We start from the raw sequence: 57,013 nt of genomic DNA on the forward strand, positions 1-57,013 counted from the left end.
TGAGACATGCTCTTTTTCTTTCACAATGACATCGCTATATTTCGGCATGCGAATGCCATAACGACTTAAATCTTTAAATAGCGCACCGCCTGCTTGTTCAAAATAAACTTCCCAAGCTTCTTTCCAAGACATCACTTTGTTTGGCAGCATGTAATCCATCATCATGCCCACAATTGAAAGCAAACGCGTCCCACGCCAGAACCATTTATCAATCCATTCCTGCACAATCGGCACATTGTCTTCATGCTGTTCGAGCAAGAATTTTACGATTTCAAGTCCAAGCGTCATGTGACGAGCTTCATCTGACTGAGCACTAAAACCAAAGGTCACGGTTGCCATATCGCCGTTATAAGCTGCACCTGACATAAACGGCACAAACAGTAAGTTGGTAAGTACATATTCAAAAGCAAAACTAATCGCTAATAAAAATTCGAAAGGTCCGGCAGAACGGGCATCTTCAAAAAATGATTTAGGCACAGACAAATACCAAACGCGGTCATGCATATGTGCCCAGTCCTGAAAACCATCAAAGAACTTGTTGTAATGGCTCATGGCATGAATTTGAGTCTGTACATGACGCAGTTCATCAATCGACTGCATCTGAGAAGCAATACGTGCTCCAATACCACTAAACTGGCGGCCTACATGTGCATAACCTTGATAAGCCTGATATTCAAGTGGAGTCACCGCTGTTAAAAAGAGCTTGATCGCATTTAAGTAGCGTTCATTGCTGACATTCATCTGACCATTGTTTTGAGCAAATGCATCGAAAATGGCATACAGTTTTTTCTCTTTTTCTGCCTGATATTTCCAGTAAGCATCCATAGTTAAACGGAATGGATCTTCCCATTTAGACCAGTCCGTAATTTTGATACCTTCAAACTCCTCATAAGGGAAGGCCTCTTTACGGTCAGCATAGGAAAAGTCCCAGTCTAGATCACGGGTTAATGCGCGGTAACGATCTTTCGCATTTAACTTTTTGCTGGTTTCTTTCGTTTGAGTTGTCATGATTGATCATCCTTAAATCTTTGTTAAACAACGTCTATGTTGTGATTAATTCCAGTGAAGGCGGAAAGTGTCATCATCTTCTTCGACGTTGCCGCCCAGCGTAATCATGTTGAGTTGTAATGATTGGATATCCCAATCTTGGCCTAGTTTTTCAGATACGGTTTCAGCTTTAATCACCAAATCAGTTTCACTTTCAATTCGAATCATGGCGGGTAAATACTGAATTGACGCTTCAGGGTTATCTTCTTCAATCGCTTCGAGGATATAGCGTGAAGTATCGTTGTCTTGTAATGCAAGATAGACTTTAGACATGTTGCTTCTCCTTAAGCATTTGTAAGTGGTTGTAGGCCGAGTTTTTTTGCACGTTCAATAACGGCTTGTTCTGCTTGATCAACTGCATCTGCTGTTAAGGCTGCTGTTGCCCACGGCGTAAAAGCTGCTTTTACTTGAGCTAAAGACTGGGTGAACCATTCATTTAATAGCTGTTTATTGTGATCGGATTCTGCTGCCGCAGTTTTAATGACGGTGTCTGACCACTTACGTAAATCACCTAAAGTGTCTTTCATAAACTCAGTCAGCATGGCTAAGTCGCGAGCATTTTGAGTGACTAACCACTGATCAAACTGTTGATAGACAAGCTCTGTCACAAAGCCGTCAATCACAAGATTTTGTAATAAGAAGAGTTTGAAATAGTCTTGCTCGGTGAGGCTTTCTTCACACAGACGGCGTAAGCCTTGCCATGCAGGATGCTGCATCCAAGCCTGTTTTGCCTGTTGTAATGAGTCGCCGCTATTACCATCTAAAGCTAAGCCAATCCGTGAGATGTACTGCGCAATTCCTAAATGATCCATCGCGGCATAAATACAAGCTTGGGTAAGCACGGTGCCATAACCATAGGCACTACCAGACATCATGTGTAAGTTTGCCGTTTGTTCAACGTGGCGAAATGGCAATAGGCACTCAATGACCTTAGCTTTGACTTCATCAGACAAGTGTTCTGCAAGCTGACGTTTTTCAAAAAAAGCAAAATTACTTTCGGCTGTGTCCTGCAAACGTGCACGGTGTTGAACATAAGTTCCATAATAGAATTGACGTGGATCTTTAAATGCATACCAGTCTTGCATTTGCAGGGCAGTATGGGTTTTGTCATTTAAAGTCTTTTCAGGTTTCCACAAAGGACGATAGTGAAAGTTAGTTTCTGCCTGTACATCAAAACTTACTTCTTGATATCGAGTTGCTGGCTTACTACCAAATCGTCTTTCGATATAGGCGTAGTTCTGGCGGATAGGTTCGACATTTGACGTTTTGATTTCTAAAGTCATGGCTTTATCTCCTTATATTTTTACATCTGATCATCGTGATCGTTGCTCTTACGTTGCGTGCCGACTAAGGTTGCTTCAGTGCCATAGCGCCATTTTTCTTCCTGAGCATCATTAAAAGCTTGCTGCTCTTGGGTCATTTCAACCACTTGATTGGTCTTACAAAAATCATTAAATGCATGTTTAGGCAAAACCAGTTCTACAAATAGACTGGGGTCGTGAATGGCAAAATCGAATTCGATAAACTCTGCGTTTAAGTCGCCAGTGACCCGAATATATTTGGTTAATGCTTCGACTTGAGGTTGCGTCATGCTGTACTCCATCAAGACATGGTCTTGAAATTGATGAATGCTCCTTGCTCTCGCTATAAGCTTTACAAAAGCTATGCCAACTTTATTTTTATTATTAAAAACAATTAATTAAGTTTTTTGTGGAAAGTGAGTTGTTTTTAAAATTCACCATTTCATGAAATTTTTTGAATGGTGAAATAGAGATATTCATGATTTGATGAAGAGGGTCGTAAAAATTTCTTTTTAGATTGTTTGGGGTTTTAAATGGAGAGATTTAGAAATACTTTTTTAGTATGAAGTTATGTCTTTAAGGTACTAGGACATTTATCTGGTTCTTCGATAAGATGAGATAACACCCAAATGTATTTAATGGATTAAAACAGATCACTCATGGCTCGAGTAAAATACGATACAACGGGACGATACGCAGATCATCCGCAAGAAATTCATGATTTGCTGTCTAAACTGCACTTTGATACTGCCCACGGCCAAATCTGGTTTGATGAATATCGGATGCTGCTTTTGCACACCAGCATTATGGGATATTTGCGTAAAGATTTAGCGCACATGATTGGACTTGAACGAACTAAGCGTTTTTTTATTCGATTGGGGTATCAAGCTGGGTTAAAAGATGCAGAAGTTACAACAAAAATGCGTCCCGATTTAAATGAACACGATGCTTTTATGGCAGGCCCACAAATGCACGCCATTCGTGGCATGGTGCAAGTACAGGCCAACCAGCTCAATTTAAGCCACGATAAAAAACAGTTTTATGCCGATTTAAATTGGCTTAACTCTTTTGAAGCCGATGTGCATTTAGAGCATTTTGGTCCAAGTGATGAACCTGCGTGCTGGATGCTTTTGGGTTATGCATGCGGCTACAGTAGTTTTGCGACGGGCATGACCATTATTTATCAAGAAATAGAGTGTAAAGCGTGTGGCCACGAGCATTGCCGTATTATCGGGAAGCCTTTAGAAGAGTGGGAAAATGCAGATGAGCTGATTCAGTTCATGTCACCCGAACCTATGGAAAAAGAACTGATTGCGTTGCAGGCTGAACTTTTTGAGCTTAAAAAATCAATTTACAGTGACAGTGAAGCCGATTACCAATTATTTAGTTCTGTGGGTAAGTCAGCATCTTATAAACAGGTCTGTGCATTACTAACAAAAGCAGCAGGTTCGAAAGTTTCTATTTTGCTACAAGGCGAAACAGGGGTTGGTAAAGAAGCTTTTGCACGAGGAGTTCATGAAAATAGCCAAAGAAAAGACCAACCTTTTGTTGCGGTAAATTGTGCAGCGATTCCACCAGAGTTAATTGAGTCCGAATTATTTGGCGTAGAAAAAGGTGCTTATACAGGAGCGCATCAATCTCGCTTAGGTAAGTTTGAACGAGCCAATGGTGGTACGATTTTTTTAGATGAAGTAATTGAGCTTTCTCCTCGTGCACAAGCGGCACTATTACGCATTTTACAAGAAGGTGAATTTGAGCGAGTAGGAGATTCACAAACACGTATTTTAGATGTTCGTGTAATTACAGCAACCAATGAAGACCTTGAACAAGCTGTGAAAACAGGACGATTTCGGGCAGATTTGTACTATCGCTTAAATATTTTTCCAGTGCAGATTCCACCTTTGCGGGAGCGCCGTGAAGACATTCCTTTACTAGTTGAACACTTTCTTCATCGCTTTGAAAAAATGTACGGTAAAACCATTCAGGGTGTAAGTGAAAAGACCAAAGTTTTTATGCAGCAATATGAATGGCCGGGTAATATTCGCGAGTTGGAAAACTTATTAGAAAGGGCGGTTTTATTAACGGACGATCAGCAACTGATTAAGTTAAATGCCATTTTTCCACAGATCAAGCATGACCCAGAGCAGGCTGTAGCTGTTGAAAACGACTTTGAGCAATTATTAAAGGCAGAGTTTAATTTAGAAGAACATGAGAAGCAGTTAATTTTAACAGCTTTAAAAAAGGCAAATCATAAGGTGTCTGAAGCGGCACGTTTATTGGGACTAACTCGGGCAGCACTGGATTATCGAATTAAAAAATTTCAGCTTTGAGTCAAAATCAACACGCTCAAAAATAAAGGCCTAACTTTAAACGTTAGGCCTTATTCATTATTGCACTTGAGCTGGAAAACCATCTTCTTCAAGCGCTTCGGTAATTTTATCGACGCTTTCACTGCTTTGAACAGTCACGATTTTGGTCGTTAAATCTACATCTACTTTTGCATTTGGGTCGATATCTTGAATCGTCGCAGTCACACCACGTGCACAGCCGCCACAAGTCATATTTTCAATAAGTAGTTTCATATTCATACTCCATCAAGAATGAGATGTTTGTTTGGATAACACTGAGTCTAAACCTTGTCATGATTGTAAGGTCAATACTAATTTTTTAAAAAAATATGCTTGACCTTCCCATGATGGGAATCTGTATGCTCAATACAGAATATTAAATTTTGCAAATTTGCAGAGGTGTTTGATGGACTCAAAAAACACAAAATTGCCAGCATATAGTGAAACACTTCCAATTGAAGGCATGACCTGTGCCTCGTGTGTAGGTCGTGTCGAAAAAGCACTTAAGAAAGTTGAAAATGTAGAGATTGCTAACGTTAATTTGGCAACAGAAAAAGCCGTTGTTTATTCAAATCAACCGATTCAGCGCGAAGCACTAGTTAAAGCAGTTGAACGAGCAGGTTATGATGTTCCAAAAGCTGCACCAGTAGAGTTGTCTATTGAGGGCATGACTTGTGCATCTTGTGTGGCACGAGTTGAAAAAGCCCTTAAAAAAGTAAACGGCGTTCAAGAAGCCACAGTCAACTTAGCAACAGAGCAGGCTTGGGTGCAGGCAGATAATTCAGTTAATGTCGAAGATTTAATTCGCGCTGTTAAAAAAGCAGGTTATGACGCGAAAGCATCTGAAAAAAATCAAGATGAGCAACTCGATAAAAAAGCGTCAGAGTTAGATCAGCTTAAAAAAGATTTGATCATTTCGATTGTGTTGGCTTTACCTGTGTTTATTTTGGAAATGGGTTCACATCTCATTCCAGCTTTTCACATGTGGGTCATGCACACCATTGGTCAATACAATAGCTGGCTTTTACAGTTTGTTTTAACAACTTTAGTACTCGTTTTTCCTGGTCGCCGTTTTTACCAAAAAGGTATTCCAGCCTTATGGCGTTTGGCGCCAGATATGAACTCGCTGGTTGCTGTTGGAACCTTGGCTGCCTACAGTTTCTCAGTCGTGGCAACTTTTATGCCGCAGGTTTTACCACAAGGCACGGTTAATGTTTACTTTGAAGCGGCTGCCGTTATTGTCAGTTTAATTTTGCTTGGGCGATATTTTGAAGCCAAAGCTAAAGGACGAACCTCGCAAGCTATTCAACACTTAGTGGGAATGCAGCCCAAAACAGCTCGTATTCAGCGTGACGGTCAAGTGGTGGAAGTTGCTGTTGCTGAAGTGGTCAGTGGAACTATTGTAGAAATTCGTCCGGGTGAGCGTGTGCCTGTCGATGGTGAAGTGATTGAAGGGCATAGCTACATTGATGAATCTATGATTACGGGTGAACCTGTTCCTGTTGAAAAAATAGTAGGACATCAGGTGGTCGGTGGTACAGTCAACCAGAACGGTACTCTAAACATTCGGGCAACCGCAGTGGGTAGCTCATCTGTACTTTCACAAATTATTCGCATGGTTGAGCAGGCCCAAGGTTCTAAACTTCCGATTCAGGGTTTAGTTGATAAAGTCACCATGTGGTTTGTACCGGCTGTCATGCTAATTGCTGCAATCACTTTCTTGGTTTGGTTTGTTTGGGGACCAGAGCCTGCGCTGACTTTTGGTTTGGTGAATGCTGTTGCGGTACTGATTATTGCTTGTCCTTGTGCGATGGGGCTTGCAACACCAACTTCTATTATGGTCGGTACTGGACGTGGTGCTGAGTTAGGTGTCTTGTTCCGTAAAGGTGAAGCTTTGCAGCTTTTGCAAGAAGCACAGGTCGTTGCAGTTGATAAAACCGGAACACTCACCGAAGGTAAACCTACACTGACAGACTTTAATGTGCAATCAGGTTTTGAACGTGAACAAGTGCTAACTTTAGTTGCTTCAGTCGAAGCCAAGTCTGAACACCCAATTGCCCTCGCGATTGTTCAAGCAGCAGAAAGCGAAGGCTTAAACTTATTACCCGTAACAGCATTTAACTCGATTACTGGTTCAGGTATTGAGGCTGAAGTATCGGGCCAAAAAGTACAAATTGGCGCAGACCGTTATATGCACCAACTTGGTTTAGATACCAACTCATTCCAAGCGATTGCTGCTCAGTTAGGTGAAGAAGGAAAAACACCGCTATATGTCGCTATCGACCAACAACTTGCTGCAATTATTGCCGTGGCGGATCCAATTAAAGAAACAACCTATGCTGCGATTGAGGCCTTGCATCAATTAGGCCTCAAAGTTGCCATGATTACAGGAGACAACCGTCATACGGCGCAAGCAATTGCCAAAAAGCTGAACATTGATGAAGTTGTGGCAGAGGTTTTACCTGAAGGTAAAGTGGACACAGTTCGCCAACTTCAAAAACAATATGGTCGCTTGGCTTTTGTAGGTGATGGTATTAACGATGCTCCAGCCTTGGCGCAAGCAGATGTTGGTTTAGCCATTGGTACAGGAACAGATGTTGCCATTGAAGCAGCTGATGTTGTGTTGATGTCAGGTAGTTTAAAAGGCGTACCTAACGCAATTGCATTAAGTAAAGCAACCATGCGAAACATACGCCAAAACCTATTCTGGGCATTTGTATATAACGTTGCTTTAATTCCAATTGCAGCAGGTGCGCTATATCCAGCATTTGGTGTATTACTTTCACCGATGTTTGCAGCAGGCGCGATGGCACTTTCTTCGGTTTTTGTTTTAGGCAATGCATTACGCTTAAAACGTTTTCATGCGCCCGTACAGTAAGGGTGCTGAAAATCAACTTTTGGTTTAAGATCATGACAGCAGGTCTTAAACCAAATTTAATATTTGAGGTGTGAGATGAATATCGGTCAGGCATCCAAACATTCAGGCATTTCGGCGAAAATGATTCGCTACTATGAAGAAATCGGTCTACTTGAAGCAGCTCAGCGTTCTGCTTCTGGCTATCGCATTTATTCAGAAACAGACCTTAAAACTTTAAACTTCTTAAAGCATGCTCGTGAGTTAGGTTTTTCATCTGAACAGATGAAAGAGCTTATTTCGCTTTGGAAAAATACAGATCGTCATAGTGCAGAGGTGAAAGCCTTAACCGTAAAACACATTGCCGAATTAAAACAGAAAATTGCCCATCTCCAAGAAATGGTCAATATTTTGCAGGCTTCAGCCGATGATTGCTGCGGGAACCAGCAAGCTTCTTGTGCGATTTTAGATCACATTGAAAAAGGTGTAGGTGTAAGCTAAGTTTCATTAAAATAAAAAAAGGAAAAATCATGGCTTATACAGCTTCTTGTCTTTGTAATGGGATTCAACTGCGCATTAATACTGAATTAGAACCCATCATGGTTTGTCATTGCACGCAGTGCCAAAAAGCCCAAGGTGCTGCTTTCGCTGCCATTACTCAAGTACAAAAAAATGACTTAAATATTGTGCAAGGTGAAAACCTGTTACAGGCTTATTTTGCATCGCCTAATAAAAAGAGAGTGTTCTGTAAAACCTGTGGTTCACCGATCTGGAGTGAGCGTCTAGATAAGCCTGAAGTAGTGCGTTTAAGGGTAGGACTCATTAATGAAGAAATATCGACATCTGTAATTTCTCATGCTTTTGTGTCTTCAAAAGTGAAGTGGTATCCAATTTGCGATAGTGCTCGCCAATATCAAAATGGGGTAGAAAACCCTTAAATATTAAGGTTTGATCGTATTTTATTCATTTGTAAAAAAACGTGAACAAGACTAGCCATGAATAAATAATGTGCTATAACTGTACCTAAGGTAATCGTAATATCTCCTCGATCCACAGGGAAACTTGGGACAGGGCAAAAGATACGATAAGACCTTACATATAGCTAGCAAAGAGCATGTAAGAGATGGATAGACACAAATCTTAGATTGCTCACCGTTGCAGAAAAGCCCGTGAAACGGGCTTTTTTAATGCCTATAAAAAGCTATTTATTGGATGATCAGACTATAAATAAAGTTTTTTATGGCGTCATTTTTTACCATTTGTTCTTAAGCAAATAAAAAGATGTAGAAATAATAAAATTTTTTAAACATACAGACTATTCTGTATTGCAATTTAATTTATTTATAGGTACATTTACTTAACGGTTTAAAGTTCAAGTTTAATAATGGACTCATGGTCGTTGTGGGAGATCTAAGAGCCTGCATTCTTCCCCAAGATGCGGGTTTTTTTTATGCCTATAGAAAAGTGACGATTAACTCGACTCAAATAAAAAACATATAATTTTCTGTTATTTATTAGATTTTAATAAGCCTACGATCTAAAGATTGCGTAGGCTTTACATGTTTAAAAATTTAGGCGCGATAGGCCAAACACGCTTGAGCACAAGCTAAACATGCTTTAGCACAGATCTGACAGTGCTCATGTTCATGTTTGCTACATTCTGCTGCACAGAGTTGACAGGCATTGGCGCACAATTGCATGGCTTGTTCAGCAAGTTCAGAATTTCTTAACTCTAAAGATGTACACAGTTGGCAGGTTTCTACACATGTCATGCAATGCTTAATACACTCTCGCATCATATGGACATGTTCCTCTTGCAAACATGCAGCTGCGCACGTTTTACAAGCAATCATACATTCAATACAGGCTTGAACTGAGGTAGAGGTGTCACAAAATAAAGCTGAGTTTGTTTCTTGTTGAATTTCCATAAGAGTTCTCCTATCGAAGACTATTATTAAAAAATGGAATATCGTTATATTTTCTATTTTAGAAGATGATTTTTAAGGCATGGCTGTTTGAGATGAAAGGGCTACAAATCGCTAATACATAATTAACCTCGTAGTAGAATGTTACATCCAGCTTTAGCTTTAAATGCTCGTATTTTTTGATATTGATAGGGGATTTAAATTTAAGGATTGTGTTAAATTTAATTGCATATAATACTTTTGGCTAATTTCTTATTGTGTGAATATTAGGCAAATTAGGAATGTGAACTTTGAAGGACACGAAATGGAAAACGTTAATCAATACGCTCACGGAGCTGAGCATGAAGTCCACATCCATTGCAAACGATCATTAAGCACATTAATACTGAGCATGTTCGTATTAATTACAACTGGTCGTTAAAAGAAAAAGCACCCGAGGGTGCTTTTTCTATATGTGTACTATAAATAGATAAGTTTAAGAGTCTATAAAACCACGACGTTTTTTGTAGGCTTTACGGTCATAAGAAGGGATATTTGATTGCTGGAGATCAATCGCCAGTTGTTTCTTGCGTTGTAACTGAACTTCATTAAGAAGAGCAGCATAAATTTTGGGTCGGTCAGTTTTAAACTTATCTACATCCAATGGAATCTTATCTTCATTCTTGACAATGTATAGAACAGAGCAATTGCCATTTGTTTCATAAAGCGTCCAACCAAACCGCACAGTATAGAGTCCGGTTTTCTGATTTTTACCTAAATAAGATTTAAAACCATCGGGATGAGGGCGAACATAAGCATTCATCATGCATCCTCCATCATTTGATTTATTTGATGAAAGCGACAATCAATGAATTGATGGGGAGTGAGACATCATATTCAGTAAAATTACGATTTCTAGTTGTTTATATATTGTTCAATTTTCAAATTTCAAGTGAGGCGGAAAGCTATTATTTACTGAGTTATATACCCTCAAAAATATTAAAAAAAAGCTTATTTTTTTGAGTAATAAATTTTCAAGTTCATTCCTTGTAGGCAAGAAAGAATAGCTCATTATTCCGTATTTGTGTGATCGGTTTTGCATATTTAAAATTGATTAAATCGTAAGTGAATTTAAGGTCAGTTTTAGTTAATTATTTGTTTTAAAAATAAATAATTAAGTTTTAATATTTCTTGTTACAACCATTTTGTCGACAATAGATGCACCTTTTTGACATATTTCGCCTAGCATAATTAAAGAGTTCGTTGCCTATGGTGTCATTTATGTTCATTGGACTTGTGGTCACCATTTTGTTGACTCCAGGCCCAACAAATACATTGTTAGCCTCTGCTGGAATACAGGCAGGAGTGAAGCAGTCTCTGAAACTTATTCCTGCTGAGGTGATGGGTTATCTCATTGCAATTACTTCATGGGGTATTTTACTTGAGTCCGTTTCACATTTTATTCCATGGCTTCCACCTGTATTAAAGTTAATAAGTGCAACTTTTATCCTCTACCTTGCATTTAAACTTTGGACAACATCGACAAACGACATCAAATTAGACAATCCACTGATTACGCCTAAGGCTTTATTTGTCGCGACACTTTTAAATCCTAAAGCTTTACTCTTTGCTTCTGCTATTTTTCCACATGCAGCATGGGAAGTGTTTCACGTATATTTTATTCATATTGCTGTTTTTTTATCATTAATTACACCCATTGCTTTTTTATGGATTGCTTTTGGAACCGTATTAATTTCAAACAAAGTAACTTGGTTAAACCAACGTAATTTACAACGTACGGCTGCATTTATTTTAACTTTTTTTGCTATGCCAATCGGCTATTCAGCGATTAGCTCATTTTAAACTTAACTCGTTATTTATATTAAAAAATTTAATTTTCAGGAGATTTTTATGAAAAGATTAAAAGTAATTATTAAGGATCAGTTTAACCAAGAAACGATTGCTTTGGCAAAAGTTCGACCTATGAATGATCACGCCCTTGAACTTCACAAAAGCGTTGAACATATTGAAATTGATGACGATATTATTTTGCCAAACATGGATTTGCTTTATGAAAACCCTAAAGACGGTAAAATTTATCAATTGATTGGAGCATTCAGCGAGGAATAGCTTTTAGCTAAGAAGTGCTGAAAATAAAGCCAAACTACGTAATAGACACAATTAAAATATTGAAGATGCCCAATACTTGTGGGACTATGCTTTTGCAAAAATGTGACCTAATCCACATTTTTGCATTTCAGGACTAAGTGGTTTTCACTAAGCCCATTCCTTCAATGAGAAGTAGGAATGGGCTTTTTTTATTGCAAATTATTCTTTAAATGTTTCATCTAAAGCTTGTTGAACGGCTTCTATACGGGATTTACATGCTTTATAAGCAGTAATCGACTCTTCAACAATCTTCATTAAATTATCAATATCTGGGCTTTCTTGAGACTCAAGTAGTTCTGCATTTTTTTTCAAAATGTCATGGCCGTCTTTAAACGTTAACTCTTCATTGTTCATTTGGAATTACCTGTGTAATGTTGGCTTCAATCACACCATCTTGCATTTCAATCGCAATGGCAGGGTTTGAAATTTGATGTATAGACCGAATCGCTTTTCCTTCGGATCTAACAATTGCATAGCCTTTGGCTTGAACTTGTTTCGGATTTTGTAAAAGGACTTCTTTCATTAATGATTCGATTTGAGTTAATGAAAATTTAACCTGTTGCTGTGAACTAAACTGAATACGCTCTTTCATTTGGTCAAGTAGGCGATGTGCCGAGTTAAGTTGACCTTGCGCCGAAGATTTAATCTGATGAAGTAGCTGATCATTCTTGCTTTGATAAGTCGTGATTTGATGCTGCGAAAGAAGCTTAATGGTTTGCAGACTATCGACGGCTTCTTGTACGCGTTCAACAATATGGTTACGGATGCCAGCAATCACTTTACTTGGCGTGTCGAATGAACGATGGGCAATTTCATCAAGAATAGTACGGTCTTTTTCATGACCAATACCAACCCAAATCGGTACAGTGCGTTTGCAGAGCAGGGCTGCAAGTTCATAATCATTTAAATAAGCCAAATCATTCACAGATCCGCCACCGCGAATAATTACAATAAGGTCTGGTGGAAATTTAAATGTGCTGGCCCATTGTCTTAAACCCGAACCTAAAGATTCAATCAAGCTAGTTGCAGCGGCGTTCCCTTGAAAAGTAGCGGTGTGATACACAAAATGGCAAACACCATTTCTCTCTAGAGCATCGGCATCTTTTTTAAAGTCACCTAGGCCCGCCGCATTTTGAGGAGCAATGACTAAAACATTTTGAATGTCAAAAGGAGTAGGCAGGAGCTTGTTCTTGTGAATTAACCCTTCTTGTGTGAGTCGCTCAATAATTTGCTGATAACGTTTAGCAATTTCGCCTAAGGTAAAGCTTGAATCAATCTCTTCAATATTGACCGAAAATCCATATTGAGGATCAAAACGCGCTCTAATTTTGATGAGCACATTTAAATCGCTTGAAATCTCAATACCAGTTTCACGTTCAAACTTTAAAACAATTTTACTTGCTGAGAACTTCCAGATCGTAGCTTTACAACTGGCAATGACTTTATCAGTCTCTGCATCTTTTTCTGCAAGCTCTAAATAGTAATGGCCGCCTTTAATATTTAAATTTCGAATCTCTGCTTTTACCCAGACTGGCTCATCAAAAGCCAAACGTATGACTTCCTGAACTGTGCCGAGATATTCACTGAGGGAAAACTGAGGTTCAGACATACGAACTAAACATTAAAGGACCAACCTAGATAGTATAAAAGCCATCCAACCAAGGCAATTGCTGTCTATGAATATCGGGTTCTATTTAAAATAAATACAACAATTTAAAGAATTAAAAATTGGAAATTGATAGGGTTATTTAGACCAAACGGTTAAAATGAAAAATTAATAAAAAGATAATTCTTAATAATTACAACTGATTAAAAAATAAAGTTTGCTTTATGAAATATATGAGCGTATAAAGCTTACTTCCAATTGCGGGGTGGAGCAGTCTGGTAGCTCGTCGGGCTCATAACCCGAAGGTCGTTGGTTCAAATCCGGCCCCCGCAACCAAAATATTATGCTCTGTGATGTACCAATTTTCATAATACGAAAATTATGAAAAGCAATTAGCTTATAAATAACCCTATATAAAGCTAAATATTAAATTCTAGACTGACTGTCCATACCTTAAATCTAGCGTTCTAATTAAATACCGTTAAATCACATGAGCTCAGTGATGAGTGAATGATTGTGAATATAGTAAATGAGTGGCATATTGCCACATCCGTAAATGGCAATGAGATTAATGTGAGGATCGTTCCTCATGTGCGTAAGCAAAACTCTCAAGATGGTTATCGTTGGGTCGAAGTTGGTAAGAAAATTCAACTTCAATCTGGTGAAGAAATCGAATTAAACCAAGATGGTAAAAGCTTTTATGCTGGATTTAATCAGCTTTATCGTTTAACGACGTATTGTTGATAAAATGCTTGGCTCTAAAGCTAAAAAACCTATCTCCTTTAAAAGAGATAGGTTTTTTTATATCTATATGGATAATAAACAATTAAAGTTATAAAAAGCAAAAATGTATTAAATTGATAAAATTATTATTTTAATTATATTTATAACGACCTTAACCCGCTCGCCAGAATTGACGCCCCATGACCTTAAAGTTCTTTCCATTTTCTTCGGTTACACGGCGGTCTCTAAATTTTTCATTCAAACTATGCAAAATTAAAGACCCATCAGCTTCTTTAAAAATTTGCTTAATCATTCCTTCGCCTGCAAAGTAAACCGCATAAATCTCGCCATCAATTACTTCAGTTTGAGAGATATCAATACCGACCAGATCTCCATCTTTAATGTAGTCTGTCATACTATCGCCTTTAGCTTTGATAATACGCATGCACTCTTGAGCAACCCGTTTTTCTTTAAAGAATGAAGCAGGGAAAGGGATTTTCCCATTAATTGCATCGAAGTGGAACTCAATCGACTCACCTGTACCACACGAAAAACTAGCTTCTACTACTTCAATCCAAGCATATTGATCGGTGGATTCAGCACTCACAACTGTAGGGCTAAATACATCACTTTCTCTAAAAGCATCTTCTGTATTGCCAGTCGTTAACCAATAACCATCTACACCTAAAAACTGGGCAATGAGTGGAAGAAACGCAGATTTTAAATTTTTCCCAGACTCTAAAGCCTGATAGGCTGGCTGAGACATTTTTACTGCTTCTGCTACTTCAGCCTGAGTTTTTTTGGCTTTAATTCTAGAATCTTTTAAACGGTCTTTAAGAGCCATAACGGTTACACCAGCAAACTTATAACAAATATATAACTAAAGTTATATCGAGTAAAACAACTATAGTTATTGACTAATAATAACTATAGTTATAATATCAGTTATATCTTCAGATGAATAGATTAAGTTTAAATCGTATTTGAACCACTATTTATTGAATTATCAGCATGTTGAGATGAAAGCTAAATTTATTTTGTTTCTAGAGGAGGCAAAATAGAAGGGAGATAGCTCAATTATTATTTACAGATAGGCTATCAAAACAAAAAATGGAATAAAAAAAAGCCCGATTCCGTGGATCAGGCTTAATGTTCGTCGATAAAGGGTATCAAGAACATGAAGAATTTAGCAAAGATTGTGAGTCGTAACAAAAGTTTCCGATATACGGCAAAGTCTTATTTGAACTTTTTGGTCAAAAAATTAAAGTTCGAAAAAGGCGTAAATGTAAGCGCTTTCATACTTTTTTACAATTTTAGAAAAAGGAATATCTACTTTTAAATGAATGCTTTAAATGCATACCGTTTAGTTCTTTAGGTTTGTTGTACCAGATGAAACGTTTTGAACACACATTTGTAGTCATAGCTTCGCTATATTGCTCAAAGAATGGATCAAAACTTCAAGAATAACAAACGATAAAGATGCCTTATTAAACGTGTGAGTTGGAGATAGTGAATGACTACAGCAATGCAGAACAGAGCTAAACAACTTAAAAATGCAAAACGTGGAGGATATGTCCCGACAATTGCAAAAGACGTAAACAAATACAAGGTACAAAAAATAAAAAGGGCGCTTGAAGAGGCAAAGCTAATTGCAAGTGAGCTTGAAGATGATGCATTCGAATTCGATGATCAAGTCTCAATGCAAAAAGCGATAGGTGCAATCACCGTGATTGAGTTGATTGAACAAGCCTTAAACAGTGCACACTAACAGGCTTTAGCATACAAACATTCTTTCTTGGACCCCTGAAATATGGGGTCAAGGATCAGTTCGTCTTGCAATTTAGCGCGGTAAAAAAAGCGTTAGTGTTTTTTATTGACTGTAATAAAGAAAACTAAGGGTATTTATAAAACCTGAAAAACAACAAGCGATTAAGAATAGCGAGTTTTCAAGTTTTACCCTTTAAAGCAGGACAAGATGATGAAAACAGTTCCAACTGGTGGTTTAGCCACATTTTTAGATTTTTATAGCATCGCAATTATGGTGGCTTTAGCAGTCAGCTTAGTTGTGGCAGTTGTGTTGATGATGCGTTTTCCTCGCTCACCACAAGAATGGATTGTTGGGCTGATATGCACAGTCGTTTCAAGCTTAACGGGTGGCTCATTTATTATCATGAAATGGAATTTACATGAATGGGTATCGGATATTTGGGGAATGATCACACTATGTGGATTCTTCTTTATTTGCGGTTTGCCGGGCTGGGCGATTGTGAGATGGATATTTAATTTCATCAATAAACAAGAAGGGAAAACGATTGTGGAAGTCATCAAAGACTTAAAAAAAGCGAAAGATGATCTGCAAAATAGCTAAAACAGTTTCAATGATATAGGTAAAATAAAATGAATATTGACCAATACTTAGAAGCAATCATAGACAGAGAAGGTGGATATATTAATCATCCATCAGACCATGGGCATGCCACCAAATTTGGCATTACCGAGGCAGTCGCTCGATCAAACGGATATCAAGGTGATATGAGAGATTTACCTTTAGCCGTGGCCAAGTCTATTTATAAACAACAATATTGGTTTGAACCCCAATTTGACCAGATCAATAAAATTAGCCCTGCTATTGCAGAAGAGTTACTTGATACGGCTATAAATTGTGGAGTCAACTTTGCAAAGCCTTTGTTACAACGTGCTCTAAATCTGCTAAATAAGCAGGGTGAGGAGGGCTGGCCAAATCTTACCTTAGATGGTCAATATGGACCTCGCACTATTCAAGCACTGAGTACATATTTGAACAGGCGTAATAAAGACGGAGAAACGGTCTTACTACGCGTTTTAAATATTATGCAAGGGCAGCACTATATCGAAATTACAGAGAAAAACCCAAATTACGAAGACTTCTTTTATGGATGGATCTTAAACAGGGTAGCGTTGTAAAAATTGTAATTAGATAAAAATATGTTGATAGACAAAAGACTTGAAAAGCCTAACCATGAGTTGAGGCTTTTCAAATAATCATATGTCGAATAATGATTTATTGTGTAATGAGTAAAACTGCAAGAAGAAAGAAAATAGCACCGCTAATTTTATTGAGTATAGAAAAATTATTTCCAGCCAACATCTTTTCTTTAAAAATTGAAGAGAAATTTGCATAGACCAAGTGAATTAAAAAACCAATAAAACAAAAGGTTAAAGATAGAACTAAAAACTGAGTTAAAATTTCTTTCTTTATATCAATAAATTGAGGGAATAGAGCAATAAAAAATACGATTGTTTTAGGGTTAAGCAAAGATGCAAGTAGACCTTGATAAAAGAGTTTCGATTTACTTACATTTTTATCGCTTTGTTGATCAGTGATTAAATCTTGCGATGGCGTTTTTTTGCTGAAGTTTTTATATCCAAGATACATTAAATAAAATGCACCAATAAATTTTAAAACCGTAAAAATAGTTGGGTTGCTGGTAATAATAAGACCTACACCACTAGCGGAAATTACAGCAATTACAAACATACCAATGATTAAGCCGCTAATACCGAATAGAGCAGTTTTAACACCATAATTGATTGAATTTGTGACAGTAAATAAAACGCCAGGTCCGGGGCTTAGGAGAGTAAGAAATGCAATTGTTATAAAGACTAAAAGACCGCTCACGCTGATATATCCTATTTATCAATGAGACAAGATTATGCGATTACTTTAAATGAGAAAATAAGTTATGTATACAGACAGTTATGTATATTTAAGCCTTAAATAGATTAAATGTTTAAAATATGCATTTTGATAAATAGGTAGGGTAATAAAAAGCTTATTACTCAAAGCAACATAAACATACAACCCCAACAGTAGGGGGTGTTAGTATGCTAAACCTATACCTCAAGAAATATACAGCATGACGAAAAAAGAACGGCAGTTTAAATCTGGCGAATTTCGATTTTCCTTTTTATCGTTTAAATATTGGGGTATATGGTTTTTAGCATTTATTCTGATGTGTTTTGCGATGTTACCTTGGGCAATTCAATGGCGTCTTGCCGATCTTTTATCAAAAATAGCATGGAAATCTTTAGGTTCAAGAAGAAAAACAACATTACGTAATTTAGAAGCCTGCTTTCCTGAAAAAACACCTATGCAAATTGAGGTGAAAGCCAAACAGGTTTTTGTAGATACTCTCACGGGTGTATTTGAAGCCTTAAATGCTTGGTACAGTCCAAACTGGTTTAAAAGCCGTGTTCACATAGATGGATTAGAGAATTTAACCAATAATCAGGAAAATGGCGTACTACTATTAGGCACCCATAGTACGCTTTTAGACGCTGGTGGAGCAGCTTGTACCTTATTTTTTAATATGGACGTGGTTTACAGACCTCAAAATAATCCCTTTTTAGATTTTCTAATTCATCGCAGCCGCGCAAGAGTCTATAAAAACCAGATTGCTCGAGACAACATGCGTGGACTTATCCAAAACCTTAAACATGGTCATGCCATATGGTATAGCCCAGATCAGGACTTTGGCTTAAAACAAGGTGTAATGGCCTCATTTTTCGGAATACAGGCGGCTACCGTGACCGCTCACCGTAGACTGATGGATATCTCAAAAGCAGCAGCAGTACCTTTATACTTTTATAGAAGTGGCGATATCAGAAACCCTCAATATCATGTTCTCGTGGAACCTAAATTAGAAAATTTTCCAAGTGGATGTGAAGTGAGTGATGCTGAAAGAGTCAATAAGATTATTGAGAATCAAATTCGTATTGCCCCTACGCAATACATGTGGTTCCATCGACGCTTTAAGACGCGCCCTGCTGGCGAAAAGAAATTTTATTGATGGTTTTATAGGGAAATAGCACTGATATGGGACTTCTTTCGATTAAAATGAAACAAAATTTGACTTTTAATTGAAAGGAATCTTAATTAAATCAATGTTAAAGATGAATCGGGGAGTGGGTAGAGTTTTTCTTGCTTCAATTATTTTGAATATCGATTGCAAATGCTTATGAAGCGTGTATTATCGAGCATAACTAACAAAATATTCTTGTCATAATAAATTTCTATTTGCGCAGTTTTATATTTATAATCCTTGGGTTTCTTCAGATATTTAATTTTTGACATCTATTTTTTAGTTAAATTGGTTTCCCAATAATAAGTTATAATATTTTAAGATTTAGGATATAACATATGTCTACTAGTACTGGTACAGTAAAATGGTTCAATGAAACTAAAGGTTTTGGTTTTATTGTGACTGATGAAGGTAAAGATATTTTTGCTCATTTTACTGATATTCAAACACAAGGTTTTAAAGTTCTATTAGAAGGTCAACGTGTTGAGTTTACCGTAGTACAAGGTAAAAAAGGCCCTCAAGCTTCAAATATTGTGATTCTTCAAAACTCATAAATAAAGCGTTTAATTGATTTAAATATATTATTTAAATAAAATATATTTAAGTCTAAAGCATTTTATTGGAGTTTAAAAAAAGCCCACTTTAGTCTTGTGGGTTTTTTATAAGTTTTAATTCAACTTATATTTAAAAAAAGAAGTATAAAAATACTCTCATCAAAGTGCTTATAAATTTTTATGTTAAAATATAACGAATTAGGTGTATGGTATTAAAATGGATATTTGTATTGGCGGTATTTTTGACGGTCAGAAAATAGAAAACAATAATGATTTCTTTAAGGTTGAAGAGCATTATTCAGACAATAGTTCTAAATATATTAGGCAACACTTCCACTTGTTTGGACAAATTTTTAGCTTCTGGGTGTGTGAAGAGATGGATTTAAATCAAGCAATAAGAAAAGCCGAGAGTATTTTAAAGAAGAAAAAAGAAAGTATTTAAATAACTTAACTATATAAGGACTTTCTTTTATAAGCTTAATTAAATTATTTTTATATTCACTTAATTCTAAGTGTAGATTGTTTACAATATCATGCTAATACTTACATACTTTAAACAATTTATATGTGGTATTTACTATTCAAACTACTACATTAGGCTTAAGTTAAAGTAGTTTTATTTATTGCGCAAATAAAACAACGCCACTTTAATAATATATTATTAAAGTGGGTTCTTTATTCAGACGGTCATCTTTAATTCAATCTTCATAATTAAACTATAGATAATATTCATTGTTATAAGCCTCTCTTAAGAAAGGAAAACATTTTAAATGTTAAATGCAGTACATCCTAATATTTGCTTTATCGGTAGTAGTAATTTAGCTTTAGCATTAATAGGAGGGTTAGTTTTAAAAGGATTTCAAAAAGAAAAAATACATTTGATTGAAGAGAAAAAAATTAATGATACACAGGCATTAAAGCAAAAAGAAAATGGTTTAAAAAAAGCTGACATTGTTGTGTTGTTACTCGACCCAAAACAATTAAAAGAGACAGTTGCGCCGTTTAAAAAATGGTTAGCAAATAAGATTATTGTTTCTATGATGGCAGGGATTGATATTGCGCATCTATCCAGTTTTACAGGTTCAAAGAAAATCGTTCGTGTAATTTCAAATCCACCTGTGCTTACGCATACGGGCACTCACGTGCTTATTGCTTCAGAGCAAATGGACCAGCTTGATAAAGACTTAATTGAAACCTTGTATTCTGCAACGGGCCAGACTTTTTGGGCGCCGTCTGAAACACAAAGTGATGCCATTATTGCTTTATCAGGTTCAGGGCCAGCTTACTTTTTCTATATTTTAGATAGCATGATTAAGACGGGTGTTTCATTAGGGCTAGATAAACAATTTGCCTTAGATCTTGCGCTTCAAGCGGCTACTGGCGCAGTCGAAATGATTCGTAAAAGTAATGTTCCACCAGCGGAGTTATGTGGAAAGGTTACTTTAGCAAACGGGATTACCGAATCTGCTTTACGAATGTTTGAATTAGGCAATGTGTCAGATGATATACGTTTAGCCATGAGGGCCGCATATCATCGTAGCAAAGAAATTACTTCAGAAATTATTTCTGAGGCTCGTTAACTCTTTTTAGCAAATTAGGCCTTTAAAAAGTATTCCCAAATAATGAAACCTAAGCCAAACCCAATAAAAGAGTAGAGAGTAATAATAAAGAATACAAAACTGGCCTTATTTTTTTTCTTCAAAATGTTCATGGCGATGCCTCCAATTCAGATTAATTTTATTATGGAGATGAAGAGGCTGTAATCATAGATACAGAATTTTTTAAAAAAAATATAACAGAGTCTAAATCTGTTATGGTTTAAGCCGCTTAACTAAATAAAAACTTTCAAATCAATAGTTTAAATCGATGCGCTATAGGCCTCACACCTTTTATTCAATTAACATTAAATCGGCGGTATTGGCAGATTTAAGAGGGCGTAGGGCAAAGGTCGAACGGGTGTGTCGAATTCCCTTAATTGAATAGAGTTTTTTTCGTAAAAAACGTTCGTAATGGTCAGCATCTTTTACTGCTACTTTCACCAAATAATCATAATCACCTGTAACCAGATGCGCTTCTACAACTTCAGGTATGTCAGCTAACGCTTCGCTGAAATTTTCCAGCATTTCATCGTCATGGCGTTCTAAAGTAATTTCTATGAAGAATACTTCATGAATACCAATCGCTTTTGGGTTTACGTTTACCGTATAGCCTTCAATAATTTTTAAAGTTTCCAGACGTTTTAGTCGTGTCCAGCATGGTGAAGATGAAAGACCGACTTCTTCTGCTAGTTGAGCAACAGTTAAACGGCCATTGCCGCGTAAGGCAGATAAAATTTTCCGATCTATGCGATCTAGTGTGTATTCTGTTCTGTTCAAAATATAAACCAAAGAAGAATCTTCTGATAAATTTAAATATACTTCATTTTTATGCTGCGAACATTTAAAAATATTAAAAAATACAGGAAACATTTTGAGTTAAAGGTACATACACTAGTTCTATGCATCGAACTCTCTGGATAAGGGTTGTGATGGAGCAAAGAGCACTGTTTCAGTAAGGGTGACTAAACAGTGCTCTTTGCGGATCTCTTCTAAGTTCTTAAATCTATTTTTATTAATTGTCGTGGTGTATTAAAATAAATTAAATAATAACTTTTATTTATCAATTGAAGAAAAACTAATCATTATTTTTTATCTAACTTTTGCTTTATGGTGATTTCATTGCAAAGTAGGAAGCAAGGTTATGATCACCCAGCACGATATAAACCAAAAACAATATCAAAATAAATCTTTAGACTATTTGAATAGCCAAGCTCACTCTGAAGGAATTGAATTTAATAAATTTATTCATGAAATTCAGAAATATGAAAAGGCTGTCGTTCTAGATTTAGGCTGTGGTGGTGGTCATGTCTCTTATAATGTTGCTCCGCATGCTGACCTAGTCTTTGCCTACGATTTATCTCATGAAATGTTAGACACAGTCTCTAAAGCCGCTAGCCAGCGCAAATTAAAAAACATCTTTGTGCAGCAGGGCATTGCTGAAGATATGCCTTTTAGTGATCAGCAGTTTGATGTCGTGATTAGCCGATATTCAGCTCATCACTGGCAGCATGTTCCGACTGCAATGAAAGAAGTAAATCGTGTTCTTAAGCCAGATGGCATTGTTATTTTTGTAGATATTATTAGTTCTAGTTCGCCTATATTAGATACGTTTTTACAGACGATCGAAACGATTCGAGACCCAAGTCACGTAAGAAACTATAGTGTGAAAGAGTGGGTTTATTTTATCGAAGATGCAGGCTTTGACTTAGTAGCTTTAGACAAGCAAACGCTTTCATTAGACTTTGATAGCTGGGTAAAGCGTATGAAAACTCCTGAAGATCAAATTAAAACGTTACGCTATTTGCAGGAAGGTTCATCTGACCTCGTTAAGAAGTATTTCAAAATTCAAAATGACGGTAGCTTTGAAAGCCATGTGGGTTATTTTGTCTTTAAGAAGTTAGGGTTTTAAAGTGGTGTAATGATTAAGGGTTTTAGTCGATAAGAAATGAATGAAATATCACTAAAACTCTTTACTTGAATAACTTGGATTATATTAGAGAAGATTAGAAAAAATTTAATATCATTTATTTGATAAAAGTTAATCACACAATTTTTTTAAGGTGATTAAATATTCAAAAGAGAAGAGGATTTATCTAATTTCCTTATTATTAATAGACACTTATAAGTAATTATTATTTAATACGCCCGCAACATTATCACTAATACTTTTAATAACTTTATCGGGGAAATAATGCGTAATATTTTAGTAACAGTTTTCACTTTATTGGTAGCAACATCAGTTTATGCTGAACAAGAGCCCAAAACTTATATACAGCGAACAACTTGCGAGAGAACAGTACAGCTACATGGTTTTTTAAGCCGTGCTCAACTTGATTGTAATTATCACTATACTTCACAAGAATTAGTTCATGAATCTGACAAATGTACTAAACATGAACTAGGTGAAAAATATGGTAGAGAAGTTATGAGATTAGGTATGGACCAATTTGAAGCACGCAAGAGAGGAGATATGAAAGGCCAATTATGTAATACGGTTTTAAAAGAATTTCCAAACTATATTAAAAAATAAAATAAGGTTTTAAAAATCTCTTCTAGCAAGCCGATAAAATGGATTTAATTATTCATTTTATCGGTGTTTCACCCTATATAATTTGCCAATTAAACCAGATAATAAACTTTAAGAATTCACCGAATAACACATTGACACTTAAAATCACTCTTATTATTCTTCGTTTCAGGATGAGAGAGGGACGCTTAATGCGTGCTGATTCTTGTGTGTCAGTCTGTCAACCCTCTTTTGTTCTATTATTATTTTTACTAAATAATGAATTTCTAATAAAAGAATTAAATATTTTACTCAAATGAAAAATAATATTTATTCAATTATTTTCTAGCCAATATCACATTGACACCTAAAACCCCTCCGATTATGCTTTGCCTGCTGGCCACATTGCCAGTCGGTTTTAGCAGGCCGTATTTACCCAACGCACACGAAAAAGTCTCTCTTTTTTGTGGGCATCCCTACGTGTCTCCCTCTGCGGCGGAACGGGAGGGGGACATCTTCGGATGTGCTGGTTTTTGGGTAAATCAGTCTGCTAACCCCTTTTCGTTTCGCCACCATAATCATTTAGCAGTGATGTGGCGAAACTTCTTTATTACCCAAAGGAGTCCGCTCATGCGTACTATTTCTTCTCATTTATTGGTCTTTGCCAAACTCTCTCTAGCCATATCGTCCAACTGGTCTTTAAAACGGTTTAACCGACTCTAGGTTTCTAAAACCTTAGCTCGTTACGACTAAAAAATCATAGCAACAATAAAACCTGAGATAGCTTAGGCACATTTTTGTGCTGCTTTTGCATGCCTGTTTTTAGCACTCATTTTAAGAGTGACGGCATTTCTATCTCTTTTAGATACAACAAAAAATTATTTAAACGGTATCCCTATGCCAAATTTAGAATCTTCATTTAGAGCACTAAGAGTGCTTCACATCGCAAAAGACTTATTTAATCAATATGGGTTTCATAAGGTCGGGGTCGACCAAATTATTGCGGAAGCCAAAGTTGCCAAGGCTACTTTTTACAACGACTTTCACTCAAAAGCCCGACTCATCGAAATGTGTCTTACTTTTCAAAAAGACGCGCTCAAAGTAAAAGTATTTTCCATTGTTAATTCTTACCGTGAACAAATGGTGCTCGATAAACTTAGGCAGATTTATCTTTTACATGCCGATTTAAATGGCTTTTATCATTTACCCTTTAAAGCAATTTTTGAAATAGAAAAGCTCTACCCAGTTGCCTATAAAGTTGTGGTTGACTATAGAGACTGGTTTGTTAACGAAATCTATAAGTTGCTCTTAACCTTAAAAGCTACGGTCTCCATCCAAGATGCTTACATGTTTTTATTTATGATTGATGGCGCAATGATCCAGCTTTTAGATAAAAATGCGGTAGATGAAAGAGATCAGTTGTTGGATTATTTCTTTTTAAATTTTGCTTAAGCGACAAAACTCAGTAAAGAAAAAGCCTCCAAATAAGGAGGCTTTTCAATTTAAATAAAAATAGCTGCTTAGCTTAATGTTGCCGGTTTTGCAGCCTGTGTCATTCCTTCAAAATATTGCACGGCAGGCGAACGAGCCATATAAGCTAAAGCTTGCTCGGTGTCACCTTCATGAAGTGGGTTAAATTTTGGAGAAACCCATCTTAATGTCGCTTTCCATAAATATTTAATGGTCGGTAGGTTGTCTGAGCGAGTAGCCGTTTTTTCAAATTCACGAATGAAATTAAAGAAGCCACGACGCATCAATTTTTGAATGTCTTCGTGCTCTAAATCTTGCTTGCCTAGACTACGTGCAAAATCAGCAAGGAAGTAAATAAACAGTGGGAAAATAGCGGCCATAATCACTTGGCGAGACACATAAAAACCCAACTTGTTTGTTAAGAGGTGCTCAAATAAGTCATAGGCAACACAGCGGTGTTCAACTTCTTCAGCCAAATGCCAACGGAATAAATCTGCCATTGCAGGGTCAGCGCTATCCCAAGACTTGCTATCAAGTGTCCACTGACCAATAGTTCCAGTAAAGTGCTCAATTGCAGCAATAACACCTACTCGGAAAAGTAACCAATATTCTTCAAGTTTTTTGCCTTTTACAAGCGGCAGACCAAAGGGTTTATCACCCAATAAAATATTAAAAACAAAATGCGCACGGTTGAGTGGATCTTGAATGTCATAGCCATTTTCTCGTAAAAAGTCTTGAGCTTTTTCATGGGCACGTGCATGTGCTGCTTCTTGACGAACAAAGCCAATCACTTCTTGTTTTAATGTTTCGTCGGTAATCAAGGGAAGGGTTTTATTAAACACGCGGCAAAACCAAAATTCACCAGCCGGCAAGAGCATATTAATACCATTGGCTACATGTGAGCATAGCGGATCATTCGGCATCCAACACACAGATGACTCCGCGAAATCAAAATGTACTTTTCGAGCTTTAAGCTGATGATTCCCTGTGATCATATACGTCACCCTATTCATAATTATTCATTTAATGCGAATGCACAATTTTTAGCATTAAGTAAAATCGATCACCATGTGAGTAAAGGACAAAAACATCCAACCAAAGGCTTAAAGAGATAAAAACGGTCTAAGACAGATATTTCATAAATAAAAAAAGGCTCCTTGTGAAAAGGAGCCTTCAGTTTGGGGAGTTAGGCTTTAAAGTTTCTAAGCCTCTTTATTTTTCTAAGCTAAATCGCTTTATTATAAATTTCACGTCAAGTCACGTATCGTGCTTTAAAGTCTAGATCGCTTGCCACTGATCTTTAACTTCTTCTGAATTTTTATTAAGAATGACTTGGTTTTCTTTCACTTCACCAATCCATCCAGTAGGAATAAGGTGATGTTGACCGCTTTCGTCTCGAGTCAGCTTTAATTGGTTTTCACCCTCTAGATGGTCGACAGTACCTACTTTAGTACCACAAGAAGCAATAACGTCTGCGTGTTTTTTAATATCATTAATATTTAAAGTGCTCATTTTAGACCTCTTCTTTAGAAATAGAAAAACGGTAAGACTTAAATTACTTTAAATAATTGGATAAATCAGGGGTTTTTAATAAACCTTACAGGATGGGTTTATAAGTTCACTTAATAAATATATTTGAGTAACAATGAAATAATTAGATATAAAACAAATAATATTTATCTTTTTATTACAATTTACATGTTTATTTAAACAGAAGTATTTAGATAAGGTTAAACCAAGTCTTATAAATAATTATTTGCAATGAATATTAAAATACCTATAAATGTGACGATATTAAGTATCTTGAGTGAATTTGAATCTGCCTCGGCTGAAGATAAAAGCAAGCTTCGTATAGATTTACTCTCTCAATTGATAAATTTAGCGAAAAATTTGCCTCATCCCGCTTCGGGTCAGACCTATCAACGTTGGCAACTTTTTGCTCAGATTGCTGGAGTCGATTTAAGTTTGGCGAAGCTTTTTGAGTCACACTGCGATGCTTTAAGCATTTTAAGTGAATTGGGTTATCACCTAGAAATAGATGACCAGCTTTGGGCTGTTTGGGCAGCAGACGGTGGACCAGCTCCATTGCAAGTGAAAGATAACCTGTGTAATGGCATAAAGCCTTGGTGTTCTGGGGCAGATTTTATTCAAAAAGTTTTGATGAGTTATAAAAATCAACAAGGGCAGGCGCAGCTTTGTATTGTTGACTTAAGTCATTCCTCTATTAGCACAGACTCAAGCCACTGGCATGCAGTCGGGATGAATGCGACAAAGACTGCAAGAGTAAGTTTTGAAAATACACCTGTTAAATTGATAGGTCATCCAAATAGTTATTTAAAACGCCCAGGTTTTTGGCATGGTGCAGCAGGTGTTGCGGCTTGTTGGTATGGTGCCGCCGTGGGTTTAGCTGGTTTTTTACAAGAAAGTTGTCAGGTCAGTCCGAATCCTTTTAAAAAATTGTACTTGGGAGAGGTCGCTCATCAATTAGAAATTACTAAGCAATATTTTCAATATGTTGCTGAACTGATTGACAGCAAACCCATGCTAAATCATGAGCGGGAAATACGAATACTACGTGCCCAAACAGAACAATGCTGTCTGAGTGTGGTTGAGCGAGTAGGTAAAGCATTAGGTGCTCGTCCTTTTTGTGAAGATGCAACTTTTGCACAGCTCATGGCGGATTTGCCTGTGTTTATCAGACAAAGTCATGCTGCTTTTGACTACCAGCAAATTACAGAACTCTGTTTATCGGACCAAAGCCTATGGGAACTTTAAAACATCCTTTGGTTGAAGACCGCATTATTTTTGGTGAGGGTACGTCCAAAGAGCAATGGTTAAATGCATTTCAACAACAACCTTTAGCAGCTTTAAATCTTGAGTTATTTCGCTCTAAAAGGGTGGTGATTGTTGCTCCACATCCTGATGATGAGGTGCTTGGTTGTGGCGGCTTAATGCAACAACTCATTGCGCTGAATTGTAAGATCCTCATTTTAGCGGTAAGTAACGGCACCCAAAGCCATCCTAACTCTACAAAGTATCCTCCAGATCAGCTCAATATTCTTCGTCCGCAAGAAAGCCTAGCAGCCTTAAAGTGTTTAGGGGTAGCCGAGTCAACCGAGCATGTAGAGCTTAATTTGTTAGATGGTCAGATTCATTTACAAACCGATCAACTGTGGCAGAGTTTAGAGCAGATCGTTCAAGCCGACGATATTCTAATTTGTAGCTATGCCTTTGATGGTCACCCAGACCACGAAGCCGTAGGTAAAACCGTACAAGCTTACGCAACAGCTAAGCAACTTCTATGTTTACACGTATTAATTTGGGCTTGGCATTGGGCAAAGCCGTTAGACTCACGAATTGATTGGTACCGAGCAAAAGCCTATCACTTAACCGAAGAACAGCTAACTAAAAAACATCAAGCAATTTTGCAGTTTAAAACCCAACTTGAAGCAGATGAAACCACGGGTAATGCCCCGGTTCTTTCTTCAAGTGCAATTAAACGTCTTTTAATGCCTTATGAGGTTTATTTGAGTGATTCATTCTCGCATGTACTTTGAAGATTTATATCGTCATAACAGTGATCCGTGGGGCTATGACTCTCATTGGTATGAAGCTCGTAAAAGACAAATTTGTCTCGCGCTGCTGACAAGACCTCGTTACTCAAAAGTGTTAGAAGTGGGCTGTTCAAATGGACATTTAAGTTTTCATTTGGCGCAAAGAGCCGGGCAACTGCTGTGTATAGATGTCTCTGAGAGTGCTGTTCGCTTAGCATCCGAGCGCCTAAAAGAATTTGAGCATGTGGTTGTTGAAAATAGAAAAATACCTGAAGACTACTCAATTCAAAAATTCGATCTCATTTTAATTAGTGAGATGGCTTATTACTTATCGGCTAATGAGTTGCAGCAGTTTATTGAAAAGTTAAAACATAGTTTAAATGATGACGGCGAGATTCTTTGTTGTCATTGGCGTCATGAAATTCAAGATTTTGAATTAAATGCAGAACAAGTCCATCAAGGCTTTCAGCAACATTTTCCATTTCATCACTATCTCAGCTTAAACGATCCAGATTTTATGATTGATCTATGGACGGCGAACACTTCCTCTTTAGCACAGCAGGAAAAATTAAGATGAAAATAGGTATCGTCATTCCAGCGCATAACGAAGAGCACTATCTATCTGCCTGTTTGCAATCTATTCAGGTCGCTATAGATAACATTAGCGGTTATGACGTAGAAGTGATTGTGGTACTCGATAACTGTACAGATCAGTCGCGGTTGATTGTACAAAGCCATCAAATCAATTGGATTGAATGTAACTACGCATGTGTTGGGCAAGCACGAGATTTAGGAATTCGCCATTTAATTGGGCGTGGCGTGACATGGATTGCATGTACGGATGCAGACACGGTGGTTAGTCCTGATTGGCTGCGCTATCAAATCCAGCACCAACCTACAGATGCAATTTGCGGTACTGTAACGCTAGATGATTTTAGTCATCTCTCTATAACTAAACGGCAAAAATATTTAGCGCATTATAAAGATCAGATGGATCACGCGCATATTCATGGGGCGAATTTAAGTTTTAGTACAGAGGTCTATCTTTTGGTCGGTGGCTTTGAACCTATTTCATGCCATGAAGATGTATCTTTAATCAAGAAATTGATCAAGCATTGTTGCAATATTACTTGGAGTAATCTGGTTCGAGTGACAACGAGTAGTCGCTTAAACGGACGTGCACCTCAGGGCTTATCGTACTTTTTAAATAATCTCTAATCGCTTAAACCATGATCTCTCCCAATATCGAAATATTCTTTAAATTTTTAGGGTCATATTTAATTTTGATGATGCTACCGACCTTATATTGATCGTGATTTTGTTTAGCAATAAGCACCTTAAGGTTTTCAGTAATGATTTGGCCTTGCTCAGTTTGAAATTTCAATTTTATATAACATAACGGGCGATATTGCACCTTAGCTAATGAGTCCTGAAAATATACGACCTCGGCAGAAGTTATCATTCCTCGTTTATAAATTAAAAACTTATGAACCAGACTTTTAAGAAAAAAGGTCCAAGCAATATAGACAAAGAATAAGCTAAACCAGACCACTCCAATAAAAGTCAAAAAATCAGAAAATTTCACTCACTAAAACCAGAATTATTCGTTTAACGTATTATTCTAAATGAACAGATTTGTTCGATCTAGTTGATGTACATGATCTAAAACATAAGCAGATAAAACCTTATCGTTAAGCGTCAAAAATAATAAGATAAATAGCAGGGTATATAACTTAGTTGTTGTATTTATGCCTACATATGTAAACAAGTCTTATTAACACATGCTTTAGCCCTTAAAATTCTAGAAAAGAAAGTTTTAAGGTGTATAGGTTTGGATTTTTTAAGTTTTTTCCGCGATATTCGGGTTCAGTTAAGCCATTATCCTTGGCTAGAAATGTTTGTTTCACTCACCATTTTGATTTTATTTGCAGCAATAGCAAATTTTATTGCTAAACGCATTATTGTGCGGGGCGTCCGTCACTTGGTGACCAAGCTAAAATCACCCAATCAATCTATTTTTGCCCAGCATAGCGTCATAAAGAAATTTGCAAATATTGTTCCAGCTGTTGTAATTATGAACGGTATTGCAACGGTTCCTCATTTAACTCCAAAGTTCATTTCGTTTGTAGAAATGGGCGCGCAAGCATTTATCTTTCTTACACTCGCGCTTACGGTTAGCGAGTTGTTAAATATCTTCAATCTTATTTATCAGCGTAATCCGAAGTCTAGAAACAAGCCGATTAAAGGTTACTTACAGTTGGTTAAGTTAATCTTATTTGTTGTGTGTGGCCTGATGATTTTAGGAACATTCCTTAAAAAGGATGTATTCACTTTACTGGCAGGTTTCGGTGCGATGGCAGCGGTATTAATGTTGGTTTTCCAAAACACTATTTTGTCTTTAGTGGCGAGTGTACAAATTGCCTCTTATGACATGGTGCGGATTGGAGACTGGATTGAGATGCCGTCGCTTAATGCAGATGGTGATGTAATTGATATTTCGTTGCATACGGTGACTGTGCAAAATTTTGATAAAACCTATACCACCATTCCAACCAATAAACTCGTTACCGATACATTTAAAAACTGGCGAGGCATGAGCAATTCGGGTTGCCGTCGAATGAAGCGTTCACTCTTTCTCGATCAAAGCAGTGTCCATTTCATGAGTGATGAAGAGCAACAAAAGCTCAAAGAGTTTTTATTATTAGATCAATATCTCGATGCGAAGAATTCTGAAATTGAAGAGTTCAATAAGCATTTAAGCAACCAATCTCGTTATAACAAGCGCCGTTTAACCAATATTGGTACGTTTAGAGCCTATGTTGAATTTTATTTGCGCCAGCACAAGGGCATTGCTCAAAATCAAACCATTATGGTTCGTCAATTACAGCCGACTAGCCAAGGTTTGCCTTTAGAAATTTATGCATTTACTAATACGATTGCATGGGTTTCTTATGAAGCAATTCAGTCAGATATTTTTGACCACTTAATTGCGATTCTTCCTGAATTTGGTTTACGTGTTTACCAAGCACCTTCAGGCCATGATTTGCAAAGATTAACTACCGAGATTAATCCAAGCTAACTTTTAAGCTGTTAATAGCAGGTCCTCAACTATTTTAAAAAGCTCCCAGATGGGGGCTTTTTTAATGTTTCATCTTTAGTGACCTGTAAGAAAAATCTATAAATCTGATAGTGAGCTGAACCGTTCCATTTAAAACCTAGACGTTGAGCGGAGCGAAAATTAGATTATCCAGCAAACCAAATATTTTGATGATCACACATTGGACTCAAATGTTTAATGCGTAGGTTGTCTCGCTCAAAATTACCACTCCCTCCAGCAATATCTAATTCATTACCTAAGCGGATATGCTTGCCATTATAGCTTAAAGCTTCTTTTTCAGAATCCCACTGAGCGGAGTGCTCGGGAAAGATAATGAGGATATCGTTTACATAAAGGCATTCTTGTTTTAACTGCAATATTCCTTTTAAGCGTGCTGAAGCAGAAACACCGTTAAACTGATAAACAGGGAGTTTCACCGCACTTGCATTTTCGTTCGCTTCCTGCTGCTGACATCCTGTAAGAAGTGCAAATACAACTGCGCAAATCAATTTATTATTAATACCCAATTTTGTTCCTATAGGGATTTCCATATAATTTTGATAGTAATGGACTAATGTTGCATATCAATCTTTAGATTGTTAGAGAAGATTTCATCTCACTACGGTTTAAACTTAAGTACTCAAGCCAAATGTATGCATTCACTGGCATGATTAACTATTGGTTATTATATTTTATTTATTTGTATATTGTTATCTTTTTTCATCTGAGTTGTGGAGCAAGAAGCATCGTGTAATTTGCTTTGAAAAAAGTATTTGTAATTTATTTTTAACCTTAACTTTATCTTAAGGCATAAATATTTAGATAAGAGCTAATGAATATGTATGTTGGGAGAACATACAATGTTGAGTCATGAGAATTTATCTAAAACCTTGAGTAAGGTTCCAGAAGTCACCTTATTATTCTGGATCATTAAAATTGCAGCTACAACGCTAGGTGAAACTGCTGGAGATGCGCTATCTATGTCCCTAAATTTGGGATATATCATTAGTACGGCAATTTTTGCTGTGATCTTTGCTGTATTTGTCGGGCTACAAATTAAAGCTAAAAACTATAATTCATTTTTTTACTGGGCGACGATTATTGCCACTACCACGTTAGGTACGACAATTGCCGATTTCGTTGATCGAACTTTAGGTGTGGGCTATGCAGGAGGGAGCTTAATATTACTTATTTTATTAGGCATATCTCTGTTTGTTTGGTATTTAAGTTGCGGCACCATTTCAGTAAAAAGTGTTCAATCTGCAAAAAGTGAAGCTTTCTATTGGTTAACCATCATGTTTTCTCAAACATTAGGGACAGCTTTAGGAGACTGGACTGCTGATACTCAAGGCTTAGGGTATACCAGCGCCGCTTTAATTTTTGGTACTTTATTATTGGTGTTAGCAATCTGCTATTTTTATACCAAAATTTCAAGAACCTTATTATTTTGGTTGGCCTTTGTTCTTACCAGACCTTTAGGTGCAGTATTGGGAGATTTCCTTGATAAACCTATCGCACATGGTGGATTAGAGTTAAGTAGATTTAGTGCGTCTTTTGTTTTATTAGCTTTTATTGTTGTCTGTTTAGTGGTCTTTAAACCTAAAGCAGCTCAGTCATCTCATTAAATTAACTGCTCATTAAAAACCACATGATTCTCTTGAGTGATGTGGTTTTTTTATTTGAGAGTAGGCATTTTTAAGAGACTTTACGGGTTATCCACCAAAATAATAATGCCAGAAGGCTAACACTTGCACCGAGTGCACACACGCCAAACCATCCAGTATAGGCGTAAGTGGCTGTTGTACTGATTGCACCTAATCCACTACCGATTGCATAAAACAGCATGTATAGCCCGACAAGCCTGCTATGCGCTTCTGGACGAGTGCGAAAAATCATACTCTGGTTGGTGACATGTAAGGCTTGCCCGCCCAAGTCTAGCAATACGATGCCAATCACCAGTGCCCACAGTGAGTAAGCCATGAGTGAGAGTGGACCCCAAGCGAGCAGTAATATTACGAGTGCTGCTAAGCTTGTACGCTGAGCATATCCGCGGTCGGCCCAATAACCCGCACGTGCGGCAGCCAGTGCACCAACAACTCCAACGAGTCCAAAAGACCCAATTACAGTATGCGAAAAACTGTAAGGCGGCTCGCTTAATGGTAGTACCAATGCACTCCAAAAAATATTAAAGGCTGCAAACATGAGTAAAGCTAACACACCGCGCACTTGTAGTACTTTTTCTTGGCGAAGCAGTTTCAACATAGAAGCCAGAAGTTGCGGGTAGCGCATGGCACTAGGTTGAACTTCTAAATAAGGCAAACGTTTCCAAAGCGGTAATGCAATCATGAGCATGATGAGGGCTGCACAGAAGTACACGCCACGCCAACCTGCTACATCACTAATTCCCCCTGAAAATACACGGGCAAGCAGTAAACCAATGAATACACCACTTTGTGCAGTACCGACTACATGTCCTTGTTCATGTGGGAGAGCAGCACTTGCAGCATAAGCAATAAGCCCTTGCGTCATGGCTGTGCCGAGTAAACCCACGGCAAGCATTCCTGTTAAAAGAACAATTGTAGAATGAGCAAAGGCAACCACGAGCAAGGCAGATATTAAAGCCAATAACTGAATAGTCATTAATTTACGCCGATTGACAAGGTCACCCAATGGCACTAAGAACACGAGGGCAAGGGCACAACCGATTTGAGTGGCGGTAACTACACCACCAATAGCGGCATGACTAACATTAAAGTCCTTGGCCAATATGTCGAGTAAGGGCTGCGCAAAATAGACATTTGCTACGCTTGCACCACTTGCAATAGCAAACAGCAAAATTACACCACGAGGCATGCTTGAAAGCGGTTTATCACTTTCTGAGTGTGAAGTTGAAGATGCAAGAGAAGCTTTCATGGGCCTAAATCCATTTAATCTAGTTTTAAAATGCAACTAGTTGAATGTTAGATCGGCTAGTTTTAAAATGCAACTAGATAACTTGTTACCCATGATTGGTAAGGAAACTCGATGACGAACTCTACATCTTTAAAAGATGAACCTTGTCCTGTTGCGCGCTGTGTCAATCTCATTGGAGACCGCTGGTCACTGCTCATTGTGCGTGATGCTTTTGATGGAATGCGCCGTTTTGGAGATTTCCAGCGGAGCTTAGGTGTTGCGCGAAATATTCTCTCTGACCGACTAAAAAAATTAGTGGATGCAGGTGTTCTTGAAATGCAAGATGCTTCAGATGGCACGGCTTATCAAGAATATGTGTTGACCGCTAAAGGGGAGAGTTTGTTTCCAGTGGTTGTGGCTTTACGACAATGGGGAGAGCAGAACCTATTTGAAAGTGGTGAGCGCCATTCTCTGTTAATTGATAAAACTACAGGTCAGCAAATTCCATTTATGGCGCCAGTCGCGGCAGATGGAACAGTGCTGAAAGCTTCTAATACCCAAGTGCAAAAGGTGAAATAAAATAAGAGAAAACAAAAATAACCTTTTTTAACTTAAATTTGCAGAGATTAGTTGATACCCTTGCGCGTCAAATTAAGGTGAGATTATGAGATTTATATTCCTCTTTATAAGCGCAATTTCAATTCAATGTTATGCAGCGTCAGAAGCCATGGAACTTCATTACTGCGAAACTGTGAAGAAAGCAGCGAGTGGCGTGATGGATGCAAGACAACATGAAGTGCCAGCTCAAGAGTTACACGACATAGCCAATCATCTTGAAGAGCAACAAGCCAAACAACTTTATCAAGAGCTTATCAAATCTGCATATTCTTCAAAATTATTTGAAGACCCTCTCATTAAGTCCAAAGCTGTCGAGAACTTCCAAACCACTTGGCATGAACAATGTTTAGCAAAAGAATTGGCTAAAAATATTTGATTATTTAGTGATTAGTAAGACTGCTATAGAGTGTAATATGAGGTTGTTAGGAAAAGGATTTTTTATTCGTACTTATGTATTAATAAAAGTCCCCGTGAGCACAACGGGGACTTTTATTAACTGCGGTATAAATTCAAAGTAATTTAAAAAATTAGTTAATACTTTTAGGAATTAAATTTTCTATTGATAAATTTATTTAATTATCAATCAAAAAAAAGTAGGTTTATAAGTTTCAAAGTGACTTTTAAACTTGAATCATTGTGTTTAGATAGACATATTAAACCATTCTTTGATAGTTCAAGATGATAGGTTGTCTCATCCAAAAAACTAACTTTAATTTTTGATAAATCATAATAAATATCTCCAAAAACTTGCTTGAAATCTAATAAAGCATTATTACTAGAAGTAACTTCCAGTGATCCTTTAGAATTTTTTGACAAGGAGATCTCATTAAATCTAGCTTTATGTACTTGAAAGTTTGATAAATGACTAGTCCTCTTAATAAAACTATCTAAATTTATTTTTCTTGTCTTAAAAGATATTTTTAATCGAAAAATAGAATTTAGGAAATCTACGAGGTTTTTAGAATATTTATTAGGTTCATAAATAATAAAAAAAAGTCGCCCCTTAATAAAATGAAAAGAAAAATTCTGATGAATATGATAATCAAAAGTAAAAACACTTTCGATGCCATTTATATCTATAGATTTTTCATATCTTTTAAACTCTTGATAAAATGTTGAGATAAATGAATTATCATCATACTTTATATTTAATAAAGAAGAATCAAGTGAGTTTGTTGATCTTGATTTTATTAAAATAGAGATTAGCTCCGAAAAATCTAAAGTTGAACTACATTCAAAAATATGAAATTTCATATTAAGCTTCCTTTGATTTGGAAACAACCTCATTATTATGTTTCATTAATGAGATAACTGGAGTAGTAGTTAAGCTGTCGATTAATTCAATACCCTTTTTAAAAATTAGTTTATTAAACTCTCTATCTTGACTGCTTGAAATAGCATTAATAGTTTTAGAATGTTTACCCTCTTTATATTTGTAAAAACCTTTAGATATAAAAGAAAAATTACTTTTTCCCTCATCATCATAAGTTACTTTAATAGAAAGTCGATACTTGTCAGATGTTGAAAAAGTTGAATCAATACAATCCCATGTGAATTTATGGAGTAGGTAGCCATCATCCAATCTGGCTTTAAAATCCTCAGAAAGATGTAATTGATTTCCTTTATAAGTTGCACTGATTAATTGACAAATTGTTTCATCGTCAGAATCATCATCTTTATTAGGATTTTTAAATAAAACCTCAATAACATTTGTTCGTTTATACTTATCAAATACAGAGGTTAATTCATCAAAAAATTGCCAATATAATTCTGGATTTGTAAGTCCTGTTAAGTCAATGTTGTTTATACTAATTTTATCATCATTTTCTTTTAATATTTGCTGAACGCTTGTTGACCATCTAATCATCTCAGGTGTGGCAGGGTGTTCAACATAATATGTATCGGTAGCAGAATCTCTTTTAAATATTATTGTAGCTTTTTTATTTTCTATTTGTGAAAACATCTGTTTGTCGGGATGAAATTTCTCGTAATCAAACTCAACAATTACTTGGTCTTTTCTAATATTAGTTTCAATATCTTTTAATTGAATATTAGAAAACTTGTCTTCAAGCTTTGAGTCCAATTTCGACATAATCATTGATAAGTCAGAGACTGATAATCCAGTTTGTATATTTATAGATGATGTATATTCAACTCTATCAACTTTACTATGTTGAGCAGATATTGTTTCAAAATCATAATATCCATGCATGAAAGTTGCAAAATAATTAGCTTTTTCCTCTCGACTCGTTTGATTACTTAAAATAATACCTCTTTTTAAAAAAAGTGCGGTTAAAACTGAGTCTGATACTTTTCCTGTACTTAAGGCACTATAAATATTGAAATCATTAGGGATTCTATAAGACTTATTCATTTTTATTCCTTAGCTGTACGATCAATTTCTTGTGTGCAGAATACTTTTTGTACAATAGTCACTTTTTCATATTCTACTTGCTTTTGAAAAATTTCTTTCATACTGTCACTGTAATCCCACATTTGACAGTACTGTTTAATAGCTGCATCAAAATTTGATTTAGCAGTGCGGTTTATATTCCTAGAGCAATGCCGAATATAAGTATTAGTTTTTTCACCAATAAGCTCTAATGTCATCAATGTTTCAATTAAAAAAATAAATTCTTCAACAGTTGATCCTTCTTCTCTGTAATAAATAATATTTCCACCATTTTTAGTTATACGTAGAGGCTGGCCTTCTGGGTTATCTGGATTTTCTTCGAAATATGAAAATTTTTCAAAGTTCATAATAAAGAATGGGCCATTGATCAGTTCTATTGTAGCTGGACACTCTTCTGGTTTTAGTAAATTTTTAGACATTTGTCTATTAGGATAATAAAAGTTAATTGGTACAGAATTTTTACTGCCAGGAACTTTATGTTTATTTCTAAGACTATCTAAATCAAACTTAATTGATAAAATGTTATCAATTAATTGGGGTTCTATAATATGAAGAGTTATATGTTGTGGAACCTTTAAATCTTTTAAATGAAAACGAGAGGGAGCTCTTTTGGTTGTGTGAGGAGTGTGGAAAGGATAATCATGAATAAAATCATAGAATGGCTTATCAAAATTTCCATCATGATTGTAAACAAATAATAGCCCTCTTATTTCATAATTTCCCGTTACATCATAGGTTTTCTTCCACTCTGAATTTACATTACCGCAAGTAGTACCATTAGTAATGCTTATTAACCAGTCTTTAGTGTTGCTATAATTTATTGATTTTTTAGCATAACTTTTTAGATCTGTATTTAGGTATATAGTTTTATTTTCAAAAGGGTCAATATAGTAAATAACTACATCAGTAGGATGTGTTTTTGAATCATCACTATCTGCATCTTTAAAATGTGCTTCAGGCATTAAACATTCATGATTTAAATCATTTTGAGGATGAATTTTCCACTTTAAAAATTCTGCAATATCAGTCGTTATTAGATTTGCTAATTCTGCTACACGTATAGTCTCAGCCATTTCTTAACCTTAATTATCTGAATGTTCCTATATAACTCAACAACCTTTGCTAACCAATTTATGTGCTTTACATAGCAGTAAAAATTTCATACTAATTGGAATTTAAGGATGCTAAACAATACCGTCGCTTACTACGTCCAATTTCTTCAAAGTTGTTTCTATTTTTGCGTCGCATACAACGATAACCAAATTACCTGTTTTAAATCAATTATTTGAAAGTCAGGATTTACATACTTTAACATTTGGTTTGTGTTCTGAAAACATCCATTATTAAATAATATTTAAACTATAATTATTTTGTCATCTTTGAAGTTAGTGCAGTTGGGGCGAACTCTGCTGTAGTTTCATATTTTTATCTACGAATAAATTATATAAGACTCATCTCATCCTAAGATTGATATAGGAAATTTAGCCAACAGGTAGGGTGGTATTACAGCAGAATGTAAGATGTTTGTTTAATATGATTTCGACTGGTCAAAGCTAACCAATAGACAATAAAAAACCACCTAACTCTTTCGAATTAAGTGGTCTTTAAATTTTGGAGCGGGAAACGAGACTCGAACTCGCGACCCCAACCTTGGCAAGGTTATGCTCTACCAACTGAGCTATTCCCGCAATGTGAGCACATTATAGAGTGTTTCACTAAAGTGTCAACACTCTTGTGATTTAATTGAACATTTAATCAGCACGACGCCAAACTGTACCTTGACGCGTATCTTCTAATACAACACCTTGGTCGAGCAAAGACTGGCGAATACCATCTGCTTTAGCAAAGTCTTTTGCTTTTTTCGCATCAACACGTTGTTGAATAAAATCTTCAATTTCAGCATCAGACAAAGTAAGCGCTTCTTGTCCAATATCTGATTTTAAGAAATCATCTACATTGTGTTGTACCAAACCTAAAATATTGGTGAGGTAACGTAATGTCGAATAAAGCACAGTCGCTTGGTCAGCTTGCTCTTCTTTTACAGCACGGTTTAACTCTTTGTTCAGTTCAAACAATACAGCCATTGCTTCGGCAGTGTTGAAGTCATCACACATCGCATTGTTAAAACGTTCAATAAAGCTTTGATCAAGCGTTTCAGTTGTCGTTCGACCATACACTTGTTGGTAAGCTTTAAATGAGTGATAGAAGCGAGTTAAAGAAGTTTTTGCTTCTTTAAGTGCCACATCAGAGAAGTTCACAGGACTACGATAGTGTGAAGACACAATAAAGTAGCGAATCACTTCAGGGTGGAATTTTTCCATCACGTCACGAATAGTAAAGAAGTTGCCTAAAGACTTAGACATCTTTTCGCCATCAACGTTAATGAAGCCAACATGCATCCAGTAGTTTACATATTGTTCGCCAGTTGACGCTTCACTTTGCGCAATCTCATTTTCATGGTGTGGGAACATTAAATCTGAACCACCACCATGAATGTCAAAGTGATTGCCTAAGCAGCAAGTCGACATTGCAGAACATTCAATGTGCCAACCCGGACGGCCATTACCCCAAGGTGATGCCCAAGATGGTTCATTTTCTTTGGCATGTTTCCAAAGTACAAAGTCAAATGGATGTTTCTTTTCAACTTCTACGTCAACACGCTCACTCGCGCCAGCTTGCATATCATCAAGCTTACGGCCAGAGAGGCGACCATATTTTTCGAATTTGGTGACTTCAAAATAAACATCGCCATTTGCAGCAGGGTAAGCAGAGCCTTTATTGACCAGATTACCAATCATATTTTGCATCTGATCAATATATTCAGTCGCTTTAGGTGCTTCATCAGGTGCAGCACAGCCTAAATTAGCTGCATCTTCGTTCATTGCATCAATGAAACGAGTAGTGAGCTGCTGAATGGTTTCACCATTTTCATTCGCGCGTTTAATAATTTTGTCGTCAATGTCAGTAATGTTGCGAATATAGCGAACATTCCAGCCTTGGCTACGCAAGAAACGAATAATGTAGTCAAATGCAACCATAACTCGAGCATGCCCGATATGACAGTAATCGTAAACGGTCATACCGCAGACGTACATATCGATGTGACCTTCTTTGCGAGGTACAAATTCAACTTTTTTTCGTTGCTCAGAGTTATATAAAACAAACGGTTGCATAAGGGTTTTCAAACACTCAACAAAAACAGTGTTACATCATAACTGATGCATCATTTTTCACAAAGGTTTATGCAAGAATTTTATAAGCTTGTGAAATCTTATACATTTAAAAACGTGTAGATGATTGAGTTATGTTAGAATGCCCCCAAATCTTTTGATTAAAATCACCGATCTTCACAAGAGATCAGATCAATTATTTTGAGTCAAACTCGTATGCCCAATCCTACAGATTTTCAAAGCAGCGCATTAGCAACCTTGCGTATTGAGCAGCAAGCCCTAGACGTGTTAGCAACACAAATTAATGACAGTTTTAATCAGGCTTGTGAAATATTGTTACAGTGTAAAGGCCGTGTTGTGATTACTGGCATGGGGAAGTCAGGGCATATTGGCCGTAAAATGGCTGCGACTTTTGCTTCAACTGGTACACCATCTTTCTTTATGCATCCGGGCGAAGCTGGGCATGGCGATTTAGGTATGCTGGTTCGTGGTGACGTTTTAATTGCGATTTCCAATTCTGGAAAAAGTGATGAAATCATGATGTTGATGCCGCTCATCAAACATCTTGGTGTACCTCTTATTACCATTAGCCGTACTGATAAAGGGCCAATGCCTCAAAATGCCGACATCGCTTTAACTTTAGGTGAGTCTGATGAAGCATGCCCACTAGGTTTGGCTCCAACATCGAGCACGACAGCGACTTTAGTGTTGGGTGATGCGCTGGCTGTTGCTTTACTTGAAGCTCGTGGTTTTACTGCAGATGATTTTGCTCGCTCACATCCTGCTGGAGCATTGGGTAAGCGTTTACTTCTACATGTAAAACACCTTATGCATACAGGCGATGAATTGCCAAAAGTTTCACCAGATACGCCAATGAATCAAGTGCTTTACGAAATTTCTAATAAGCGTTTAGGCTTGACCACGATTGTAGATAAACAGGAACATTTGCTTGGTATTTTCACCGATGGTGACTTGCGTCGTTTAATTGATAAACAGCAAGGTTTCGATGTGAATTTACCTGTTTCTGAAGTAATGACAAAAAAACCGTCAACTATTTCTCAAGAAGCACGTGCGGTAGAAGCTCTACAACAGCTTAACCTGAAAAAAATCAGTCAATTTGTTGTGGTTGATGACCAAAATAAAGTGATTGGTGTAATTAGTATGCATGACCTTATTCAGGCAGGGGTAAATTAATCAATGGCATCTTATGCATTGTTAGAACAAGCACGTCACTTACAGGCATTGGTTCTGGATGTAGATGGTATTTTGAGTGATGGCTTTGTAACTTTAACCAATAGTGGCGATGAGATTAAATCATTCGATATTCGTGATGGTTTAGGCATGAAACTTGTGCAGCAAGCAGGCATGAAAGTCATCATTATTACAGGCCGAAAAAGTAATATTGTTGAAAAACGTATGTCTGATTTAGGCGTAGACCTCGTTTTTCAAGGTCGTGAAGACAAAGGTTCTGCGTTACGTGAAGCTTGTGCACAGTTTAATATTTTGCCTTCCGATTGCTTATATATGGGCGATGACTGGCCTGATTTATCTGCTTTTGCAATCGCAGGAATGAGTGTTACTGTGCCAAATGGTCATGAAGAAGTGCGTCGCCGTGCGCATTTAGTTACCCAGTCGATGGGCGGACGTGGTGCTGTACGTGAAGTCTGTGATATGTTGCTGATCGCAAAAGGCATTTACCAAGAACTTCTTGAAAAATATCTTGCAGTACCGCATTAATAATAAGATTACTTAAAAAGGTAGGCTATTCCTGCTCATGGATACCAGAGTTTTATCTATTGTTGCTGTAGTTATTGCTGCTATAAGTGGTGGTTATTACTACTATAGTGGCAAAGCAAAAAAACTAGACATTGGTTCTGCGAAGAATATGACATATTCGGCGCAGGGCGTCCATTTGACTCAAACTGATGATCAAGGCAATTTGTATATTCGTGCTGAAGTTCGTCAGCTTGAACAGGATATGCAACAAAAAACATCAAAGTTGGATCAACTTAATGCCTCTATGTATAAAGATGGCAAGGTTGATGCGACGTTCTTTGCGAAACAGGCAAATGGCTATGATGATAATCGTAAAGTTATATTATCGGGTGATGTGGTCGCAACGAAACTTGCTCCACAAGGGAAAATTGAATTCAAAACCGATGAGTTAACTGGTTATCCAAAGACCAGAGAGATTGAAACGGATCATCAAGTGGTTGTTCAAGCTCCACAAGGCGATTTTGTTAGCAAAGGATTAAAAGCCAATTTGAATAACGGTCAGTACGAATTTTTTAATATTCGAGGAAAGTATGTACCAAAGTCTTAATTTAAAACGTTCTTCAGCTTTCCTAAAACAAGCTGCGGTTATTACATTCGTTGCTTTATCATCAGCTTCGACTTTTGCGTTGCCGTCTGACCGTAATCAACAAATTTCACTCGTGGCAGACCGTGCAACTTATAACGAAAAAACTGGTTTGACGACATACACCGGTAATGTCGTGATTGAGCAAGGTACGATGAAGCTTCAAGCCGATTCGATTGTTGCTACATTAAACTCTAAGCGTGAAATCCAAACCATTACTGCTAAAGGCCGACCATCTAAGTTTCAGCAACAAATAAGTGCTGATAAGGGCGTGGCACGCGGTGAAGGACAGACCATTGTTTATAATGCAGATACGGGCATTATTACATTGAATGGTGGTGCATATTTATATCAAGATGGTTCTAGCATTCGTGGTAACTCATTGAAATATAGTATGAATAAAGGTGATGTTGAAGCTCAAGGTTCATCATCAAATCGTGTGCAGATTATTATTCCACCATCAAGTTCAAAAAGCTTTCCAGGAGCGCGTGACTAATGCAACAAGCTCTTCAACAACCCCAAACTTTGTGTATTAAGCACTTAGGAAAAAACTATAGTAAGCGTTGGGTCGTCAAAGACGTATCTTTTAGTATGCAAAGTGGACAGATTGTTGGTTTGCTTGGCCCTAACGGTGCAGGAAAAACAACAAGCTTCTATATGGTTGTAGGGCTAGTGCGTATGGACAAAGGTGAAATTCACCTTGATGATCTTGATATGTCCGATTTGGCAATGCATGAACGGGCACGTAAGGGCATTGGATATCTTCCGCAAGAGGCTTCTATTTTTAGAAAGCTGACCATTGCTGAAAATATTATGTCCATTTTAGAAACACGTAAGGACTTAAATAAGCAACAACGCCAGCAACGTCTTACTGAATTATTAAATGACTTTAAAATTAGTCATATTAAAGATTCATTAGGAATGAGTGTGTCTGGTGGTGAACGCCGCCGTGCTGAAATTGCACGTGCATTGGCTGCTGATCCTAAATTTATGTTGCTTGATGAACCATTTGCCGGCGTTGACCCAATCTCGGTTGGAGATATTAAAGATATTATCCAGACTTTGAAGGATCGTGGCATCGGTGTACTCATTACTGACCATAACGTACGTGAAACTTTAGCAATTTGTGAACGTGCATATATTGTGAGTGAAGGGGCTGTAATTGCAGAAGGTACACCACAAGAAATTCTGGATAACGAGCAAGTCCGTAAAGTCTACTTAGGTGACGATTTTACAGTTTAAATAACAAAGTTAATCTATTTGTCTAAAAAGAGGTCAATGCCTCTTTTTAGTTTTTTTATATTTAGTTTTTAAAAACAATGATTTAACTTATTCATTTAATAGAACTATAATGTGTGAATTATTCCTGCAATTATGCTTCTTTATGCAAAAAAATATGTAGAATGTAAAAGCTTTTAAACGATAACAAACAAGATCAACAAGACAAGCATGATTGGATATAACCAGAGAAGAGTAACAAGGACATGTAAAAAGCCGGCTTTCCTGAAAGGGTTGATGCTTTTAACTTCATTGCATGTACCTGTGGTGATATATGCTGCTAAACCAAGTGAGCAATATCACACCTTAAAAGACAACTTATCACAACTTTTTGCCCCAAAAAGTAGTGATGAATTTAAAGTTGCCAAGATGCAAGAGCTGAGTAATTTTAAGTTAGATCGTTCTAGAGTTCAGGAGTTTCCGACTGTTCAACTCAATGATCGATCGGCTGGATCTTATTCAAGTTTGCCATCAAGCAAAATGACTTTGCAGGAAGCGGTGAAAATCGCAATCCAGCGTAACCCTGATATTTCTCAAGCCATTTCTACTTTAGCTGGCCAAAACGCTGGTATTGATTATGCCAAGGCTGGTTATTATCCACAGCTTTCAGGTGGTATTACTACAGGTGACTTGACTAGTGGTGAGCGTGGTAGGCAGTTATTGACCCTAAATGCGACTCAAATGCTCTATGATTTTGGCAAAGTTAAATCAGGTGTAGATGTTGAGCAAGCTAAGGTTCAAGTCGAGCAGGCCAATGTTCTAGTCAGCATTGATGATATTGCTCTCGATGTTGCACAGTCGATCATCAATATTCAGCGCTATCTTCAATTAAATAAGATTGCCGAGCAGCAAATTGCAGGTATTCAGCGAATTCAGGAAATCGCTAATTTACGTGCAAATGCGGGTATTAGTAGTCAGGCTGACCCGATTCAAGCTCAGTCTTATTTACAAGCTGCCCAGTCTGGTTTGATTGCACAGCAATCATTATTGCGTCAGTACCAACAACATTTAAGAACATTATTGGGTGCAGATGTCTCGCGCACGGGTTGGATTATTTCAGATGATTTGGTGAAACAATCTGATTTATATGGCGAACCTGAGTTTAATACCATCCCCAAAATGATTGCGGCTCAAGCCAGTGTTGAAGTGGCTAAAGCACAAAAGGAACAGACTCGTTTAACACGTTATCCAACCTTGTCGGTTAAAGGTTCTTTGAGTCAGGCCATCAATGGCAGAAACCCAAACAATGATAAAGATGACGGTCTATATAGTTCGGTCATGCTTGAAGCAAGTAGTCAGTTTTATCAAGGTGGGGCAGTTTCTTCTCAGGTAAAAATGGCAAGTTATGCTGAAGAAGCAGCAAAGTCTAAAGTCAATTCAGTTTATCTAGATGTGCTGGATCAAATTAGAACGAGCCGTGAACAAATTGAAAATAAACAACGTCAAATGTTGGTTTTAGCAAATCGCCAAGCCACTACAGTTCGTACCCGTGAGCTTTATCAAGAGCAGTACAAGCTTGGTACACGTTCATTGGTTGACTTACTGAATGCAGAACAGGCCATCCACAGTGCTAATTCGGAACTTGAGTCAGCACGTTACGATATCTATAACAGTATTGTTCAGTACATTTCGGCAACAGGACGTTCCCGCCAAGCTTATGACTTAAATAATATTTCAATTCAGGGGTTCGAAGTACAACCATGATGACAAAAATAAACTACCAGCCCTGGTTACAGGCGGTCTTAACGATTGCTAAACATTACCGAATTGAGCCTTCAGAAGAAAGAATCCGTTTACAACTTGATTGGAATCAGAATCAAAACCTTGATGATGTTTTACAGCTCATTACACGTCAGGTTGGATTAAATTTACGGAAGGTACCTTTTTCTTTAGAGGTACTGAATCCGTGGCGCCTGCCTGTTATGGTCGAGTTTAACGACGGACAGGTAGGTGTTGTTGATAAAGCTGATACACAAGGAAACGTCAGTATCCAGTTGAGTGGAGATCACGGCCTTTCCCAAAATTTAAGCTTGGATGTCTTAAAAACGACAATTAAAAATGTCTATATTCTACGTCCTGAAACTTCGATTCCCGATGCGCGTATTGACGAATATATCAAACCGTATGAAGCAAGCTGGTTCTGGTCAATTGTGCTCAGAGACTGGAAGCGCTACGTTGATATTATGTTTGCCTCACTGATTGCCAATATTTTGGCACTGGCAACCATTATCTTCTCAATGCAAGTCTATGACCGCGTTGTGCCTTCACAGTCTGTTCCAACCTTATGGGTTCTTGCAGGCGGTGTACTCATTGCAGCGCTCTTCGAATTTACCTTACGTATATCACGGGTATATTTATCCGATATTATTGGTAAACGTGCGGATTTACGGGTTTCTGATCGTGTATTTGGTCATGCCCTAAGAATCAAAAATAAAGACCGCTCAAAGTCTACAGGTAGTTTTATTTCCCAGATTCGTGAGCTCGAAGGTGTTCGTGAACTGGTGACTTCAACCACCATTAGTGCAATTGCCGATTTCCCATTCTTTTTCTTGTTCCTGACCATCTTTGCGATTATTGGCGGGAAATTGTTCTGGGTGATGTTGCTGGTTGTACCACTTATGCTTTTGCCGGGTATTTTGGCACAGAAGAAGCTAGCGCAACTCGCACAAGAGGGTATGAGAGAGTCATCAATTCGTAACGCCATTCTTGTTGAAGCGGTGCAAGGTATTGAAGACATCAAGCTTTTACGTGCTGAATCACGCTTCCAAAACCAGTGGAACCACATGAATGAAGTTTCAGCCGACATTGGTATGAGACAACGTAAAATCGTTGGTACCTTAATGGCATGGACTCAAATGCTTCAAGGTCTGACCTATGCGATTGTGGTTTTGGTGGGATGTTTTGCGGTGATGGATGGTGAAATGACTACAGGTGCGTTAGTGGCCTGTTCAATTTTATCTTCACGCATGTTAGGTCCGATTGCACAAATTACAGGTGTTCTAGGACGTTTACAGCAAGCGAAAGTTGCAAAACAAAGCCTAGATGAGCTTATGCAACGTCCAATCGATCAGGCTGATCGTTCACATCTGGTACATAAAGCTGCTTTAAATGGCGATTACGAACTAAAAAATGCCTTGTTCCAATATGGAGAAGAAGACCCAAGACCAAGTTTGGCAATCCGTCATTTGAAAATTCGTGCTGGCGAAAAAATTGCAATTCTGGGGCGTAATGGTGCGGGTAAATCAACATTGCTTCAGCTTCTATCTGGCATGCAAGTACCAACTCAAGGCTCAGTGCATTTAGATGGTCTGGATCTGTCTTTAATTGACCCATCCGATGTACGTCGTGATATGGGTTTACTTAACCAGAATGCGTATCTTTTCTACGGTACGATTCGTGAGAACCTTACTTTAGGTGCTCCGCTTGCAACTGACGAAGAGATTCTTCGGGCTTTAGTGGTGACGGGTGCTTTACCTTTTGTTCAAGAGAAAAAAGAAGGATTAGATCACCTGATTTTAGAGGGTGGCGTTGGTTTCTCGGGTGGTCAGAAACAAGCATTGTTACTGGCTCGTTTATTGATTCGTCAACCTAACATTTTATTGTTAGATGAACCAACAGCAGCCATTGATGATGTGGCAGAGAAACAACTGATTGATCATTTAAAAGGTTGGCTGGCGCATCGGACCTTGGTCGTTGCGACTCACCGCCGAGCTGTTTTAGAACTGGTGGACCGTATTATTGTCGTTAACGATGGAAAAATCGTGATGGATGGTCCAAGAGATCAGGTCCTTAATCAATCAACAGCCCAACAAAAACAAGTGCAAGGGGGTAATTCATGAGCGAACCACAACAAGAACAACAACTCACCCGTTCAATGAATGTCTCTTATAGTGAGCCACCTTTACCACGTGCCAGTTTAGTCATCTGGATCGTGGGTATTGGCTTAGTTATTTTCTTTATCTGGGCATGGGTATTTAAACTTGAAGAAGTTTCTACCGGTACGGGTAAAGTGATTCCATCGTCTAAAGAACAGGTGATTCAGTCTTTAGAGGGCGGTATTTTAACCAAGCTCAATGTACAAGAAGGCGACATTGTTCAAAAAGGCGAAATTCTTGCGCAACTAGATCCAACCCGTTTTGCATCTAATGTGGGTGAATCAAGATCTTTACTTATTTCTGCTCAGGCGACAGCAGCGCGTTTGCGTGCGGAAGTAAACGGTACACCATTGGTTTTTCCTGAAATTGTGATGAAAGAACCAAAACTTGTACAAGAAGAAACAGCGCTATATCGCTCACGTCGTGCTGATCTTGAGCAAACACTTTCAGGTTTAAAACAGGCTTTGCAACTGGTGCAACAAGAGCTGGCGATGACGGAACCGTTAGTTGCTAAAGGTGCGGCAAGTGAAGTTGAAGTTCTACGTTTACGTCGTGAAGCAAACGACCTTAGAAACAAAATGAACGATGCGCAGAACCAGTATTATGTTAAGGCTCGTGAAGAGTTATCGAAAGCAAATACGGATAGTGAAACGCAACAACAAATCGTGCTGGGTCGTAGTGACAGTTTAGATCGTGCAGTGTTTAAAGCACCGGTACGTGGTGTTGTAAAAGAAATTGCAGTTACTACCCATGGTGGTGTTATTCCACAAAACGGTAAATTGATGACGATTGTACCGATTGATGAGCAGTTGCTTATTGAAGCGCGTATTTTGCCGCGTGACATTGCATTTATTCGTCCGGGACAAGAAGCATTGGTTAAGATTACTGCCTATGACTATTCAATTTATGGTGGTTTAAAAGGTAAGGTTACGGTTATTTCACCAGATACAATTCGTGATGAAGTGAAACAAGACCAATTCTATTATCGTGTTTATATCCGCACTGATTCCGACAAGCTTTATAATAAAGAAGGTAAAGCATTCGGAATTACACCGGGTATGGTGGCAACGGTAGATATTCGTACGGGTGAAAAAACAGTACTCGATTACTTACTTAAACCATTTAATAAAGCCAAAGAGGCGTTACGAGAAAGATAGTAAAAAAAGGCCCCGAGATTCGGGGCTTTTTTATGGGTTTGATTCTATTAAATTCACGTTATAATTTGATTTTTATTATGCTTTATTTAATTTATGGCTTTTACGATTGCATCACAGATTACATTTGAAGAAGAAATTAAAAAAAGCAGATTTCAGGCTATCGCTGCGCCAGTAGAAAATGAACAGCAAGTTAAAGAATTTTTAGAACTCAATAAAGACATTTCTACAACTCACCAATGTTGGGCGTGGAAAATTGGCCATAACGTACGCTTTAATGATGACGGCGAACCGTCAGGAACAGCAGGCCGTCCAATCTTAGCCACCATTGAAGGGAATGACCTGACGAATATTATTGTGATGGTTAACCGTTGGTATGGTGGAATAAAACTTGGAACAGGTGGCCTTGTTAGAGCATATGGCGGCTGTGCTGGGCAATGTTTACTTTTGGCTGAGCGTATTGAACTCATTGCAAAGAAAACGATTTACTTTTCTTGTCACTTTAATGAGTGGGCCATATTTCAATATGAGCTTACTCAACAACAAATTGAATATCAGGAAACCTACACTGCAACGGGTGTAGATATCGAAGCAAGGCTACAAATACATCAAATTGAACCGCTTGCTTTAAAACTTAGAGACGTCACGCGTGGTCGTGAAGAGTTAAAGATTGAAGAGGAATTAACTGATGACTGATTCCTTATTGAAATATCGTGAGCAACACAAGCACCGCTTAAACTATATGCCATGGTTATATTGGACTTTAAAACCGAAACATCGTGCTTGGGCCGAAGAATGGCAAAAAGAATATCAAGCTTATTTGATGGACATGGAAACTGTTGAGATTGGTGAAAACTGTTTTATTTCACCGTTAGCTCATATTTTTGCTGAGCCGGGACGCAAAATTATCATTGGTGATAATTGCTTTATCGCAGCAGATTGTAGTTTGCATGGACCACTTGAAATTGGTAATGAGGTCGCGATAAATCATCATTGTATTTTAGATGGTGGGCGAGCCGGCATAAAATTGCATGACCAAGTTCGTATTGCAGCATATTGTCATTTATATGCATTTGATCATGGGATGCAGTTAGACCGTCCACTTTACCAACAGCCTGTCACTTCTAAAGGAATTGAAGTTGAGCAGGACGTTTGGTTGGGTGCACATGTGGGTATTAAAGACGGTATTAAAATAGGAAAACATGCCGTAGTCGGGATGAATAGTATGGTGACCAAAGATGTTGAGCCTTACCATATTGTTGGTGGAAATCCCGCAAAATTTATTCGTTTAAGAGAATAATGCAGTCTTAAGAATGTAATAAAATGTTTGATCTTTAAACAAAAAAGTTGATTTTTATACATAAACCTTAACATACCAATTTTTATCTATGTTAAGTTAAAGCTAAGTTTTAAGAATAATCTCCAAGGCAATAGACCTGAAGAAGAGAGGCTAACATGAACCGTGTTATTGCGTGTATTGACTCATCACCGTGTATTAATGCTATTGCCGATGCAGCAGCATGGGTTGCTAAAGCAACCGGACGGGAACTTGTATTATTACAAATTCTAGATTATTACCCAGCCAGTTATCATCTTGGTGAAATTAGTGGGGTAATTGGCTTTGAAAGCAATGCAATGCTGCTAAAAGAGTTAGCTGAGCTGGAACAAAAACAAAGTGAACTCGCTTTAGACTATAGCAATAATTTACTCCGTCATATTTCGGATCTTATTCAAGAAAAACACGGAATTACGAGTTCAAAAATTCAAGAAAAAGGCGATTTTTTAGAGCAAAGTTTTAATCTTTTGCATGAAAATGACATCGTCATTTTAGGTCGAGTTGGGGAGCGGGCTGCCGAGAAACAGAAACCAATCGGTAGTAATGTTGAAAACTTTATCCGTGGTGCTAACTGTACAGTTTTAACTATTGGTGAAAACTTTAAAGTACCAACCCGTTTTATCTTTGCCTATGAATATTCACCAACTTGTCAAAAAATGATGCGCCGAATTGCTCAAAGTGATTTATTGCGAACACTGCAATGTCATTTGGTATATGTAGGTGATCATCCAGAAATATTAAATGAACCTGAGCATTACCTGAAACAAGCGGGCATTGATGTTGTGACCGTATATCGCTATGGTGATGTTGCACAAAATATTTTAGAGTACCAACAAGAACACGGTATTCAAATTATTGTGCTAGGGGCATTTAGTCATAGCAAGATTCATCAATTCTTCTTAGGAAGTATTGCGACAACCATATTCCGAAACGCGACTGTACCGTTACTTGTGGCTAAATGATGAGATTTCCATATAGTTATCCGCAAATCTTGTGGATAACTATATGGAAAAGCAACAGTAATAAAAGTAATTTATTGATTATAAATAATAAAATAAAAAAGATGATTTTTTAACCATTATTTCACAATTGCAATTGCGAAGCCATCATGGCCTTTTGAGCCGACTGTTTGTAAGGCTGTACAAGACAATATTTGTGGATGATTTTCGAGAGCTTTAAACATTTCACGGATGCCTTCAATACTCGGTTTTTTATTGTCTGGATTTAAAATATCACCTGCGCGAATTACATTATCAAGCACAATAATCGTACCTGATCTAGAGAATTTTAGGCTCAATTCTAAATATTCAGGATAACCCTGTTTATCTGCATCAATGAAAATGAAATCAAAAGGCTCGATAGATTGAGGATCAATTGCAGACAGAATATCAGCGGCGCGGCCAGCTTTAAGATCGACTTTTACCGGAAGGTTAGCATGGTCAATATTTTTTTGAGCCATTTCTGCATGAGTAGCACGGCCTTCAATTGTGAGTAAATAACCATCTTCAGGTAAAGCACGACCCAACCAGATGGTACTGTATGCAGCAAAGGTACCAATTTCTAAGACTCGTTTGCATTTATTCATTTGAATAAGCATCTGCAAGAACATACCTTGGTTAGGTGCCACTGCAAGATGATTTGAAAAGCCGTGTTCATCGGTATTCTTTAATGCATATTCGAGTCGCGGGTCTTCAGGAATTAAATGTGAATCGATATATTGGTCAATGTCTGTCCACATCTGCTGCATAATCAAATTTACCTATATGTTGATCGGGCTATTTTAAACGTTTATGCATAGAGTGCAAAAATCTTCGTTTCAAGAAATTTTGGTTGATTGAGAAATGAACAATAAAAAAACTCCTTTCAGTTGAAAGGAGTTTTTGGAATTAGAAATTACACATCGAACTGTTTCGGGTGAGGTCTGGCCCCCAAGTACGATAGCCTTGAGTATCAATATGAATTTGCCCAGAGCTATATAAGCCAATACCCATATTTAAGCTTTGGCCATGCTGAGCCCAGAACTGACAAAGTTTAAATTTGGTATTTTCAATAAATGCATAATCTTGAGCTTGTGGGAACTCAGGGCCAATACGGAAATCGATTGCCGAGTTAAATAAATGTTTAGATGAGCTTGCGCCACCAGCACATTCATTTAAAGGTAAGTCACGGTAAACCGAGGTTACTTCAAAGTCAGTTAAAACTTTTGCTGCAACTAAATATTTAAATACGCGTAGGGTTGATAAAGAATTTCCCCAAAGTTCGCGATTAGGTACGGCATATTCTGAGCGGCCACATTTTTGCCAATCACGTGCTGAGCGTAATAACTCAAAACTTGGCACAATGCCTGCGACGTTGTTTCGGGTTAAGAAGTTTTCGTACTCACGAACACGTTGGTAATTTTCACCAGAACTTAACCAGCCTCGATAAGACGCAGGCTCAACTTTAGGGGGGATCGGGCGCTCGATAATAACGCGCTCTTGTGGAATAAAGATTCGTTTACCACTTGGAGAGGTTTTGCCTGTTGTTGTGTGTTGGGGAGAGCTGACACAACCTACCATAACCGCTGGGATTATGCATAAGGGCACCAGACTCTGCAAAAACTTCCGCATAAGAAAAATTAAGCACTTATAAATATTGCGGCTATTTTAATGCAAAACAGTGCACAAATTACGAGGAATTTGCAATGAAATGTTTGAATAGGGTATAAAAAAGATCAGCGGTTGCTGATCTTTTTTGAAATTACTTTTCAAGATATTGTAATTTATCAGGTTTGCCGTTCCATTCTTCACGGTCAGCTGGTTGGTCACCAATTTGAGTAATGTTAGGCCATTTTTGAGAAAGATCAGCATTTAATTCAATAAACACTTCTTGACCTTCTGGTAACTCATCTTCAGAGAAAATTGCATTTGCCGGGCACTCTGGTTCACATAATGCACAGTCAATACATTCATCCGGATTAATCACTAGGAAATTCGGACCTTCGTAGAAACAGTCAACAGGACAAACTTCTACGCAATCTTGGTATTTACATTTAATACAATTTTCAGTGACAACAAAGGTCATGGCGACAGCTACCTAAAAAATATGGTTTCATTTCGAATAGCTTATTTTAGGCAAAAAAGGGGTAAACAAACAATTGCTTTTATTGATATTCTTTATTCATGCATATGAAGATAAGTTAATACGTTGATAATCAAACAAATCTTTCAGTCTTATGAACTGCTTGTCTATAAAATTAAAATAATAATATATTTTATAAAACAATAACTTAAAAATTATTTTATTTAATTATTTAGATGTCATTTAAGTCAAGGCATCTATTTTAATAAATACCTTAACTTTTCATTTTTTCTTTTACAAATTTTGATTTTCAGCTTTTTGGGCTGAAAATCCTTAAATATTTAGAGCTAAACGTTACACAGTAAATGAATATCTTCTGGTTCGAGCTGCCAAAGTTGTTGATCTGGAGCACTTAGAGGTTGTGCTCCATGCTTCATATAGAAGTCTACAGTGCGCCGACTCGGGGTTGCTGAAATATACAGTTGTTTTGCACAGAGTTGCTTGGCGGACTCTTTTGCGGCTTGCATAAGCTTAGCACCAATGCCTTGACCTTGTTGGTCTGCATCGACATAGAAATAGTGAAGTAATTTCGCTTGCGGGTAGTCCGTTATAAGTTGATTTGAGACTACGCTCACACCAACGAGTTTTTTAGAAGCATCAAATGCGCCGATAAATATTGAACCTTGTTCATAGAGCTGTTTCAGTTTAGGTGGGTCATTTTCTAGATGATATGAGTCCCAATGTTGTACATCAAAAAAACAATCAACTAAGTCTAGATGCTGCTGTTTTTGTATGTAGTTTTGAGTAATTAATTCACGGCGGCTAATCTGCTGCCAAATAAGATCGATTTCTGAATATTGCAAAGATCTTAAGATCATATAAAAATTATTCTCCGATGTGAATAAGCAGACCTAAGCCTGCTTATTCAGACGTGATTTATTAAGATTTCAGCGCAGCTTTCAGCTCATAGAGTTGTTCAAGCGCCTGACGAGGCGATAAGTTGTCGACTTCAATTTGCTTAAGTAAATCTAGAGCAGGGGATGAAACTTCGATCTCGACAACTTTCTCTATGATTTGTGAACCAGAGTTTGCATCTGGTGGAGCAAACAAATCATTTTGAAAGCTGGTTTGTAGATGTTGCTGCTGCTGTTTTTCCAAAATGCGTAAACGCTTTTGTGCTTCTTTAATAACATTGGCAGGAATACCCGCTAATTTTGCAACCTGTAAACCATGGCTTTGACTTGCAGGACCCTGCTGAACCTTATGCAATAAAATCAGATTGCCGTTAAGCTCTTGCGCCGTAACATGATAGTTATCAATTCCTGCTTCACTACCAAGTTCAGTTAACTCGAAATAATGAGTGGCAAATAAGCATAAACATTTTACGCGCTTTGTTAAATCAACCACGCATGCCCATGCTAAAGATAAACCATCATAGGTACTGGTTCCGCGGCCAACTTCATCCATTAAAACCAGCGATTGATTGGTGGCATGGTGCAGAATTTGCGAAGTTTCTGTCATCTCAACCATAAAGGTAGATTTGCCTGTAGATAAATCATCGGCTGAACCAATACGAGTGAAAATTCGGTCAATTGGACCAAGCTTCGCTGCTTTAGCTGGAACATAGCTACCGCAATAAGCAAGCAAACTAATTAATGCTGTTTGACGCATGAAGGTTGATTTACCGCCCATGTTTGGACCGGTAATAATTGCCATGCGGTGCTGAGCATCAAGGAAAGTATCATTTGGGGTAAATGGTGCTTTATTTAATGCTTCAACCACAGGGTGACGACCCGCCTGAATTTTAATGCCCGTTTCTGGGGTAAATTCAGGACGTGCCCAATTGTTTAGACGTGCTTGATGCGCAAAGTTTGCCACCACATCAATTTGAGCAATTGCTGAACTCATCATTTGTAAGTGAGCAATATTTTCACGAAGGTTTTCAAGCAAAGCTTCGAATAAAGCTTTTTCACGTGCTAATGCGCGCGACTCACTCGACAGGACTTTATCTTCAAAACTTTTTAGCTCTGGTGTAATGTAGCGCTCAGCATTCTTTAATGTTTGACGGCGAATATAGTCAGCAGGGGCTTGTTCTGCTTGAGCACGAGTCAATTCGATGTAGTAACCACTTACACGGTTATAGCCGATTTTAAGGGTGTTAATACCTGTGCGCTCGCGTTCTTTGATTTCTAAATCAATCAGGAATTGACCTGCATGATCGCGAATTTGGCGTAATTCATCAAGATCAGCATCATATCCTTCTGCAATTACATTGCCATCACGAAGTAATACGGGAGGATTTTCAACAATAGCTGCCATCAAATGTTGATGAAGCGCTTTAAAATCTCCAAGTTCTTGATCAAGCTGAACTAATAACTTAGATTTTTTCGCTTGAATGACTGGATTTAACGCCGTTCTTAAAGCTGGAATTTGTGCACATGCATGACGAAGCTGAACTAAATCGCGTGGTCGTGCACTGCCCAATGCTACACGGCTAAGCACACGTTCAATATCGCCAATTTCTTTAAGCACTAAACGAACAGGACTTTCAGGGTAGCCTTGAATGAGTTGCTCAATAGCATCTAAACGAGCATCGAGTAAGGCCGTATCCCGAACAGGTTGCATGAGTGTGCGGCTGAGTAAACGACCACCCATTGCAGTTTGGCAATCATTTACCAGTTGGAATAATGATGTTCCATGTTCAAATAGTGGCTCGATAATTTCTAGGTTACGGCGCGTGATTGGGTCGAGCGCAATAAAGTCTGTACTTTGTTCAAGTTGGATTGAACGGATATGTGGTAATGCAGTTTTTTGTGTTTCTTTTGCATAGTGAATGAGTGCAGCAGCAGCAGCTTTAGCTAAAGGTAATGGGTCTAAACCAAAACCTGAAAGCGTTGATACCGTAAATTGGTCACATAAAGTTTTTTGTGCGTTATTGAGATTGAAGTCTACATTTGGACGTTTGGTAACAGGGCATTCTAAGTGTTTTTTAATTTGCTCGATAATATTTGTGTCGACCAAGTCTTCATCAATCAAGATTTCACTTGGCATTAAACGTGCAAGCTCAATAGGCAATTGTTCGGGCTTGTAATCTTGTTGTTGAACTTTAAAAATGCCTGCACTTAAGTCGAGTAACGCAAAACCAATCTGGTTTTGATGAATGCATAATGAAACGAGATTAGAGGATTGATAACTGCTGAGTAATGCATCATCAGTTAAAGTACCAGGGGTCAGAATACGAACAACTTTACGATCAACTGGACCTTTACCTGTCACTTCTCCCACT

63 protein-coding genes and 2 tRNA genes (2 of these 65 running past the window's edge) are annotated in these 57,013 nt (G+C 37.5%); 37 read left to right on the forward strand and 28 right to left on the reverse strand.

Going from position 1 to position 57,013, the window contains the following annotated elements:
• The 4 genes in view from F886_RS08125 to F886_RS08140 are tightly spaced (at most 45 nt apart) and all read right to left on the reverse strand, a layout consistent with a single transcriptional unit that may run on beyond the window.
• Positions 1-1,008, reverse strand: partial view of an aromatic/alkene/methane monooxygenase hydroxylase/oxygenase subunit alpha gene (locus F886_RS08125; protein ID WP_004702709.1) — the 5' portion only. Its footprint begins 519 nt before the window's first position; 1,008 of the gene's 1,527 nt are visible here — the first part of the coding sequence; the start codon lies at positions 1,006-1,008; its stop codon lies off the left edge, out of view.
• Between the two features lie 45 nt (positions 1,009-1,053).
• Positions 1,054-1,320: an MmoB/DmpM family protein gene (locus F886_RS08130; protein ID WP_000049450.1), complete on the reverse strand. Its 267-nt coding sequence runs from the start codon at positions 1,318-1,320 to the stop codon at positions 1,054-1,056.
• A gap of 11 nt (positions 1,321-1,331) precedes the next feature.
• The gene (locus F886_RS08135) at positions 1,332-2,330 is read right to left on the reverse strand and encodes an aromatic/alkene monooxygenase hydroxylase subunit beta (protein ID WP_005303630.1); all 999 of its coding nucleotides are present in this window, start codon (positions 2,328-2,330) and stop codon (positions 1,332-1,334) included.
• A 20-nt stretch (positions 2,331-2,350) separates the two neighbouring features.
• Complete coding sequence (locus F886_RS08140) at positions 2,351-2,638, reverse strand: phenol hydroxylase subunit (RefSeq protein ID WP_005303634.1); 288 nt, start codon at positions 2,636-2,638, stop codon at positions 2,351-2,353.
• A 369-nt stretch (positions 2,639-3,007) separates the two neighbouring features.
• On the opposite strand from F886_RS08140, the gene mobR reads away from it, so the two are divergent.
• The gene (gene mobR / locus F886_RS08145; RefSeq protein ID WP_005303637.1) at positions 3,008-4,678 is read left to right on the forward strand and encodes a phenol degradation transcriptional regulator MobR; all 1,671 of its coding nucleotides are present in this window, start codon (positions 3,008-3,010) and stop codon (positions 4,676-4,678) included.
• A gap of 57 nt (positions 4,679-4,735) precedes the next feature.
• Here mobR and F886_RS08150 read toward each other — a convergent pair whose 3' ends face one another.
• The gene (locus tag F886_RS08150; protein WP_081402129.1) at positions 4,736-4,936 is read right to left on the reverse strand and encodes a heavy-metal-associated domain-containing protein; all 201 of its coding nucleotides are present in this window, start codon (positions 4,934-4,936) and stop codon (positions 4,736-4,738) included.
• Between the two features lie 166 nt (positions 4,937-5,102).
• Between F886_RS08150 and F886_RS08155 the strand changes: the two genes are divergently transcribed.
• The 3 genes from F886_RS08155 to F886_RS08165 all read left to right on the forward strand — a co-directional run bounded on the left by F886_RS08155 (position 5,103) and on the right by F886_RS08165 (position 8,488).
• Entirely contained in the window at positions 5,103-7,574 is a 2,472-nt protein-coding gene (locus tag F886_RS08155) for a heavy metal translocating P-type ATPase (protein WP_005303644.1), read from the forward strand.
• A gap of 75 nt (positions 7,575-7,649) precedes the next feature.
• Positions 7,650-8,051 (forward strand): Cu(I)-responsive transcriptional regulator, encoded by a 402-nt coding sequence (gene cueR / locus F886_RS08160; RefSeq protein WP_005070253.1) that lies wholly within the window; start codon positions 7,650-7,652, stop codon positions 8,049-8,051.
• 29 nt (positions 8,052-8,080) lie between these two features.
• The gene (locus F886_RS08165; protein ID WP_005303646.1) at positions 8,081-8,488 is read left to right on the forward strand and encodes a GFA family protein; all 408 of its coding nucleotides are present in this window, start codon (positions 8,081-8,083) and stop codon (positions 8,486-8,488) included.
• A 633-nt stretch (positions 8,489-9,121) separates the two neighbouring features.
• Here F886_RS08165 and F886_RS08170 read toward each other — a convergent pair.
• Positions 9,122-9,478, reverse strand: a complete 357-nt coding sequence (locus F886_RS08170) for a four-helix bundle copper-binding protein (protein ID WP_005303648.1) — start codon at positions 9,476-9,478, stop codon at positions 9,122-9,124.
• Between the two features lie 472 nt (positions 9,479-9,950).
• Positions 9,951-10,280 (reverse strand): hypothetical protein, encoded by a 330-nt coding sequence (locus F886_RS08175; RefSeq protein WP_005303651.1) that lies wholly within the window; start codon positions 10,278-10,280, stop codon positions 9,951-9,953.
• A 443-nt stretch (positions 10,281-10,723) separates the two neighbouring features.
• Between F886_RS08175 and F886_RS08180 the strand changes: the two genes are divergently transcribed.
• Both F886_RS08180 and F886_RS08185 read left to right on the forward strand, forming a co-directional pair.
• Positions 10,724-11,317 carry a LysE family translocator gene (locus tag F886_RS08180; RefSeq protein ID WP_004793584.1) on the forward strand — a complete coding sequence of 198 codons (594 nt, stop codon included), beginning with the start codon at positions 10,724-10,726 and terminating at the stop codon, positions 11,315-11,317.
• Positions 11,318-11,365: 48 nt separating this feature from the next.
• On the forward strand, positions 11,366-11,584 hold the full coding sequence (locus F886_RS08185; protein WP_004793583.1) for a hypothetical protein: 219 nt from the start codon (positions 11,366-11,368) through the stop codon (positions 11,582-11,584).
• Between the two features lie 198 nt (positions 11,585-11,782).
• Here F886_RS08185 and xseB read toward each other — a convergent pair whose 3' ends face one another.
• Together xseB and xseA are read right to left on the reverse strand one after the other, a co-directional pair.
• A complete protein-coding gene (gene xseB / locus F886_RS08190; protein ID WP_004793582.1) occupies positions 11,783-11,977 on the reverse strand; it encodes an exodeoxyribonuclease VII small subunit in 195 nt (64 codons plus the stop codon).
• Entirely contained in the window at positions 11,967-13,232 is a 1,266-nt protein-coding gene (xseA, locus tag F886_RS08195; protein ID WP_005303655.1) for an exodeoxyribonuclease VII large subunit, read from the reverse strand. Before xseA ends, xseB begins: the two co-directional genes overlap by 11 nt.
• A gap of 256 nt (positions 13,233-13,488) precedes the next feature.
• Between xseA and F886_RS08200 the strand changes: the two genes are divergently transcribed.
• A tRNA-Met gene (locus F886_RS08200) sits at positions 13,489-13,565 on the forward strand.
• 174 nt (positions 13,566-13,739) lie between these two features.
• The gene (locus tag F886_RS08205) at positions 13,740-13,973 is read left to right on the forward strand and encodes a hypothetical protein (protein WP_005303658.1); all 234 of its coding nucleotides are present in this window, start codon (positions 13,740-13,742) and stop codon (positions 13,971-13,973) included.
• A 151-nt stretch (positions 13,974-14,124) separates the two neighbouring features.
• Here the strand turns inward: F886_RS08205 and F886_RS08210 are convergent, their stop codons facing one another.
• Positions 14,125-14,796 carry an XRE family transcriptional regulator gene (locus tag F886_RS08210; protein WP_005303661.1) on the reverse strand — a complete coding sequence of 224 codons (672 nt, stop codon included), beginning with the start codon at positions 14,794-14,796 and terminating at the stop codon, positions 14,125-14,127.
• A 669-nt stretch (positions 14,797-15,465) separates the two neighbouring features.
• Here F886_RS08210 and F886_RS08215 point away from each other — a divergent pair.
• From F886_RS08215 to F886_RS08225, 3 genes are all read left to right on the forward strand, one after another.
• A complete protein-coding gene (locus tag F886_RS08215; protein ID WP_005303662.1) occupies positions 15,466-15,720 on the forward strand; it encodes a hypothetical protein in 255 nt (84 codons plus the stop codon).
• Between the two features lie 210 nt (positions 15,721-15,930).
• The gene (locus F886_RS08220; RefSeq protein ID WP_005303665.1) at positions 15,931-16,320 is read left to right on the forward strand and encodes a hypothetical protein; all 390 of its coding nucleotides are present in this window, start codon (positions 15,931-15,933) and stop codon (positions 16,318-16,320) included.
• Positions 16,321-16,349: 29 nt separating this feature from the next.
• A complete protein-coding gene (locus tag F886_RS08225) occupies positions 16,350-16,895 on the forward strand; it encodes a glycoside hydrolase family 108 protein (RefSeq protein ID WP_005303668.1) in 546 nt (181 codons plus the stop codon).
• Positions 16,896-16,992: 97 nt separating this feature from the next.
• Here the strand turns inward: F886_RS08225 and F886_RS08230 are convergent, their stop codons facing one another.
• Positions 16,993-17,610 carry a LysE family translocator gene (locus tag F886_RS08230; protein ID WP_005303671.1) on the reverse strand — a complete coding sequence of 206 codons (618 nt, stop codon included), beginning with the start codon at positions 17,608-17,610 and terminating at the stop codon, positions 16,993-16,995.
• A 238-nt stretch (positions 17,611-17,848) separates the two neighbouring features.
• Between F886_RS08230 and F886_RS08235 the strand changes: the two genes are divergently transcribed.
• The 4 genes from F886_RS08235 (at position 17,849) to F886_RS08250 (ending at position 20,927) form a co-directional block, all read left to right on the forward strand.
• Positions 17,849-18,781: an LpxL/LpxP family acyltransferase gene (locus tag F886_RS08235; RefSeq protein ID WP_013198449.1), complete on the forward strand. Its 933-nt coding sequence runs from the start codon at positions 17,849-17,851 to the stop codon at positions 18,779-18,781.
• Between the two features lie 350 nt (positions 18,782-19,131).
• On the forward strand, positions 19,132-19,347 hold the full coding sequence (locus F886_RS08240; protein WP_005303678.1) for a cold-shock protein: 216 nt from the start codon (positions 19,132-19,134) through the stop codon (positions 19,345-19,347).
• A 217-nt stretch (positions 19,348-19,564) separates the two neighbouring features.
• Positions 19,565-19,789: a hypothetical protein gene (locus F886_RS08245; RefSeq protein ID WP_005303681.1), complete on the forward strand. Its 225-nt coding sequence runs from the start codon at positions 19,565-19,567 to the stop codon at positions 19,787-19,789.
• A gap of 328 nt (positions 19,790-20,117) precedes the next feature.
• On the forward strand, positions 20,118-20,927 hold the full coding sequence (locus tag F886_RS08250) for a pyrroline-5-carboxylate reductase family protein (protein ID WP_005303684.1): 810 nt from the start codon (positions 20,118-20,120) through the stop codon (positions 20,925-20,927).
• Between the two features lie 14 nt (positions 20,928-20,941).
• Here F886_RS08250 and F886_RS19745 read toward each other — a convergent pair whose 3' ends face one another.
• Together F886_RS19745 and F886_RS08255 are read right to left on the reverse strand one after the other, a co-directional pair.
• Complete coding sequence (locus F886_RS19745) at positions 20,942-21,058, reverse strand: hypothetical protein (protein WP_004793556.1); 117 nt, start codon at positions 21,056-21,058, stop codon at positions 20,942-20,944.
• Positions 21,059-21,236: 178 nt separating this feature from the next.
• Positions 21,237-21,722, reverse strand: a complete 486-nt coding sequence (locus tag F886_RS08255; protein ID WP_031945309.1) for an Lrp/AsnC family transcriptional regulator — start codon at positions 21,720-21,722, stop codon at positions 21,237-21,239.
• A gap of 364 nt (positions 21,723-22,086) precedes the next feature.
• Between F886_RS08255 and F886_RS08260 the strand changes: the two genes are divergently transcribed.
• From F886_RS08260 to F886_RS08270, 3 genes are all read left to right on the forward strand, one after another.
• Complete coding sequence (locus F886_RS08260) at positions 22,087-22,854, forward strand: class I SAM-dependent methyltransferase (RefSeq protein ID WP_005303690.1); 768 nt, start codon at positions 22,087-22,089, stop codon at positions 22,852-22,854.
• Positions 22,855-23,136: 282 nt separating this feature from the next.
• A complete protein-coding gene (locus F886_RS08265) occupies positions 23,137-23,475 on the forward strand; it encodes a hypothetical protein (protein ID WP_005303693.1) in 339 nt (112 codons plus the stop codon).
• Positions 23,476-24,348: 873 nt separating this feature from the next.
• The gene (locus F886_RS08270) at positions 24,349-24,903 is read left to right on the forward strand and encodes a TetR/AcrR family transcriptional regulator (protein ID WP_005303699.1); all 555 of its coding nucleotides are present in this window, start codon (positions 24,349-24,351) and stop codon (positions 24,901-24,903) included.
• A gap of 68 nt (positions 24,904-24,971) precedes the next feature.
• Here F886_RS08270 and F886_RS08275 read toward each other — a convergent pair whose 3' ends face one another.
• Complete coding sequence (locus F886_RS08275) at positions 24,972-25,916, reverse strand: metal-dependent hydrolase (protein WP_005303702.1); 945 nt, start codon at positions 25,914-25,916, stop codon at positions 24,972-24,974.
• A gap of 283 nt (positions 25,917-26,199) precedes the next feature.
• Positions 26,200-26,433: a DUF2171 domain-containing protein gene (locus F886_RS08280; protein ID WP_005303705.1), complete on the reverse strand. Its 234-nt coding sequence runs from the start codon at positions 26,431-26,433 to the stop codon at positions 26,200-26,202.
• Positions 26,434-26,682: 249 nt separating this feature from the next.
• On the opposite strand from F886_RS08280, the gene F886_RS08285 reads away from it, so the two are divergent.
• The 4 genes from F886_RS08285 to F886_RS08300 are packed head-to-tail and all read left to right on the forward strand — an operon-like array spanning position 26,683 to position 29,693.
• A complete protein-coding gene (locus F886_RS08285) occupies positions 26,683-27,696 on the forward strand; it encodes an acyl-CoA/acyl-ACP dehydrogenase (protein ID WP_005303708.1) in 1,014 nt (337 codons plus the stop codon).
• A complete protein-coding gene (locus F886_RS08290; RefSeq protein WP_005303710.1) occupies positions 27,684-28,478 on the forward strand; it encodes a PIG-L deacetylase family protein in 795 nt (264 codons plus the stop codon). Before F886_RS08285 ends, F886_RS08290 begins: the two co-directional genes overlap by 13 nt.
• Complete coding sequence (locus F886_RS08295; protein WP_005303713.1) at positions 28,453-29,052, forward strand: class I SAM-dependent methyltransferase; 600 nt, start codon at positions 28,453-28,455, stop codon at positions 29,050-29,052. The genes F886_RS08290 and F886_RS08295 overlap by 26 nt, the downstream gene beginning before the upstream one ends.
• Complete coding sequence (locus tag F886_RS08300) at positions 29,049-29,693, forward strand: glycosyltransferase family 2 protein (RefSeq protein WP_005303715.1); 645 nt, start codon at positions 29,049-29,051, stop codon at positions 29,691-29,693. The genes F886_RS08295 and F886_RS08300 overlap by 4 nt, the downstream gene beginning before the upstream one ends.
• A 4-nt stretch (positions 29,694-29,697) precedes the next feature.
• Here the strand turns inward: F886_RS08300 and F886_RS08305 are convergent, their stop codons facing one another.
• Positions 29,698-30,060, reverse strand: a complete 363-nt coding sequence (locus F886_RS08305) for a DUF3592 domain-containing protein (RefSeq protein WP_051080044.1) — start codon at positions 30,058-30,060, stop codon at positions 29,698-29,700.
• A 246-nt stretch (positions 30,061-30,306) separates the two neighbouring features.
• On the opposite strand from F886_RS08305, the gene F886_RS08310 reads away from it, so the two are divergent.
• Positions 30,307-31,554 (forward strand): mechanosensitive ion channel family protein, encoded by a 1,248-nt coding sequence (locus F886_RS08310; RefSeq protein ID WP_005303717.1) that lies wholly within the window; start codon positions 30,307-30,309, stop codon positions 31,552-31,554.
• A 164-nt stretch (positions 31,555-31,718) separates the two neighbouring features.
• On the opposite strand, the gene F886_RS08315 is transcribed toward F886_RS08310, so the two are convergent.
• The gene (locus tag F886_RS08315; protein ID WP_005303720.1) at positions 31,719-32,123 is read right to left on the reverse strand and encodes a hypothetical protein; all 405 of its coding nucleotides are present in this window, start codon (positions 32,121-32,123) and stop codon (positions 31,719-31,721) included.
• A 309-nt stretch (positions 32,124-32,432) separates the two neighbouring features.
• On the opposite strand from F886_RS08315, the gene F886_RS08320 reads away from it, so the two are divergent.
• A complete protein-coding gene (locus tag F886_RS08320) occupies positions 32,433-33,197 on the forward strand; it encodes a COG4705 family protein (RefSeq protein WP_005303723.1) in 765 nt (254 codons plus the stop codon).
• A 70-nt stretch (positions 33,198-33,267) separates the two neighbouring features.
• On the opposite strand, the gene F886_RS08325 is transcribed toward F886_RS08320, so the two are convergent.
• Positions 33,268-34,485, reverse strand: a complete 1,218-nt coding sequence (locus tag F886_RS08325; RefSeq protein WP_005303726.1) for an MFS transporter — start codon at positions 34,483-34,485, stop codon at positions 33,268-33,270.
• Between the two features lie 111 nt (positions 34,486-34,596).
• On the opposite strand from F886_RS08325, the gene F886_RS08330 reads away from it, so the two are divergent.
• Both F886_RS08330 and F886_RS08335 read left to right on the forward strand, forming a co-directional pair.
• Positions 34,597-35,043 carry a winged helix-turn-helix transcriptional regulator gene (locus tag F886_RS08330; protein ID WP_005303730.1) on the forward strand — a complete coding sequence of 149 codons (447 nt, stop codon included), beginning with the start codon at positions 34,597-34,599 and terminating at the stop codon, positions 35,041-35,043.
• Positions 35,044-35,128: 85 nt separating this feature from the next.
• Positions 35,129-35,458 (forward strand): hypothetical protein, encoded by a 330-nt coding sequence (locus F886_RS08335; protein WP_005303733.1) that lies wholly within the window; start codon positions 35,129-35,131, stop codon positions 35,456-35,458.
• 203 nt (positions 35,459-35,661) lie between these two features.
• Here the strand turns inward: F886_RS08335 and F886_RS08340 are convergent, their stop codons facing one another.
• From F886_RS08340 to cysS, 5 genes are all read right to left on the reverse strand, one after another.
• Entirely contained in the window at positions 35,662-36,336 is a 675-nt protein-coding gene (locus tag F886_RS08340) for a hypothetical protein (protein ID WP_005303736.1), read from the reverse strand.
• A gap of 1 nt (position 36,337) precedes the next feature.
• Positions 36,338-37,456, reverse strand: a complete 1,119-nt coding sequence (locus tag F886_RS08345; RefSeq protein ID WP_005303738.1) for a hypothetical protein — start codon at positions 37,454-37,456, stop codon at positions 36,338-36,340.
• Positions 37,457-37,458: 2 nt separating this feature from the next.
• On the reverse strand, positions 37,459-38,568 hold the full coding sequence (locus F886_RS08350; RefSeq protein WP_005303740.1) for a PD-(D/E)XK nuclease domain-containing protein: 1,110 nt from the start codon (positions 38,566-38,568) through the stop codon (positions 37,459-37,461).
• 539 nt (positions 38,569-39,107) lie between these two features.
• Positions 39,108-39,183, reverse strand: a tRNA-Gly gene (locus F886_RS08355).
• Positions 39,184-39,246: 63 nt separating this feature from the next.
• Positions 39,247-40,668: a cysteine--tRNA ligase gene (gene cysS / locus F886_RS08360; RefSeq protein ID WP_005303743.1), complete on the reverse strand. Its 1,422-nt coding sequence runs from the start codon at positions 40,666-40,668 to the stop codon at positions 39,247-39,249.
• 213 nt (positions 40,669-40,881) lie between these two features.
• Between cysS and F886_RS08365 the strand changes: the two genes are divergently transcribed.
• From F886_RS08365 to F886_RS08415, 11 genes are all read left to right on the forward strand, one after another.
• Positions 40,882-41,859, forward strand: coding sequence for a KpsF/GutQ family sugar-phosphate isomerase (locus tag F886_RS08365; protein ID WP_005303746.1), 978 nt, complete (start codon positions 40,882-40,884; stop codon positions 41,857-41,859).
• A 3-nt stretch (positions 41,860-41,862) separates the two neighbouring features.
• Positions 41,863-42,402, forward strand: coding sequence for a KdsC family phosphatase (locus tag F886_RS08370; protein WP_004793423.1), 540 nt, complete (start codon positions 41,863-41,865; stop codon positions 42,400-42,402).
• Between the two features lie 37 nt (positions 42,403-42,439).
• Positions 42,440-42,988 carry an LPS export ABC transporter periplasmic protein LptC gene (gene lptC / locus F886_RS08375; RefSeq protein ID WP_005303748.1) on the forward strand — a complete coding sequence of 183 codons (549 nt, stop codon included), beginning with the start codon at positions 42,440-42,442 and terminating at the stop codon, positions 42,986-42,988.
• On the forward strand, positions 42,972-43,520 hold the full coding sequence (gene lptA, locus F886_RS08380; RefSeq protein WP_005303751.1) for a lipopolysaccharide transport periplasmic protein LptA: 549 nt from the start codon (positions 42,972-42,974) through the stop codon (positions 43,518-43,520). The genes lptC and lptA overlap by 17 nt, the downstream gene beginning before the upstream one ends.
• Complete coding sequence (gene lptB / locus F886_RS08385) at positions 43,520-44,266, forward strand: LPS export ABC transporter ATP-binding protein (RefSeq protein WP_003650837.1); 747 nt, start codon at positions 43,520-43,522, stop codon at positions 44,264-44,266. The genes lptA and lptB overlap by 1 nt, the downstream gene beginning before the upstream one ends.
• A gap of 273 nt (positions 44,267-44,539) precedes the next feature.
• Positions 44,540-46,006: a TolC family outer membrane protein gene (locus F886_RS08390; protein WP_005303755.1), complete on the forward strand. Its 1,467-nt coding sequence runs from the start codon at positions 44,540-44,542 to the stop codon at positions 46,004-46,006.
• Positions 46,003-48,141 (forward strand): type I secretion system permease/ATPase, encoded by a 2,139-nt coding sequence (locus tag F886_RS08395; protein WP_005303757.1) that lies wholly within the window; start codon positions 46,003-46,005, stop codon positions 48,139-48,141. The genes F886_RS08390 and F886_RS08395 overlap by 4 nt, the downstream gene beginning before the upstream one ends.
• On the forward strand, positions 48,138-49,334 hold the full coding sequence (locus F886_RS08400; protein ID WP_005303758.1) for a beta-barrel domain-containing protein: 1,197 nt from the start codon (positions 48,138-48,140) through the stop codon (positions 49,332-49,334). The genes F886_RS08395 and F886_RS08400 overlap by 4 nt, the downstream gene beginning before the upstream one ends.
• A 93-nt stretch (positions 49,335-49,427) precedes the next feature.
• The gene (locus tag F886_RS08405; protein ID WP_004793414.1) at positions 49,428-50,027 is read left to right on the forward strand and encodes an IMPACT family protein; all 600 of its coding nucleotides are present in this window, start codon (positions 49,428-49,430) and stop codon (positions 50,025-50,027) included.
• A complete protein-coding gene (locus tag F886_RS08410) occupies positions 50,020-50,631 on the forward strand; it encodes an acyltransferase (protein ID WP_005303760.1) in 612 nt (203 codons plus the stop codon). The genes F886_RS08405 and F886_RS08410 overlap by 8 nt, the downstream gene beginning before the upstream one ends.
• Before the next feature lie 155 nt (positions 50,632-50,786).
• On the forward strand, positions 50,787-51,629 hold the full coding sequence (locus F886_RS08415) for a universal stress protein (protein WP_005303762.1): 843 nt from the start codon (positions 50,787-50,789) through the stop codon (positions 51,627-51,629).
• Between the two features lie 116 nt (positions 51,630-51,745).
• Here the strand turns inward: F886_RS08415 and F886_RS08420 are convergent, their stop codons facing one another.
• The 5 genes from F886_RS08420 to mutS all read right to left on the reverse strand — a co-directional run.
• Positions 51,746-52,414: an O-methyltransferase gene (locus F886_RS08420; RefSeq protein WP_005303764.1), complete on the reverse strand. Its 669-nt coding sequence runs from the start codon at positions 52,412-52,414 to the stop codon at positions 51,746-51,748.
• 139 nt (positions 52,415-52,553) lie between these two features.
• The gene (locus F886_RS08425; RefSeq protein WP_174746768.1) at positions 52,554-53,276 is read right to left on the reverse strand and encodes a D-Ala-D-Ala carboxypeptidase family metallohydrolase; all 723 of its coding nucleotides are present in this window, start codon (positions 53,274-53,276) and stop codon (positions 52,554-52,556) included.
• Positions 53,277-53,406: 130 nt separating this feature from the next.
• Entirely contained in the window at positions 53,407-53,730 is a 324-nt protein-coding gene (gene fdxA / locus F886_RS08430) for a ferredoxin FdxA (RefSeq protein WP_003650851.1), read from the reverse strand.
• Positions 53,731-54,074: 344 nt separating this feature from the next.
• Positions 54,075-54,605 (reverse strand): GNAT family N-acetyltransferase, encoded by a 531-nt coding sequence (locus F886_RS08435; protein WP_005303766.1) that lies wholly within the window; start codon positions 54,603-54,605, stop codon positions 54,075-54,077.
• A 61-nt stretch (positions 54,606-54,666) separates the two neighbouring features.
• A protein-coding gene (gene mutS, locus F886_RS08440; RefSeq protein ID WP_005303769.1) for a DNA mismatch repair protein MutS crosses the window boundary here: on the reverse strand, positions 54,667-57,013 show its 3' portion. Its footprint extends 293 nt past the window's final position; only the last 2,347 of its 2,640 coding nucleotides appear in the window; the start codon falls outside the window, past its right edge; the stop codon is at positions 54,667-54,669.

This window comes from Acinetobacter sp. NIPH 542 (assembly GCF_000369825.1).
In the GTDB taxonomy this organism is placed as follows: Bacteria; Pseudomonadota; Gammaproteobacteria; order Pseudomonadales; family Moraxellaceae; genus Acinetobacter; species Acinetobacter oleivorans.

Bases quoted from the DNA above. Each gene is read 5' to 3' on its own strand.
- F886_RS08130 (WP_000049450.1), bottom strand. From the start codon at position 1,320: ATGTCTAAAGTCTATCTTGCATTACAAGACAACGATACTTCACGCTAT.
- F886_RS08135 (WP_005303630.1), bottom strand. From the start codon at position 2,330: ATGACTTTAGAAATCAAAACGTCAAATGTCGAACCTATCCGCCAGAAC.
- F886_RS08140 (WP_005303634.1), bottom strand. From the start codon at position 2,638: ATGACGCAACCTCAAGTCGAAGCATTAACCAAATATATTCGGGTCACT.
- mobR (WP_005303637.1), top strand. From the start codon at position 3,008: ATGGCTCGAGTAAAATACGATACAACGGGACGATACGCAGATCATCCG.
- F886_RS08150 (WP_081402129.1), bottom strand. From the start codon at position 4,936: ATGAATATGAAACTACTTATTGAAAATATGACTTGTGGCGGCTGTGCA.
- F886_RS08155 (WP_005303644.1), top strand. From the start codon at position 5,103: ATGGACTCAAAAAACACAAAATTGCCAGCATATAGTGAAACACTTCCA.
- cueR (WP_005070253.1), top strand. From the start codon at position 7,650: ATGAATATCGGTCAGGCATCCAAACATTCAGGCATTTCGGCGAAAATG.
- F886_RS08165 (WP_005303646.1), top strand. From the start codon at position 8,081: ATGGCTTATACAGCTTCTTGTCTTTGTAATGGGATTCAACTGCGCATT.
- F886_RS08170 (WP_005303648.1), bottom strand. From the start codon at position 9,478: ATGGAAATTCAACAAGAAACAAACTCAGCTTTATTTTGTGACACCTCT.
- F886_RS08175 (WP_005303651.1), bottom strand. From the start codon at position 10,280: ATGATGAATGCTTATGTTCGCCCTCATCCCGATGGTTTTAAATCTTAT.
- F886_RS08180 (WP_004793584.1), top strand. From the start codon at position 10,724: ATGGTGTCATTTATGTTCATTGGACTTGTGGTCACCATTTTGTTGACT.
- F886_RS08185 (WP_004793583.1), top strand. From the start codon at position 11,366: ATGAAAAGATTAAAAGTAATTATTAAGGATCAGTTTAACCAAGAAACG.
- xseB (WP_004793582.1), bottom strand. From the start codon at position 11,977: ATGAACAATGAAGAGTTAACGTTTAAAGACGGCCATGACATTTTGAAA.
- xseA (WP_005303655.1), bottom strand. From the start codon at position 13,232: ATGTCTGAACCTCAGTTTTCCCTCAGTGAATATCTCGGCACAGTTCAG.
- F886_RS08205 (WP_005303658.1), top strand. From the start codon at position 13,740: ATGATTGTGAATATAGTAAATGAGTGGCATATTGCCACATCCGTAAAT.
- F886_RS08210 (WP_005303661.1), bottom strand. From the start codon at position 14,796: ATGGCTCTTAAAGACCGTTTAAAAGATTCTAGAATTAAAGCCAAAAAA.
- F886_RS08215 (WP_005303662.1), top strand. From the start codon at position 15,466: ATGACTACAGCAATGCAGAACAGAGCTAAACAACTTAAAAATGCAAAA.
- F886_RS08220 (WP_005303665.1), top strand. From the start codon at position 15,931: ATGAAAACAGTTCCAACTGGTGGTTTAGCCACATTTTTAGATTTTTAT.
- F886_RS08225 (WP_005303668.1), top strand. From the start codon at position 16,350: ATGAATATTGACCAATACTTAGAAGCAATCATAGACAGAGAAGGTGGA.
- F886_RS08235 (WP_013198449.1), top strand. From the start codon at position 17,849: ATGACGAAAAAAGAACGGCAGTTTAAATCTGGCGAATTTCGATTTTCC.
- F886_RS08240 (WP_005303678.1), top strand. From the start codon at position 19,132: ATGTCTACTAGTACTGGTACAGTAAAATGGTTCAATGAAACTAAAGGT.
- F886_RS08245 (WP_005303681.1), top strand. From the start codon at position 19,565: ATGGATATTTGTATTGGCGGTATTTTTGACGGTCAGAAAATAGAAAAC.
- F886_RS08250 (WP_005303684.1), top strand. From the start codon at position 20,118: ATGTTAAATGCAGTACATCCTAATATTTGCTTTATCGGTAGTAGTAAT.
- F886_RS19745 (WP_004793556.1), bottom strand. From the start codon at position 21,058: ATGAACATTTTGAAGAAAAAAAATAAGGCCAGTTTTGTATTCTTTATT.
- F886_RS08260 (WP_005303690.1), top strand. From the start codon at position 22,087: ATGATCACCCAGCACGATATAAACCAAAAACAATATCAAAATAAATCT.
- F886_RS08265 (WP_005303693.1), top strand. From the start codon at position 23,137: ATGCGTAATATTTTAGTAACAGTTTTCACTTTATTGGTAGCAACATCA.
- F886_RS08270 (WP_005303699.1), top strand. From the start codon at position 24,349: ATGCCAAATTTAGAATCTTCATTTAGAGCACTAAGAGTGCTTCACATC.
- F886_RS08275 (WP_005303702.1), bottom strand. From the start codon at position 25,916: ATGATCACAGGGAATCATCAGCTTAAAGCTCGAAAAGTACATTTTGAT.
- F886_RS08280 (WP_005303705.1), bottom strand. From the start codon at position 26,433: ATGAGCACTTTAAATATTAATGATATTAAAAAACACGCAGACGTTATT.
- F886_RS08285 (WP_005303708.1), top strand. From the start codon at position 26,683: ATGAATATTAAAATACCTATAAATGTGACGATATTAAGTATCTTGAGT.
- F886_RS08290 (WP_005303710.1), top strand. From the start codon at position 27,684: ATGGGAACTTTAAAACATCCTTTGGTTGAAGACCGCATTATTTTTGGT.
- F886_RS08300 (WP_005303715.1), top strand. From the start codon at position 29,049: ATGAAAATAGGTATCGTCATTCCAGCGCATAACGAAGAGCACTATCTA.
- F886_RS08315 (WP_005303720.1), bottom strand. From the start codon at position 32,123: ATGGAAATCCCTATAGGAACAAAATTGGGTATTAATAATAAATTGATT.
- F886_RS08320 (WP_005303723.1), top strand. From the start codon at position 32,433: ATGTTGAGTCATGAGAATTTATCTAAAACCTTGAGTAAGGTTCCAGAA.
- F886_RS08325 (WP_005303726.1), bottom strand. From the start codon at position 34,485: ATGAAAGCTTCTCTTGCATCTTCAACTTCACACTCAGAAAGTGATAAA.
- F886_RS08330 (WP_005303730.1), top strand. From the start codon at position 34,597: ATGACGAACTCTACATCTTTAAAAGATGAACCTTGTCCTGTTGCGCGC.
- F886_RS08335 (WP_005303733.1), top strand. From the start codon at position 35,129: ATGAGATTTATATTCCTCTTTATAAGCGCAATTTCAATTCAATGTTAT.
- F886_RS08340 (WP_005303736.1), bottom strand. From the start codon at position 36,336: ATGAAATTTCATATTTTTGAATGTAGTTCAACTTTAGATTTTTCGGAG.
- F886_RS08345 (WP_005303738.1), bottom strand. From the start codon at position 37,456: ATGAATAAGTCTTATAGAATCCCTAATGATTTCAATATTTATAGTGCC.
- F886_RS08350 (WP_005303740.1), bottom strand. From the start codon at position 38,568: ATGGCTGAGACTATACGTGTAGCAGAATTAGCAAATCTAATAACGACT.
- cysS (WP_005303743.1), bottom strand. From the start codon at position 40,668: ATGCAACCGTTTGTTTTATATAACTCTGAGCAACGAAAAAAAGTTGAA.
- F886_RS08365 (WP_005303746.1), top strand. From the start codon at position 40,882: ATGCCCAATCCTACAGATTTTCAAAGCAGCGCATTAGCAACCTTGCGT.
- F886_RS08370 (WP_004793423.1), top strand. From the start codon at position 41,863: ATGGCATCTTATGCATTGTTAGAACAAGCACGTCACTTACAGGCATTG.
- lptC (WP_005303748.1), top strand. From the start codon at position 42,440: ATGGATACCAGAGTTTTATCTATTGTTGCTGTAGTTATTGCTGCTATA.
- lptA (WP_005303751.1), top strand. From the start codon at position 42,972: ATGTACCAAAGTCTTAATTTAAAACGTTCTTCAGCTTTCCTAAAACAA.
- lptB (WP_003650837.1), top strand. From the start codon at position 43,520: ATGCAACAAGCTCTTCAACAACCCCAAACTTTGTGTATTAAGCACTTA.
- F886_RS08390 (WP_005303755.1), top strand. From the start codon at position 44,540: ATGCTTTTAACTTCATTGCATGTACCTGTGGTGATATATGCTGCTAAA.
- F886_RS08395 (WP_005303757.1), top strand. From the start codon at position 46,003: ATGATGACAAAAATAAACTACCAGCCCTGGTTACAGGCGGTCTTAACG.
- F886_RS08400 (WP_005303758.1), top strand. From the start codon at position 48,138: ATGAGCGAACCACAACAAGAACAACAACTCACCCGTTCAATGAATGTC.
- F886_RS08405 (WP_004793414.1), top strand. From the start codon at position 49,428: ATGGCTTTTACGATTGCATCACAGATTACATTTGAAGAAGAAATTAAA.
- F886_RS08410 (WP_005303760.1), top strand. From the start codon at position 50,020: ATGACTGATTCCTTATTGAAATATCGTGAGCAACACAAGCACCGCTTA.
- F886_RS08415 (WP_005303762.1), top strand. From the start codon at position 50,787: ATGAACCGTGTTATTGCGTGTATTGACTCATCACCGTGTATTAATGCT.
- F886_RS08420 (WP_005303764.1), bottom strand. From the start codon at position 52,414: ATGCAGCAGATGTGGACAGACATTGACCAATATATCGATTCACATTTA.
- F886_RS08425 (WP_174746768.1), bottom strand. From the start codon at position 53,276: ATGCGGAAGTTTTTGCAGAGTCTGGTGCCCTTATGCATAATCCCAGCG.
- fdxA (WP_003650851.1), bottom strand. From the start codon at position 53,730: ATGACCTTTGTTGTCACTGAAAATTGTATTAAATGTAAATACCAAGAT.
- F886_RS08435 (WP_005303766.1), bottom strand. From the start codon at position 54,605: ATGATCTTAAGATCTTTGCAATATTCAGAAATCGATCTTATTTGGCAG.